Raw genomic sequence first — 57,205 nt, forward strand, 5'->3', positions numbered from 1 at the left:
TCGGTGCACAAGCGACCGCGCGAGGTGCGCATCGTCGACGCGCTGCCGCGCAACGCCATGGGTAAGGTGCTCAAGAAGGAGTTGGCACGGTGACACTGACGTTCGACGAGATCTGCATCGACGCCCACGATGCGAGCGCACTGGGCGTGTGGTGGTCGAAGGTGCTCGGCTGGCCGCACGACGTCGATGACGACGGCGACGTGGTGCTGCACGCGCCGCCGGGTGCCGGACCGAACTGGCTGTTCCTCGCGGTGCCCGACGACAAGGTGGTCAAGAACCGCATCCACTTCGACTTCCGCCCCGACGACCAGCAGGCCGAGGTCGAGCGCGTGGTCGGTCTCGGTGCGCGGCACGTCGACATCGGCCAGGGCGACGAGTCCTGGGTGGTGCTCGCCGACCCGGAGGGCAACGAATTCTGCATCCTCGCCGCCGACGATTGACCACCCCACTTTCTGCACGAGCGAGCGCGCTCGTCGCATTGTCAGCGTGCGCGCTCGTCGCGTGCGCGCCGACCGAGGCGCCGGCGTACGCCACCGCCGTCGGTCAGGAACCGCTGAGCATCGGGCCGGCCGCGCAGGACACCCTCGGCGGCTGGTTGCCCGACGACACGACACTGAGCCCGTTCGACGTGTCGAATCCGATTGTCGGCTGGCTCGATCCGGCACTTCTGAAAGCGGTGCAGGACGCATCGCGAGCCGCCGAGGCGGTCGGTGTGGAGATGCGGATCAACTCGGGCTGGCGGACCAGGGGTTTTCAGCAACGGCTCTTCGACGACGGAGTACGAACCTACGGAAGCGTCGACGCCGCAAGGAAATTGGTCGCCTCACCGCAGACCTCGAACCACGTCACCGGCAAGGCTGTCGACATCGCGCCCGTCGAGGCGGACCGATGGCTGATCGCCAACGGGCGCAAGTTCGGGCTGTGTCAGATCTACGCCAACGAGATCTGGCACTTCGAGCTGGCGGCGGTCGACGGTCGCTGCCCGCCGCTGAAGCCGAACGCGACGGGTTGAGCAACCGCGCTAGGTCGCCTCGCGTCGCGCCTGCGGATACAGGCAGCCCAGGTGCTGCGAACCCGGGCCGTTCTGCCACGGCATCCAGTCGTCCCAGCACGCACCCATCGCCGAACTCAGCGCGATCGTCACGGCGTAACTCGGTGCCTCGACTTCGGGTTCCGCCGGCTGGACCACCTCCCCGTCGACGACGTTGATGACCGCGACGAACGGCCCGTCGCCCTGCCTGCCCTGCGAGACGAAGTACACGAACGTGTCCTGGCCGACGAAGCCCTTGTTCGGGACGTAGGTGAACGACCCGTCCGTGTTCAACTGCAGCGTGCCGTTGGCCGGTTTCTCCTCCAGATGCACGGTCCAGTCGCGGTACTTCGGGTCGCGCAGGCCGTTGCCGACGGAGACCGTCAGCGTGGTGCCCCTGCCGACGGCGTAGGTGCGGTCCGGGTGCTCGACGCCGCCGCGGCCCTGGACCTCCACTGTCACCGTGCCCACGTGGCCGACGCCGAAGCCGTCGACGACGGTGTAGTCGAAGCTGTCGACGCCGGTGAACCCGGCGTTCGGGGTGTAGGTCAGCTGGCCGGTCGACGTGATGACGACCGTTCCGTGCAGCGGTTTGCCGGCCGATGTGAGCTTGAGCCCGTTGGAGTCGTCGTCGTTCTTCAGCACGTCGATGGTGACCGGGGTGTCGACCGGGGTGACCGCGGTGTCGGCGACGGCGACGGGCGCCTTCTCCGGCGCCCGGATGTTGACGACGACGGTGGCGGTGCTGCTGTTGCCTGCCGAGTCGGTCACGGTGTAGCTGAACTTGTCGGTGACCATCTTGTCGCCGTCGATCAGGTGCGGTGTGTAGGTGATGGAGCCCTCGGGATACTCCCTCGCCTCGCCGTAGCCCGGCTTGGAGATGTCGGTGATCCACATCGCGTCGCCGTCGGGGTCGACCGCTGACTCGAGCACGCGGATCTCGAGCGCCTTGCCGTATTCGACTGTGTACGTCGCACTCTCGACGTGCGGCGGCTGGTTCTCGACGTCGGCTGCGAGCGGTTCGCGCTGGACTTCGCGGCGCGTCCACCCCAGCACGGTCCACAGCAGCGGGGACGGCGCCGGCTCCTCGGGAACCGGCAGCTCGGGCGGCGCGGTCTCCGTCGTCACGGTCCTGGTCACCGTGACCGGCTCGGTCCCGACGGTCGACTGCTGCTCCTCGGCTGCCGTCGGTCGCACCGGCTTGCTCAGTGGATCACGTTTCTGGACAACGGTTCTTGCGCTGACGGTGCCCGTCGGTCGAACCTCGGACTCGTCAAGCGGGCGGATGCCGCCGGAGCTGCGGTAGTTCATCTTCGGCGCCGAAGGGGGTTGCGTCGCTTGGGATGCGTCGGTTGCCTCGGCCCCGCTGTCGACGGCCGACGGGGATTCCGCGGGGGCAGACGCCGACGGGCCCGTCGGATTGTCGGTGCTCGACGGGTTCGAACTCGACGACGTATCCGCCGTGGGGTCCGAGTCGTCGGCATGGGCGACACCGGCACCCGTCGCGGTGGCCACCGCCGCGCCCACGCCCAGTGCAACCGCGAGGGCGCCGATGCGTCCGACGTGACGGGCGTAGGACCCGTGGACCGGAACCGCACGATGTCTGCCTGATCTCTGCATGCCGTCTGCGCCCTCCGCTTCGGTTTCGATGCGAACACCGAAAACTTACGACAGGGTCAATTAAGACGGGCAGCAAATCAAGATATTTCTGCGTGCAAGTATCCGCGCTGCGGGCGCCCACACCCCACGATCGCACGCGCATACAAATTGCTGATTCAGCAAGGCAATACGCGCGGAACCGGCGCGTGCACGAAGCACCCGCGGCAAAGTCGACCAAGGAAGCGAACACAGTCGGCAAAATTGTTTGCTGTACTCGCTAGTTCGTGTGCGTCACCGAGACTGGCGGATCCGCACGCTCGCGCAACTGAGGGGTCGGTCAGTTCTGGTGCAGCGCCTCGTTGAGGGTGATGCCCGTGCCGTCGCGCTTGACCACCTCGACGGCACCGGACAGCGAATTGCGCCGGAACAACAGGTTGTTGGCGCCCGACAGCTCCTTGGCCTTGACGGTCTTGCCGTCGGAGGTCTGCACCTTGGTCCCCGCGGTGACATACAAGCCCGCCTCGACGACACAGTCGTCGCCCAGCGAAATGCCCAGCCCGGCATTGGCGCCCAACAGGCAACGCTTGCCGATGGAGATGACCTCGGTGCCGCCGCCGGACAGCGTGCCCATGATCGACGCGCCGCCACCGACATCGGAGCCGTCGCCGACGACGACGCCCGCCGAGATGCGGCCCTCCACCATCGAGTTGCCCAGCGTGCCCGCGTTGTAGTTCACGAAGCCCTCGTGCATGACCGTCGTGCCCGCCGCCAGATGCGCACCCAGCCGGACACGGTCGGCGTCGGCCACCCGCACGCCGGTCGGCATCACGTAGTCGACCATCCGCGGGAACTTGTCGACGCCGTAGACCGTCACCGGGCCCCGCCGGCGCAGCCGCGCGCGGACCGTCTCGAAGCCCTCCACCGCGCACGGGCCGTGATTGGTCCACACCACGTTGGTCAGCACGCCGAAGAACCCGTCGGCGTTCAGGCCGTGCGGCACGACCAGCCGGTGGGACAGCAGGTGCAGCCGCAGATACGCGTCGTAGGCGTCGACGGCCTTGTCGTCCAGTGACGAGATCACGGTCCGCACGGCGACGATGTCGACCCCGCGGTCCTCGTCGCGGCCGGTCAGCGCGCCCAGTTCCTCGGGCACCTCGGCGACCGACAGCCGGACCGTGCCCGACGGGTCACCGTCCGCGTTCAGTTCCGGCGCGGGGAACCACGTGTCGAGGACCGATCCGTCAGCGGCGATCGTCGCCAGCCCAATACCAGCAGCAGAAGTCACGGCCGTAAGACTAACGTCAGCCGGGTGAGCCTTGATCTGCACGGTGATCCGGTCGCGCTGACGGCGGCCCTCGTCGACATCCCCAGCGAGTCCCGTCACGAGAAGCGCATCGCCGACGAGATCGAGGCCGCCCTGCGCGAACAGACCGATTTCGAGGTGATCCGCAACGGCGACGCCGTGCTGGCCCGCACCAACCTGGGCAAGCCGTCGCGGGTCATGCTCGCCGGCCACATCGACACCGTGCCGGCCGCCGACAATCTGCCCAGCCGCCTCGCAGACGGCGAACTGCACGGTTGTGGCACCTCGGACATGAAGGCCGGCGACGCGGTGTTTCTGCACCTGGCTGCCACCGTGACCGAGCCCGCCCACGACCTGACGCTGGTGATGTACGACTGCGAGGAGATCGAGGCGTCGGCCAACGGGCTCAACCGCATCGAGAAGGAGCTGCCCGACTGGCTGCGCGCCGACGTCGCGATCCTCGGCGAACCCTCCGGCGGCTACATCGAGGCCGGCTGCCAGGGCACGCTGCGGGTGGTGGTCAGCGCCTCGGGCACCCGCGCCCACTCGGCCCGATCCTGGCTGGGCGACAACGCGATTCACAAACTCGGCCACGTCCTGGACCGGCTCTCGTCGTACCGGGCGCGCAGCGTGGACATCGACGGCTGCACCTACCGCGAAGGGCTGTCCGCGGTGCGCATCGACGGCGGGATCGCCGGCAACGTCATCCCCGACGCGGCGTCGGTGACGGTCAACTTCCGGTTCGCGCCCGACCGCAGCGTCGACGACGCGCTGGCGCATGTCCGCGAGGTCCTCGACGGGCTCGACGTGAGCATCGAACTGACCGACGCGGCCGCGGGCGCACTGCCCGGGCTGTCCCAACCGGCCGCCGCCGCGCTCGTCGAGGCCGCGGGTGGGCAGGTCCGGGCCAAGTACGGCTGGACCGACGTGTCGCGCTTCGCCGCGCTCGGCATCCCCGCGGTGAACTACGGGCCCGGCGACCCCAACCTCGCGCACCGCGTCGACGAGCGCGTCGAGGTCGACAAGATCACCGCCGCCACGGCGATGCTGCGCCGCTATTTAACCGGTTGACGTCGCACCTACCCTGGATTCATGCGGTGAGACGACGACTCGTGTGCCCCTTGTCGTCTAGTTTCGGGAGAGCTCCCGCATGTCTTCGATCGTCGTTTCTCAGCTGTCCTTTTCGTGGCCCGATGACACCCCGCTGTTCGACGGACTGACCTTCACCGTCGGCGACGGCCGCACCGGACTGGTCGCACCCAACGGGGCAGGCAAGAGTGCGCTGCTCAGGCTGATCGCCGGTGAGCTGCGGCCCACCGCGGGCACCGTCGTCGTCGACGGCACGCTCGGCTACCTGCCGCAGTCGCTGCCGTACGACGCGCACCGCAGCGTCGCCGAAATCCTGGGCATCGCGGCGGTCGTCGACGCGCTGAATGCGTTGGCCGACGGTGACACCCGCGACGAGGTGTTCACCGCGATCGGCGACGACTGGGACGTCGAGGAACGCGCGCGGGCCCAGCTGGACCGGCTCGGGCTGGCGCATGTCGCGCTCGACCGGCCGCTCGGCACGCTCTCCGGCGGTGAGGTCGTCACCATCGGCCTGGCCGGCCAACTCCTCAAACGGCCCGGCGTGCTGCTGCTCGACGAGCCGACCAACAACCTCGACAGCCACGCGCGGCACCGTCTGCACCTCGCCCTCGACGACTTCACCGGATGCCTGCTGGTGGTCAGCCACGACCGCGCCCTGCTCGACCGGATGGACCGCATCGCCGAACTGCGCCGCGGCGAGATCCTCTCGTACGGCGGCAATTACACGATGTACACCGAGGCGGTGGCAGATGCGCAGCGCGTCGCCGAAGGCAACCTCAGAAGCGCCGAGCAGGAACTGAGACGCCAGAAGCGCGAACAGCAGCAGGCCCGCGAACGCGCGGCGCGGCGCGCAAGCACCGCGGCGCGCACACTCAAGGACGCCGGCCTACCCAAGATCGTCGCCGGCGCCAGGAAACGGCGCGCGCAGGAGTCGGGGGGCCGCGTCGACGGCGTCAACGCCGCCCGCGTCGACGATGCGAAGGCCCGCCTCGACGATGCGGAAAAGGCGCTGCGCGACGACGACGTCCTGGTCCTCGACCTGCCCGACACCGCGGTCCCCGCCGGCCGTGACGTGTTGAGCTGCACCGGATTACGCGCCATCCGCGGCGGGCGGTTGCTGTTCTCCGGCGTCGACCTGTCGGTGCGCGGGCCCGAACGGATCGCGCTGACCGGTCGCAACGGGTCCGGCAAGTCGACGCTGCTGCGGATCCTCAGCGGCGAGCAGGACCCCGACGGCGGTTCGGTGCGCCGCGCCGACGGGCGCATCGCGTACCTGTCGCAACGCCTCGACCTGCTCGACCCGGACCGCACGGTCGGTCAAAGCCTGGCCGCCGCCGCCCCGAGCCTCTCGCACACCCGCCGGATGCACCTGCTCGCGCAGTTCCTGTTCCACGGTGAGCGCCTCGAACTGCCGGTCGCGGCGCTGTCGGGCGGCGAACGGCTGCGCGCGACGCTGGCATGCGTGCTTTACGCCGAACCGGCACCGCACCTGCTGCTGCTCGACGAGCCGACCAACAACCTCGACCTGGTCAGCGTCGGACAGCTGCAGTCGGCGCTCAACAGCTACCGTGGCGCGTTCCTGGTGGTCAGCCACGACGACCGGTTCCTCACCGAGATCGGGGTGCAGCGCCGGATGGAGCTGTCCGGCGGACGGCTGCACGACGCGCCGGTGCCCTGATCACCCCGGAATTAGTGCACCGGCGGTGCTCGGACGCACGGTAAATTTGACACTCGTAGCGTGTCGTCGAGGGGGTCGCGTCCATGGGAATCCAGCCCGATTCCAGCCCGTACGGTGGTCAGACCGTCACGGGTCCCGGCTGGCCGAACGTCGACGAGGAGATGCTGGCGTCCGCGGCGGCCGAATACGAGGCGCTGGCCGCCAAGATCAGCGGCACCCTGGTACCCCAGCAGCAGGGCCAGTTGATGAAGCTGACCGACTCCTGGGAAGGCGCCGGGTCGCTCGCCGCGGCCGGTGAGGCCAGCACGATCATCGGCGGCCACGAGGCCAACGCCGCGCACGCCGCCGCGATCGCGGCCAAGCTGCGGGCCATGGAGGCCACCGTCGTCAAGACGAAGATGCTGGCCAACACCATCGCCCAGGAGACCCAGCACGAGTGCGAGGCGATCGCGGCGATGCCGTTCAGCAACGCGCAGGAGCTGGTGCAGAGCCGCGTCAAGATGGGCCTGTCGCAGAACATCGCGAACGTCACCACCAACACCACCGAACTGGCCAACACCCTCGGTGTGCCGCCGAGCATCCCGTTCCTCGGCGCCCCGCCGGTGCCCGGCGCCAAAGAAGCGCAGGACAGCGGCGAAGAGGCGACCAAGCAGGCCGCCGACGGCTCGCAGCAGGGCATGCAGATGATGGGTCAGATGGCGTCGATGGCGATGCAGCTGCCCATGCAGATCGGGCAGTCGCTGATGCAGCTGCCGCAGCAGATGGGCCAGCAGTTGCAGCAGCTCACCCAGCCCCTGCAGCAGCTGACGTCGATGTTCGGATCGGGCGGCAAGGCCGACGCGATGGGCGCGGCGGGGATGCCGTTCTCGTCGTTCTCGAACCATCCGCTGGCCGGCGGGTCCGGCGCCGGCGGCGGGTCGGGGATGGTGAAGGCGGCGTCGCTGCCCGGCTCCGGCGGAGTTCCCCTGCAGACGCCGCAGATGGCCAACCTGGTCGGCAGCAAGGCGGTCAGCACCGCACCTGCCGAGGGCGCGGCGGCCGGCGCGACGACGGTTGGCGGCGCCGCCCCGATGGCCGGTGGCGGCGGGATGGGCGGCATGGCCCCGATGATGGGTCAGCGCGGCACGTCCGGCGGTACGACGGCGGGCCTGGCCGTGCCCGCGCCGCTGGAGTACGACCTCGCCGAAGACGACGTCGACGACGACTGGTGACGGAGAGTAGCGATGAGTGGTAGCCCGCTGAAGAAACCCGAGGGCATCAACTGGAACGCCGCGGCAGTCGAATTGCCGCCGGTACCAACGCTTCCCGCGGGACAAGACGCGATGAGTGCGACGATATCGGCGGTGCTGCCGACGCTGGCCGCGCAGTTGACCGCCAATGTCGCCGCGCTGTCGGCCAAGGAGAACACCTTCTCCGGCAAGGTGGGCGCCGCGCAGGTGGCGTACCAGAACTCCGACGACGCCGGGTCGCAGTCGGTCGGCCAGGTGGTCGGGATGCTCGGCCAGCTCGGGCAGCAGGCGGGCCAGATGGGGCAGATGGCCGGTGCGCCCGCACAGGCGGCCGGCGGGGGCGCCGGCATGTTCGGCTCACTGATCCAGCAGGCCATGCAGGGCGCGCAGTCGGCGGGCGGGCAGTCGGGTGCCGGCCAGGGGACCGGCGGCGGAGCCCCGGCGGGCGCGGGCGCGCCTGCGGGTGCACCTCCGGGTGCCGCCGCCGCCGCGCCGGGTCAGCGCGACGACGCGCAGGACCGCGTCGAAACCCGCGACGGGGAGTCCGAGCGGGACCGCGAGGAACGCCAGCCGCTGCACCGGGCCGACGACACCCCGTGGTCCGGGGCGGCCGGCCCCGAGCGCAGCGAACCGGGCAGCGGAACCGCACCGGTCACGCCGCCGGTCCAGCGCGACGACGAGGCCACCCGCAACCTGTAACTCAGCGCGGGTCGCCCTGCGGCCGGGTCTGCGCGGGCTGCGGCCGCTGCGGTTCGACGGGTGCCTCCGGAGCCCGCCCCGCCTGGGTCGACTCACCGGGCGCGGCGCCACTCGGAACCGGCTCGCGAGTCGGCGGTTCGGGACGATCGCGCCGTTCCTCCTCGGCAATGCGCTCGGCCTCGCGGTCCGGTTCCGCCTCGTCGGCCGCGCCGCTCTGCGCGGCCTGCTGCACACCCTGCATGATCTGCTGCGGAACCTGTTGCAGCCCTTGCGCAAGACCCTGCAGCGGGGCGGCGATCGAACCGACGAGCGCCCCGACCTGTCCGCCGACCTGACCGACGATCTGGCCGAGCACGTCGGCGCCGCCACCGGCAGCCGGAGTGGCCGCAGCGCCGGTGCCTGCCGCACCCGCGCCGGAAGATCCGCCCGCGGCCGTGCCGGGAGACGCACCGGTGGCCCCGGCCTCCTGGGTTTGCAGCGCATCCGCGGCGGCGCGCAGCTTGTCGGCGCCCTCGCGATCGCCGCGCTCGTACAGTTCGGCGGCCTTCTGCAGGAGCCCGGCGATCGTCGTGCTCGATGTCGCGGTGGCCTGCATGGTGCCCTGCCTGCTGCCCAACGCCCCTGACAGTGCGGAGCTCACCGCCGCGGCGATGGTGCCGTGACTGGTCTGCACGCCGGCGGCTTCCGGTGCGGCGGCGCCCATCACCGACGACAGCGCCGCCGACACCTGGTCGTGGATCTGCGCGTACGACCGCACCCCGTCGGTCTGCACGTAGAGCTGGTTCATCGCTACCTCCGTAGCTCAGAGTCTAGGGCCGCGAAACCGGGGCCCCCGACACCAGTTTCAGCGCTGCGCCTGCGCGGCGGCGTCCTCGGCGGCGCGCCGGAAACCACCGTCGGAGTAGCGCTGAGACACCTCGGCCAACGCCGCGGCGTCCCTGGCGAGCAGCGCCTGGCCGTGCGACAACGCCAACTGTCCGAGAGCACAGTCGCATTCGGCGCCGACCCGGGCGATCGCGTCGAGCGCCCGTGCGTCGCCCAGCCGGACCGCGTCCATCAGCGCACGCAGTGCCACCGCGCGTTGGCCGCCGCGTTCGGCGCTGCGGACGGCGTCGCGCGCCGCCGCCACCGCGCCGTGCTCGTCGCGGCGCGCCGACATCGTCCACGCCCGTGCAAGGGCCAATTCGGGAGCGAACAGCATCGACTTCAACCCGTGCCGAGATTCCGCCCGAGCCAACGCTTTTCCGGCCTCGACCGTCGCGCCGAGCTGGCCGAGCGCCTGCGCCAGCAGCATCCAGGCCAGTGGGCCCCACGAGTAACCGGTCGGTGTCAGCGCGGTCGCGGCGTGCCGCAGCAGGCGCACCGCCTCGTCGAGCTCGCCGCGGGCGATCAGCACATCGGCCACCAGCACCTCGCCGATCGCGCGGCCGGGCTGCTGTAGCTGGGCCAGATCGGCGAGCCGCTGCGCGAGTTCCTGCGCCCGGTCCAGTCGCCCGGCCATCACCAGCGCGGTGGTCTGCCCGTAACCGCTGGTGAACCGCAGCAGCCCGGGATGCCCGGCGGCGATCGCGCGGTCGGCGAACGGGTCGACGTCGGTGAACCGGCCGGTGCGCGCCGAGCTCAGCGCCGCCGCGGCCGCCGCCCAGCCGACCGCGGTGTCGTCGGCGGCCGGCGAAGCCAGCACGTCGCCGGCGATCTCGAGCGCCCGCGCCGGGTTGCCCGCGTTCATCGCGAACGTCGCCGACAGGGCGTCCAGCGTGGTGTGCGCGGTCGGCGATGAGACCCGGTTGCGCGTCGCGCGCAGGAACGCGGTGGCGCGCTCGGGCTCCGAGAGCATCCAGAACTGGTTGGCCGCGCGCGGCAGCGCCCACGCCATCAGCTCGGTGTCCGACAGCGACGCGGTGTCGACCTCGTCGAGCACCGCGTCGGCCTCGCGACCGCGGCCCTGCCAGGCCAGCGCGTAGGCCAACGTCAGCCGTGTCGACAGCTGCGGTGCATGCTGCAGCGCGGCGCGGGCGAGGCGTTCGCTGAGCACCAGATCGCCGAGGCGCAGCGCCTCGGCGGCCGAGGCGGCCAGGTCGGCAGACGGTTGGGGGCTGTCGCTGTCGAGCGCGAGCACCGCGACGCGCAGCCGCCCGATCACGCCGAGCGTGGGCCGTCCGGCGAGCAGGTCGACGAGCTCACCACGCAGCCGCCGTAACTCGGGACCGCCCAGCGCGTCTCGCACCGCGTCGGCGAACAGCGGGTGCGCAGGCCGCAGCCGGTCGTCGTCCACGACGACCGCGCCCTCGGCGACCGCCTCCTCGACCGCCGCGCGCCCGACGAGCGCCTCGATCTCCGCGAGCGGCAGCGGGTCGTCGACCGCCAGGTACGACAGCACGCGGTGCGCGTCCGCGGGCAGCGCCGCGACGAACTCCTCGACCAGGGTCGCCAGCCTGCTGTCGTCATGGCCGGGCGGCGAGAGCTCCACCCGCTCGAGCAGCCCGTCATCCCACAGCCGCGAAATGTCCTCGGACACCACGCCGTTGGGCGCGACCGTGAGAATCAGCGTCGCGGCGCCGCTGACCGCCAGCTGATGCACCAGCGCCGCGGACAGCGTGTCGAGCAGGTGTGCGTCGTCGACGACGAGCAGCCGGCCGTCGCCCAGGGCGTCCCGGGCGGTCTGCAGCACGTCGGCGGTCTTGCCGCTGTCGGGCACCTCGATCAGATGGCTGACCGCCGCGAACGGCACCGCGGCCATCGGCGTCGTCGCGCGCACCCAGTCCGCCCGCGGATAGCCCGCCCCGAACCGCTCGACCGCCATGCGCGCCAGCGTCGACTTGCCCACACCGGCCGGCCCGATCAGCACGGCTCCGGCCCGCTTGTGCAGCCCGGCCTCGATCACCTCGAGTGCCGGTTCGGGCGGCGAGATGACCCACTCAATCGGCACCGCCGGAGTCTATGGCAGTTTGTGCTCGTGTCCGGCGAAACCGACCGCCAGTGGGCGGTGTGTGTGTACTGCGCGTCGGGTCCGACGCACCCCGAGTTGCTGGCCCTGGCCGCCGAGGTCGGCAGCGCCATCGCCGACCGGAACTGGTCGCTGGTGTCCGGCGGCGGGAACGTCTCGGCGATGGGCGCGCTCGCGGAGGCGGCCAGGAGCCGCGGCGGGCACACCGTCGGGGTGATCCCCAAGGCGCTGGTGCACCGCGAGGTCGCCGACGTCGACGCCGACGAACTCGTCGTCACCGACACCATGCGCGAACGCAAACAGGTGATGGAGGACCGCGCCGACGCGTTCATCGCGCTGCCCGGCGGCATCGGCACCCTCGAGGAACTGTTCGAGGCCTGGACAGCGGGCTATTTGGGTATGCATGACAAGCCGGTGGTGCTGCTCGACCCGGTCGGGCATTACGACGGGCTACTGGTCTGGTTGCGCGGTCTGGTCGACGGCGGGTACGTCGCCCAGGCCGCGCTCGACCGCCTGATCGTCGTCACGGATGTCGAGTCGGCGCTGGCGGCGAGTGCACCGCGCCGTGACCGTGATCACTAGGGTGTTGCGACAAACGAACAGCGGAGGGACGAACGCGACATGACCGATCAGAAGTCTGGAACCCGCAGCAGCGTCGGGTTACTGGACATCGCCGCCCAGGTGCCCGGGCTGATCCTCGACGTGCCGACGATCCTGCGCGGCGTGGTCACCGGTTTCGGTGCCCGACCGTCGGCCAAGACGTCGATCGGCAAGGTGTTCCAGGAACGCGCCGCCCGCCACGCCGACAAACTGTTCCTCAGGTTCGGCGACGAGCGGATCACCTATCGCGAGGCCAACGAGACGGTCAACCGCTACGCCGCGGTGCTGGCGGCCAAGGGCGTCGGGCACGGCGACGTCGTCGGCATCATGTTGCGCAACAGCCCGGAGTCGGTGCTGCTGATGCTCGCGACGGTCAAGTGCGGCGCCGTCGCCGGCATGATCAACTACCACCAGCGCGGCGACGTCCTCGACCACAGCCTTGGGCTGCTCAAGGCCACCGTCGTCGTCGCCGACACCGACTTCGTCGAACCGATCACCGAGTCCGGCGCCGACACCGACGGGCTCATCACCGTCGACGAGATGAAGCGGCTGGCCGCCACCGCACCCACGACCAACCCGGCGACGGCGTCGGCGGTGCTGGCCAAGGACAAGGCGTTCTACATCTTCACCTCCGGCACCACCGGGATGCCGAAGGCCAGCGTGATGACGCACTACCGCTGGCTGCGGGCGCTGGCCGGCTTCGGCGGTATGGGCATGCGGTTGACCAGCAACGACACCCTGTACTGCTGCCTGCCGCTGTACCACAACAACGCGCTGACGGTCGCCCTGTCCTCGGTGCTGAACTCGGGTGCGACGCTGGCGCTGGGCAAGTCGTTCTCGGCGTCGAAGTTCTGGGACGACGTCATCCGCTACGACGCGACCGCGTTCGTCTACATCGGCGAGATCTGCACCTACCTGCTCAACCAGCCGCCCAAGGACACCGACCGCAAACACAAGGTGCGGGTCATCGGCGGCAACGGCCTGCGCCCGGCGATCTGGGACGACTTCACCGAGCGGTTCGGCATCGACCGGGTCTGCGAGTTCTACGCGGCCAGCGAGGGCAACACCGCGTTCGTCAACTTCTTCAACCTCGACAAGACCACCGGCATCTGCCCGACGCCGGTGGCGTTCGTCGAGTACGACCCCGACAGCGGCGACCCGCTGCGCGACGACAAGGGCCGGGTCAAGAAGGTCAAGAGCGGCGAGCCCGGACTGCTGCTGTCGAAGGTGAGCAACTTCCAGCCGTTCGACGGCTACACCGACGAGAAAGAGTCGGAAAAGAAGTTGGTGCGCAACGCTTTCCGCGACGGCGACGTGTGGTTCAACACCGGCGACCTGATGCGGTCGCAGGGGTTCGGGCACGCGGCGTTCACCGACCGGCTCGGCGACACGTTCCGGTGGAAGGGCGAGAACGTGGCCACCACCGAGGTGGAGGCCGCGCTGTCGACCGATCCTCAGATCGAGGAGGCCACGGTGTTCGGCGTCGAGGTCGAGGGCGCCGGCGGGCGCGCCGGCATGGCGGCCATCCAGCTCAAGGAGGGCGAGGAGTTCGACGGCAAGGCGCTGGCCAAGGCCGCCTACGACAAGCTGCCCGGCTACGCGGTGCCGCTGTTCGTGCGGGTGGTCAAGGAGTTGGCGCACACCTCGACGTTCAAGAGCCAGAAGGGCGACCTGCGCAAGGAGGGCTACGGCGGCACCACCGGCGAGGGCGACGAGGACGCGGGTTCGATCGAGGACCCGATCTACGTGCTGGCCGGCCGCGACGAGGGCTACGTCGAGTTCTACGACGAGTACCCGCAGGAAGTCGCCGACGGCAAGAAGCCCAAGAGCTGAGCTCTCGCCCGGCCGTAGCCTGGACACCGTGAGGACCTTCTGCGGTCGGCCGGTCGCCGCTGACCGGGCGCTGATCATGGCGATCGTGAACCGGACGCCGGACTCGTTCTACGACCGCGGCGCCGCGTTCACCGACGAGGCCGCCAAGGCCGCCGCGCAGCGCGTGATCGAGGAGGGCGCCGACGTCGTCGACGTGGGCGGGGTCAAGGCTGGTCCGGGCACGCTGGTCGACGCCGACGAGGAAGTGGCGCGCGTCGTCCCGTTCATCGAGTGGCTGCGCGGCACCTATCCCGATCAGTTGATCAGCGTCGACACCTGGCGCGCGTCGGTGGCCAAACAGGCCTGCGCGGCCGGTGCCGACCTGATCAACGACACCTGGGCCGGCCACGACCCGGCGCTGCCGGAGGTGGCCGCCGAGTTCGGCGCGGGCCTGGTGTGTTCGCACACCGGCGGCGCGCTGCCGCGCACCCGCCCGTTCCGGGTCAACTACGGCATCACCGAGCGCGGCGTCGTCGACGATGTGATCGCCGAGGTGACCGCGGCCGCCGCGCGCGCGGTCGCCGCGGGGGTGGCCCGAGACGCCGTCCTGATCGACCCGACCCACGATTTCGGCAAGAACACTTATCACGGTCTTACTTTGTTGCGCCACGTAAAAGAGCTTGTAAACACTGGATGGCCCGTCCTGATGGCGCTGAGCAACAAAGATTTCGTCGGGGAAACTCTGGGTGTGGGTTTGACCGAACGCCTCGAGGGCACCCTCGCTGCTACCGCGTTGGCAGCAGCGCAGGGGGCGGCGATGTTTCGAGTGCACGAGGTCGGACCGACACGACGCGTTCTAGAAATGGTCGCGTCGATCCAGGGCGGGCGGCCGCCGACGCGCACGGTGAGGGGACTGGCATGACACTCACACCCGAATTGCCAACGACCGAAGTCGTCACCGCACGGTGGCTGGCCGAGCACAGCTGGAGCCGGCCGACGTGGACGATCGCCGAACTCGAGGCCGCCAAGAAGGGCCGCACCGTCTCGGTGGTGCTGCCGGCGCTCAACGAGGAGGAGACCGTCGGCAGCGTGGTCGAGACGATCACGCCGCTGCTCGGCGGGCTCGTCGACGAGCTGATCGTGCTGGACTCCGGGTCCACCGACGACACCGAGATCCGCGCCGTGGCCGCGGGCGCCCGGGTGGTCAGCCGCGAGGTCGCGCTGCCCGAGGTGGCACCGCAACCGGGCAAGGGCGAGGTGCTGTGGCGCTCGCTGGCCGCCACCACCGGCGACCTGATCGTGTTCGTCGACTCGGACCTGATCGATCCCGACCCGATGTTCGTGCCCAAGCTGCTGGGCCCGCTGCTGACCACCGACGGCGTGCACTTCGTCAAGGGCTTCTACCGCCGGCCGCTCAAGGTCAGCGGCAGCCAGGACGCCAACGGCGGCGGCCGGGTCACCGAACTGGTGGCGCGCCCGCTGCTGGCGTCGCTGCGGCCCGAGCTCAGCTGCATCCTGCAGCCGCTCGGCGGTGAGTACGCCGGCACCCGCGAATTGCTGACCTCGGTGCCGTTCGCGCCGGGCTACGGCGTGGAGATCGGGCTGCTCATCGACGCCTACGACCGGCTCGGGCTGGACGGCATCGCGCAGGTGAACCTCGGCGTGCGCACGCACCGCAACCGGCCGCTGACCGAGCTGGCCTCGATGAGCAGGCAGGTCATCGCCACGCTGCTGTCGCGGTGCGGGGTGCCCGACTCGGGGGTGGGGCTGACCCAGTTCTTCGCCGACGGCGACGACTACACGACGCGCACGTCGGGGGTGTCGCTGGCCGACCGGCCGCCGATGAGCACGTTGCGCCCGCGCTGAGTCCTCTGCGGCGGCTCGACGCCCGGATGTCGGCGCGCTGAGGCAGTATCGATGACGTGACCCTGGTTCTGCTGTATCTGGTCGTCCTGGTCCTCATCGCGGTCGTGCTGTTCGCCTTGGGCAGCGTGCTGTTCGGGCGGGGTGAGCCGCTGCCGCCGCTGCCGCGCGAGACCACCGCCACCGTGCTGCCCGCATCCGGGGTGACGGGCGCCGACGTCGACGCGCTCAAGTTCACCCAGACGCTGCGCGGCTACAAGACCAGCGAGGTCGATTGGGTGCTCGACCGGCTGGGCGCCGAACTCGACCAGCTCCGTGGGCAGCTCACCACGCTGCGGGCGGCGTACGGGATCGAGGACGCCGACGAGGCTGCCCCCGAGGAGGGCGCGCACGCGCTGCCCGCCACGCAGGAGAGCGAGGCGTGACCGCGGCCGCGCCGGCCCGGGCCGAGCCCGACGGCCGGGTGCGCTGCGCCTGGATCGACGAATCCCGGCTCGCGCCCGCCGATTTCGTGCTCTACCGCGACTACCACGACACCGAATGGGGCCAGCCGCTGCGGGGTGCGCAGGCGTTGTTCGAGCGGGTCAGCCTCGAGGCGTTCCAGAGCGGGCTGTCGTGGCTGATCATCCTGCGCAAGCGGGACAACTTCCGGCGCGCCTTCCACGGCTTCGACATCGACCGCGTCGCCCGCTACACCGAGCGGGACGTCACGCGGCTGATGGCCGACACCGGCATCGTGCGCAACCGCGCCAAGGTCGAGGCCACCATTGCCAACGCCCGCGCCGCCGTCGCACTGGCCGACGACGGCGTCGACCTGGGCGAGCTGCTGTGGTCGTTCGCCCCGCCGCCGCGGCCCCGGCCCGCCGACTTCGACTCCATCCCGGCCATCACACCGGAGTCCACCGCGATGGCCAAGGAACTCAAGCGCCGCGGGTTCCGCTTCGTCGGGCCGACGACGGCCTACGCGCTGATGCAGGCGACCGGGATGGTCGACGACCACACCGCCGACTGCTGGGTGCCGGCACCGCGCCGGTGACGTCGGCGGGGCCGCCGCGACCGTCATAGCCGGGTCTTTGCACACCAAAGCTCGCGGATAGGGAACAATAGGGGAAGTTCAGATGCAGTTCAGTGCCGGGAGCTGTCAAACGGGTGGGCAGTCTCGGCCCCGACCGAGCCCCTCGCGGGCCGGCTCATGTGGAGGGAGCACTCGATGGCGGCGATGAAGCCCCGGACCGGCGACGGTCCACTGGAAGCAACCAAGGAGGGGCGCGGCATCGTGATGCGGGTACCACTGGAAGGCGGTGGCCGACTGGTCGTCGAGCTCACGCCGGACGAAGCCGCCGCACTCGGCGAGGAACTGAAGAACGTCACCAGCTAGGTGTAGGTCCTACGCCGAAACCTTGCGGTAGATCTCGAGGGTCTGCTCGGCGATGTGCGCCCAGGAGAACTCCTCGATACACCGCTGCCTGCCCGCCGCCCCGTACTGCTCGGCCAGCGGCGGGTCGGCCACCAATTCGTTGACGGCTGCGGCGAGCCGGCTCTCGTAGCCGGCCGCGTCCGCCGCGTCGTAGTGCACCAGCCGCCCGGTCTGCCGATCGGCGACCACCTCGGGAATCCCGCCGACATCCGAGGCCACCACCGCCGTCGCGCAGGCCATCGCCTCCAGATTCACGATCCCCAGCGGCTCGTACACCGAAGGGCACACGAAAACCGTTGCCGCGCTGAGGATCTCCCTGATCTTGACGATCGGTAGCATTTCCCGCACCCAGTACACCCCGGTGCGGGCGCGGGCCAGCTGCTGCACCGCCTCGGTCACCTCGGCGGCGATCTCCGGGGTGTCGGGTGCGCCCGCGCACAACACCAGTTGCACGTCCGGGGCGAACTGGTGCGCGGCGGCCACCAGATGCGCGACGCCCTTCTGCCGGGTGATCCGGCCGACGAACGCGACGATCGGACGGCTCAGATCGACGCCGAGTTCGGCGAGCACGGACTCGCCCGGTTCCGGCCGGGCCGGATACCAGACCTCGGTGTCGATGCCGTTGCGCACCACGTGCACCCGGTTCGGGTCCAGCGCCGGATACGTGCGCAGCACGTCCTCGCGCATGCCCGAGCTGACCGCGATCACCGCGTCGGCGGCCTCGACGGCGGTCTTCTCCACCCACGACGACACGCGGTAGCCCCCGCCGAGCTGCTCGGCCTTCCACGGCCGCATCGGTTCGAGAGAGTGGGCGGTCAGCACGTGCGGGACGCCGTAGAGCAGGGCGGCCAGGTGGCCGGCGAGCCCGGTGTACCAGGTGTGCGAATGCACGACGGTGGCCTGCGCGGCGGCGTTGACCATGTTCAGGTCCGCCGACAGCATCGTCAGCGCGGCGTTGGCGCCGACGAGCGCCGGGTCGGGTTGCGCGACGACGGCGTCCGGGCGCGGCGCGCCCATGCAGTGCACATCGACCTCGCACAGGCGACGCAGCTGGCCGACCAGTTCGGTGACGTGCACCCCGGCCCCGCCGTACACCTCGGGTGGATACTCCCGAGTCATCATCGCCACCCGCATGGTCCCGACGATAGTGACGCCGGCGAGCCGCCGCAGGCTGTTGCCGCGCCGCCACTGTGAACGTGCGATATGTCCCAATTACCTTGACTCGTGGTGCCAATGCCTAGCCGACGGCGATACCGGCCGATAGGTTTGAGGCATGAGGGAATTGCCACACGTGCTGGGTATCGTCCTGGCCGGCGGCGAGGGCAAACGGCTCTACCCGTTGACAGCGGATCGGGCCAAGCCCGCGGTTCCCTTCGGCGGCGCCTACCGGCTCATCGACTTCGTGCTGTCGAATCTGGTGAACGCGCGATACCTGCGCATCTGCGTGCTCACCCAGTACAAGTCGCACTCGCTGGACCGGCACATCTCGCAGAACTGGCGGCTGTCGGGTCTGGCCGGGGAGTACATCACGCCCGTGCCCGCCCAGCAGCGGCTCGGCCCGCGCTGGTACACCGGTTCGGCCGACGCGATCTACCAGTCGCTGAACCTGATCTACGACGAGGACCCCGACTACATCGTGGTGTTCGGCGCCGACCACGTGTACCGGATGGACCCCGAGCAGATGGTCCAGTTCCACATCGAGAGCGGTGCCGGGGCGACGGTCGCGGGCATCCGGGTGCCGCGCGCGGAGGCCACCGCGTTCGGGGTCATCGACGCCGACGAATCCGGGCGCATCCGCAGCTTCGTCGAGAAGCCCGCCGACCCGCCGGGCACGCCGGACAATCCCGACGAGGCCTTCGTGTCGATGGGCAACTACATCTTCACCACCAAGGTGCTCATCGACGCGATCCGCGCCGACGCCGACGACGACCACTCCGACCATGACATGGGCGGCGACATCATCCCGCGTCTGGTGAACGACGGCATGGCCGCGGTCTACGACTTCTCCAACAACGAGGTGCCCGGCGCCACCGAACGCGACCACGGCTACTGGCGCGACGTCGGCACCCTCGACGCGTTCTACGACGCCCACATGGACCTGGTGTCGGTGCACCCGGTGTTCAACCTGTACAACAAGCGCTGGCCGATCCGCGGCGAGGCCGAGATGCTGGCGCCGGCCAAGTTCGTCAACGGCGGCTCGGCGCAGGAGTCGGTGGTGGGCGCGGGCAGCATCATTTCGGCGGCGTCCGTGCGCAATTCGGTGCTGTCGTCGAACGTCGTCGTCGACGACGGCGCGATCGTCGAGGGCAGCGTGATCATGCCCGGCGCCCGGATCGGCCGCGGCGCGGTGGTGCGGCACGCGATCCTCGACAAGAACGTCGTGGTGGGTCCCGGCGAGATGGTCGGTGTCGATCTGGACAAGGACCGGGAGCGGTTCGCGATCAGCGCCGGGGGCGTGGTCGCGGTCGGCAAGGGCGTCTGGATCTAAGCGGGCTTTCTTCGCCGAGTGGCCAGTTGTCGCGCGCCTGAAGCGGAGATCCGCTCAACAAGTGGCCACTCGGGGCGCACCGAATTTCACCAGACATACGGCAGCAACCGGTAGCGAACCTTCTCGGTGTACTCGTCGTATCCGGTCAGCTCCTGGCGCAGCAGCGCCTCCTCGTCGAGGATGCGCACCGCGAACACCACCAGACCGGGCAGCAGCAAAACCAACCCCCACAGCGAGTCGAGCGCGAGCGGACAGCCGATGAACATGATCAGCACCCCGAAGTACATCGGGTGCCGCACGAAGCCGTACCACCCGGTGGAGACCACCTGCTGGTCGCGTTCCACCGTGACCGTGGCGGCGGCGTAGCTGTTGAGCAGGATCACCGACATCGCGATGCCCAGCCCGACGGTGACGAGCACCAACCCGAGCACCACGACCGGCGTCGGCACCGTCGACCAGCCGAACCGGTGGTCGAGTGCGCTGACCACCGCGACGAGCACGAACAGCAGCAGGTATCCGATACTGGCGAACCGCTGGGCGGGCCGGCGCTCCGCGGTGGGCCCGGCCCGCATCCGCCGCCGCAGCACCTCCGGACGGCGCTGCGCGAGATACAGATTCGGCACGGTGGTGAGCACGCTGAAGATCACGATGAACACCCACGCCTGCCAGTAGTCGAACGTGCCCGCCGGGCCGAACAGCAGTGCGCCCACGAAGACGATTCCGAACAGACTCGAAATCGTCAGCTGCACAATCAGTTTCACGCCCGCCTCCCGCTCAGACCACATCCCGCTGCCGGTACAGGACGCCGGCCGCGGCGGTGCACCCCGCCCCGACGACGACCATAGCGACCAGCGCAAGCACCGGGTAGTCCATCGGTGCGGTGGTCTGGCTGACCGGCGACAGGTCGATCAGCCACTGCGGCAGCCGCAGCAGCGCGCCGAGGTACAGCGCGACCACCACGAACGCGACCGCCAGCCACCCCAGCCACGGGCGGCGCACCGCCACGGCCAGCGCCGCGAGCGCGGCCATCACCGCCAGCGCGGGCACGAACGCCAGAGCGGCCAGGGTCAGCCGCGCGACGGTCACCGGGTCGCCGACCGCGATGCCCGCGCCCAACCCGTTACCCAGACCCGCCGCCGCCATCAGCACGACGGCGCCGACGAGCGCCGCGGCGACGGCCGACACCAGCCAGCGCCACCGGGACACCGACCCGGCGAGCACCGCTTCGCCGAGGCCCTTCTCCTCGTCGCCGTGCAGGCGCAGCACGGCGCTGACGACGTAGGCGCTCGCCGCCGCGGCCAGGAACTGCGTCATCGTCGTGTACACGCTCTCGGTGCCTTGCTGGGCGATCACCCGCTGGATCACCTCGTTGTCCTCGGCGGCGTCCAGCAGCGACTTCGTCATCGACCCGAACGCGAGGCCGCCGAGGAACAGGCCCACCGTCCAGCCGGTGAGCTGGCCGCGCTGCAGCGTCAGGTGCAGCGCGAGCACGCCGCGGATCGCTCGCGCGCGGGGGCGATCGCCGGTCGAGGGGATCGTGCCCGCGTCGTACTGGCGGCGACCCTCCAGCAGCGCGGCCACCGCGGTCAGCACGATGGTCAGGGCCACCAACATCGCCAACGGCCACCACCGCAGGTCGACGAACGGGCGCATCTGCTGTGCCCAGGCGACGGGGGAGAACCAGCTGAGCGGGCTGCCCGAGTTGTCGATGACGTCGCCGATCCCGCGGACGAGCGCGGCCACCGCGAGCGTCGCCATCGCCGCGCCGGTCGCTGTGCGCGCCTGTCGCCACAGCTGCGCGGTCACCGAGGCGACCGCCCCGAACACCATCGCCACCGCCGTCACGCCGACGCACATCGCCGCGGTGTCGGCGACCGCGAACCCGGCGGCGGCCATCGCCAGCGTCATCGTCACGGCCAGCACCGCGTTGACGCCGGCGATCAGGATCAGCGCCGCGGTGGTGCGGGCGTATCGGCCGACGACCGAGGACATCACCAGTTCGGCTGCGCCGCTTTCTTCTTCGGCGCGGGTGTGTCGAATCACCGTGAGAATGGCGAGAATCGACGTCGCGACGATCAGTGTGAGCATCAGCTCGTTGGCCATCATCGCGCCGAGGTCAGTTTCGTTGCCGCCGAACATCGGTCCGCCCATCATCATCCCGGCGGGCGTCTTCATCAGGTTAATCCTGGCGAGGCGTTGCGCCTCCTCGGGATAGGCGAGCCGGATGGCGTTGGGGGCGTAGAGCATCATCGATGTCAGCGCGACGGTCCAGATGCCGAGGCGGACGCGGTCGCGAAGCAGGGCCAGCCGCAGCAGCGGCCCGGTTCCGTGCCACACCGTCGGGGCTACGGCGGGCAGGGTGGTCATCGGGCAGCCCCTTGGTACTCGCGCAGGAACATGTCCTCGAGCGATGCCGGTGTCACGGTCAGGTCCAGGATCCCGAGTTCGGTGAGGTGCGCCATGGCGCGGTCGAGGTCGCCGCGGTCGACGGAGAACACGTAATGCCCGTCGCGGACCGCGAATTCGTGCACGAACGGGGCCTGCTGCAGTCCGCGGCCGTCGTGCCGGGTCCTGGCGGTGACGGTGGTGCGCATCAGGTGGCGCAGCTCGGCCAGCGACCCGGACCGCACGCTGCGGCCGGCCCTGATGATCGTGACGCTGTCGCACAGCTTCTCCACCTCGGCAAGGATGTGGCTGGACAGCAGCACCGCGGCGCCGCGCTCGGCAACCTCGCTGACGCACAGCTGAAACGCCCTCTCCATCAACGGATCCAGACCGGAGGTCGGTTCGTCGAGGATGTAGAGCTCGGCGTCGGTGGCGAAGGCGGCGACGATCGCGACCTTCTGCCGGTTGCCCTTGGAGTAGGTGCGGGCCTTCTTGTGCGGGTCGAGTTCGAATCGCTCGATGAGCTGGTCGCGGCGGGCTTCGTCGACGTCGCCGCCGCGCAGCCGGGCCAGGAAGTCGATCGCCTGACGACCGGTCAGGTTGGGCCACAGCGTCACATCACCGGGGACGTAGGCGATGCGGCGGTGCAGCGCGACCGCGTCGTGCCACGGGTCTCCGCCGAGGAGGCGGACCGTGCCGGACTCGGCGCGCAGCAGGCCGAGCAGCACTCGGATGGTGGTCGACTTGCCCGCTCCATTGGGCCCGAGGAATCCGGTGATCTGACCGGGCGCCACCACCAGGTCGAGACCGTCGAGTGCTCTGGTCCGGCCGAATGACTTTGTCAGGCCATGGATCTCGACGGCCGGGTGAGTGTCAGCCGGCAGTCGGTGCCGCGTCGTCTGAGCTGTCATCGCCATCTCCTTGTGGGGCTGGGCTGAATGGGATGCCTTTTTCGCGCTGCTCGACGAACGCGTCGTACATCGTCGAGTCGGCCATCAGGCCCTTGGTGAACACCTCGAGCGCCGGCAGCACCATCTCCTCGGCGTAATCGTGCAGCACCTGGCGCAAATCGGGAGATTCGTGCAGTTGGAGATAGAGCAGGAAGCCGCCGCCGCTGGCCATCGCCAGATAGCGGGCCCGGGCGCGCGGGTCATCGCTGGGCTTGAGCATCCCGGAGCGCACCCCCTCGTCGAGATAGGCCTCGACGTTGTCGATCATCTGCTGCCAGAAGTGCTTGGCCAGTTGGCTGCCCGACTGCAGGCTGCGCACGAGGTAGGCCATCAGCGGCGCATAGGACTCGATCTCCGCCATCTGTGCCAGCCACACGGTGGGATCGGCCGTCTGCATCGACTCCGACTTGACCTCGCGGATCACCCCGGCGATGTAGTCGTCGCACGCCGCGCGCAGCCCGTCCTTGGAGCCGAAGTGGTGAATGACCAGCCCGGCGGACACACCTGCCGCCTCGGCGATGGTCCGCAGGCCGACGGTGAACCCATGCTGCCCCCACTGGTCGATCGCCGCGTCGCGGATCCGGGCGGCGGCGGTGCGGTCATCGGAGGCTGAACGCATGTTCAATACACTAAACGCGCGTTCAGCCCGGGGTCAAGCATCGGGCGCGAGCAGACGCAAAAGTGCCCGAAAACCCGTCAAAAGGGGGCAATTTGTGTCTGCTCGCGGGAAAAAATCAGTCGCGGGCGGCGGCGAGCAGGCCGTCGCCCAGCGGCACCAGCACCGGCGTGAGCCGCTCGTCCTCGGCGATCAGCCTGGCGGCGTCGCGGACGGCGGCGACCTCCGCGTCGTTGGCGGCGGCGTCGCCCGCGCGGCCGCCGAGCGCAGCCCGATGCACGACGATCGCCCCGCCGGGGCGCAGCAGCCGCACGCCTTCGACGACGAACTGCGGCTGATCGATCGGATCGGCGTCGATGAACACCAGGTCGTAGGACTCGTCGGCCAGCCGTGTGAGCACTTCCTGGGCGCGACCGCTGATCAGCCGGGTACGTCCTGGGCCGATGCCGGCCTCGGTGAACGCCTGCTTGGCGATCCGCTGGTGTTCGGGCTCGACGTCGATCGTGGTGAGCACGCCGTCCTCGCGCATGCCCGACAACAACCACAGCCCGCTGACCCCGGCGCCGGTGCCCACCTCGACGACCGCCTTGGCCCCGGTCAGCTTGGCGAACACGCACAGCAGCGCGCCGACCGCCGGGGTGATGGCGCCGGCACCGATGTCGACGGCGCGGTCACGCGCAGCGGCGACGATCGCGTCCTCGGAGATGGACTGTTCGGCGTGCGCGACGATGGATTCGGCACGGCTGTGCGGTCCGATGACGTCGTCCGTGCCTGCCATGCCCGCAGCGTAGCCAACCACCAGTGCTCACGACCGCGACACGCCCGCCGCCGAACAGCGATTTGCGCGCAGATTCCACCGGGTTCGGGCAGGTCGAAAATGGGTAGAAAAATCTTCTCAGGAAATGTTCAGTTTGCTCATATGCCAGGCACGGCACGGTCGGCGACGGTATGTCCATGGAAGATGGCGGACGCTGGCACTCCGGGAATACCGACCTCGACCTGCATGTTGCGGTCAATAGCGAACCGCCGCTGCCCGTTGGCGGCTGTGACCAGGAGGATCTGACGACCATCAAGGCACCAACCGCTCCCGTATCGATGGCTCATCTCGAGCAGTTCACCGACAACGAGTGGGTCGAACCGACCGACGAACTGACCGGCACCGCGGTCTTCGACGCGACCGGCGACAAGGCCACCATGCCGTCGTGGGACGAGCTGGTGCGTCAGCACGCCGACCGGGTCTACCGGCTGGCCTACCGGCTCTCGGGTAACCAGCACGACGCCGAGGACCTCACCCAGGAGACGTTCATCCGGGTGTTCCGGTCGCTGCAGAACTATCAGCCCGGCACGTTCGAGGGCTGGCTGCACCGCATCACGACCAACCTCTTCCTGGACATGGTGCGCAGGCGCGGCCGCATCCGGATGGAGGCGCTGCCCGAGGACTACGACCGGGTGCCCGCCGACGACCCGAACCCCGAGCAGATCTACCACGACTCGCGGCTCGGCCCTGACCTGCAGGCCGCGCTCGACTCGCTGCCGCCGGAGTTCCGCGCCGCGGTCGTGCTGTGCGACATCGAGGGACTGTCCTACGAGGAGATCGGCGCCACGCTCGACGTCAAGCTGGGCACGGTGCGCAGCCGCATCCACCGCGGCAGGCAGGCCCTGCGCGACTACCTGGCCAAGCACGGCGACGCGAGCTACGCCGACGGCTCGGCCGAAGCTGCCAAAACCGCATAACCGGCTGAGTTCTTAGCGGTCGGCACGGCGTGCCGCGCTACATTCGAGTGAGCACGTCGACACGACGCTGATAAAGACGATGCTGGAAAGCACAACGCGGAAGGAGCTGGGTGATGGTCGACCGGGGACACGTGTTCCGCCGGGCCTTTTCCTGGTTGCCTGCTCAGTTCGCCTCTCAGAGTGACGCACCGGTCGGCCCGCGCCAGTTCGGTTCCACCGAACACCTCTCGACCGAGGCCATCGCCGCCTTCGTCGACGGCGAGCTGCGGCTGACTCCGCACCTGCGCGCCGCCAACCACCTGTCGCTGTGCCCGCAGTGCGCGGCGGAGGTCGCGGCGCAGCGGCAGGCCCGCGCGGCGTTGCGGGATTCGCGTCCGATCGTCGTACCGACCTCGCTTCTCGGGCTGTTGTCCGAGATCCCGCACCATTCGCCGCCCGAACCGCCCGTGGAAACGCAGCAGCCACAGTTTGCTGAGGACGCCGCGCGGTCCCGACGTAGACGCCGGTAGGGTAGTGCGAAGACGATCTGCGCCGGCGCTGGCCGGACCATTCACAAAAGGGTGATGAACGGGTGACCAATCTGGACCAGACCGGGCGTGAGCGCCTGGAGCCGCGCCCCGTCTCGCGTCCGCCCGTCGATCCGGCGGCGCAGCGCGCGTTCGGCAGGCCCGACGGTGTGCAGGGCTCGTTCACCGGACTCGACAAGTACCGCGACCAGGGCGAGTACACACCGACCAACCAGCCGCCCGACCCGGTGCTGGCCGAGGCATTCGGCAAGCCGCCCGGCGCCGCCGACACGCTGCAACGCCATCCCGCCGATGCGGGCGCCCTCGACGCCGAACGCCTCGGCGAGCAGCCCGAGGAAACCGCCGATCCGTGGCGCGATCCGTCGGCGGCCGCCTCGCTGGGCACCCCGGCCGTGCAGGAACCGCCGCGGGCGCCGACGAACGTGCCGACGGGCAAGCTCGGCGTGCGCGATGTCCTCTTCGGCGGCCGGGTGTCCTATGTGGCGCTGGCGTCGTTGGCGATCATCGCGCTGGTGATCGGCTTCGGCGGCGGTTGGGTTGGGCGCAAGACCGCCGAGGTCGTCGAGGCGTTCACCACGTCGAAGGTGACGCTCAACACCTCCGACGACGAGCCGCCGCCCGAGGGCCGGATCGCCAAAGTTGCTGCCGCCGTTGCGGATTCAGTGGTGACCGTGGAAGCGACCAGCGACCAGGAGGGTTCGCAGGGCTCCGGCGTCGTCATCGACGGCCGCGGTTACATCGTGACCAACAACCACGTCATCTCCGAGGCGGCGCTCAACCCCAGCAAGTACAAGATGAAGATCGTCTTCAACGACGGCAAGGAAGTGCCCGCCAACCTCGTGGGCCGCGACCCGAAGACCGACCTCGCGGTGCTCAAGGTCGACAACGTCGACAACCTGACCGTGGCGAAGATGGGCGACTCGGACAAACTGCGCGTGGGTGACGAGGTGATCGCCGCCGGCGCCCCGCTGGGTCTGCGCAGCACCGTCACCGCCGGCATCGTCAGCGCGCTGCACCGGCCGGTGCCGCTGTCGGGCGACGGCTCGGACACCGACACCGTCATCGACGGCCTGCAGACCGACGCGCCGATCAACCACGGCAACTCCGGCGGCCCGCTGATCGACATGGACGGCAACGTGATCGGCATCAACACCGCGGGCAAGTCGCTGTCGGACAGCGCCAGCGGTCTGGGGTTCGCGATCCCGGTCAACGAGGTCAAGACCGTCGTCGACTCGCTGATCCGCGACGGCAAGATCGCCCACCCGACGCTGGGCCTGACGGCGCGTTCGGTCAGCAATGACATCGCCTCCGGCGCGCAGGTCGCCAACGTCAAGGCCGGCAGCCCCGCGGAGAAGGCGGGCATCCTCGAGAACGACGTCGTCGTCAAGGTCGGGGACCGGACCGTGGCCGACGCCGACGAGTTCGTCGTCGCGGTCCGCCAGCTCAAGATCGGCCAGGACGCGCCGATCGAGGTGGTGCGCGACGGCCGGCGCGTGACGCTGACCGTCAACCCCGGTCCCGACAACACCGTGTAGCCGATGTTCGCCAACGTCGGCTGGGGCGAGATGCTGATCCTGGTGATCGCCGGGCTGGTGATCCTGGGACCCGAACGGCTGCCCGGCGCCATCCGGTGGACCACCGGCGCGATCCGCCAAGCCCGTGACTACGTCAGCGGCGCCACCAGCCAACTGCGGGAGGATCTCGGCCCCGAGTTCGACGACCTGCGGCAGCCGCTCAGCGAGCTGAACAAGCTGCGCGGGATGACGCCGCGGGCGGCGCTGACCAAACACCTGCTCGACGGCGACGACTCGATCTTCACCGGCAAGTTCGACGAGCCCAAGAACGGACAGAACGACAAACCGGTCAGCTCGCCGGCGCCCACGCCGCAGCCGCCGGCTGCCGAGCCTGCACCGGGAGTCACCCCGTTCGACACCGACGCGACGTAGCGGCGCCGGTCAGAGGAAGTACTGCTCGTCGCCCGAGGGGTAGCCGCCACCGTTGGTGGCGATGTGGATGTGGTCGAAGTGGTTGGCGGTCTCGTTGCCGTAGTCGGCCGTCCAGCTCGGCGCGCCCACACCGGGGTAGAAGCCCTGCCGCCAGATCACGTGGATGACGCCCCAGCGTTTGGCGTTGCCCAACGCATAGCCGGCGATCTGATTGCCCAGCGCGATGCCCTCTTCAGAATCGTGATTCGGGATCATCACGTCGATCGCCAGGCCGTTGGGATGCCACTTCAGCGGGTCCTGGCGGTACCCGCCGATCGTCTTGATCTCCGGGAACAGCACGCTGATCGCCCGGGCCACCCGAATCGTGTTGATCTGCAACCCGTTTTCGGGGGTGATGCCCGGCGGCAGCGCGAACGGCACCGCCGCGCTGGCAACGGGTGCGCTGGCGGCCAGCAGTTCGGCCTCGGTGGGCACGGCCCGGTTGGGTGCAGCCGGCGGGGCAGCGCCCGCCTCCGACGGCGCGGCGGCCTGCTGCGGGTCCGCGGGTGGCTGCTTGGCCGGGGTGGCGGCCTGCGCATAGAACAGCCCGGCGGACAGCACGATCGAGCCGACCAATGCCAGCAACCGACCCCGGCCGCTGCTTGTCGACTTCTTTCCCACGAACAGCACTGTAACGCGTTGTCTTACAAGGTGTGACGAACTTCGGCGGCCGACACTGACGCGTTATCGGCCCGCAGGGTCGAGTCCCAGCGACATACCCGCCAGGCCCCGCTTGCGGCTCGACAGCGCGTTGGCGATGCTGCGCAGCTCCTTGCCCGCCGCCGAATCCGGCGCGGAGAGCACCAGCGGGACCCCCGAGTCGCCTGCGGTCACCAGCGCCGGGTCCAGCGGCACCTGGCCGAGCAGCGGCACGTCGGCGCCCACGGAGCGCGACAGCCGCTCGGCGACCTGCCGGCCGCCGCCCTCACCGAAGAGCTGCATCGTGGTGCCGTCGGGCAGGGTCAGCCCGGACATGTTCTCCACCACGCCGACGATGCGCTGACGCGTCTGCAGCGCGATGGCGCCGGCCCGTTCGGCCACCTCGGCGGCCGCGAGTTGGGGCGTCGTGACGACCAGGATCTCGGCGCCGGGAATCAACTGCGCCACCGAGATGGCGACGTCGCCGGTGCCGGGCGGCAGGTCGAGCAGCAGCACGTCCAGATCGCCCCAGTAGACGTCGGCGAGGAACTGCTGCAGCGCGCGGTGCAGCATCGGGCCGCGCCACACCACCGGGGTGTTGCCCTGGGTGAACATCGCGATCGAGATGACGCGGACGTCGTGGGCGATCGGCGGCACGATCATCGCCTCGACCTGGGTGGGCCGGTCGGTGGTGCCCATCATCCGCGGGACCGAGTGCCCGTAGATGTCGGCGTCGAGAACCCCGACGGACAGTCCCCGCGCGGCCATCGCCGCCGCGAGGTTGACCGTCACGCTGGACTTGCCGACGCCGCCCTTGCCCGAGGCCACCGCGTAGACGCGGGTCAGCGAGCCGGGCTGGGCGAACGGGATGACCGGCTCGCGGGAATCGCCGCGCAGCTGCTTGCGCAGTTCGGTGCGTTGTTCGTCGTTCATCACGTCGAGGCTGACGCGGACGGCGCCGGTGCCGGGGACGTCGGCGACCGCGCGGGTGACCTGATCGGAGATCTCGGTCTTCTTCGGGCAGGCCGCGGTGGTCAGATACACCTCGACGTGGACGGCGGCGTCGCGCTCGACCGTGACGTTCTTGACCATGCCGAGCTCGGTGATCGGCCGCCGCAGCTCAGGGTCGATCACTTTGGCCAGCGCGCGGCGGACGGCGGCGTCCAGCTCGGAGGGAGATTCAGACATCACCGTCGAGTCTAGGCCGACCCGGCGGACGCCTTTAACCGGCCGACGGTCCCTAGCCGACCGGGCCGGGCGCCGGGCCCGGCGCGGGCCCGGGTGCCGGTCCGGCGATCAGCGGCGGGCCGGGGGCCACGGCGGGTCCGGGCGGCGGGGGCGCGGCCGGCGCGACCGGGCCTGGCGGGGGAGCGCCCGGCGGCGGCACCAGCTGCTGCGCCTCGGGCGGTGCGCCCAGCGCCGGTTGCAGCGGCGGCGGCGCCGGGTTGTCCTGGATGCAGAACACCGCGCACTCGGGTTTCGGCGGCGGCTGCATCCACGGCGGGGTCCACGGCGGCGGCTGTGGCGGCGCCTCGGGTGTCGCGGGCGTCTGCGGGGCCGGTCCGGGCAGCGGCCCGAGCCGCTGGCCCGGCGCCAGGCCCGGCATGGTGCCCATCTGGCTGGCCGTCGCGTCCCGCTCGAGCAGCGGCATCAGCGCCAGCGGGTCGTTGGCGGGCAGTCCGAGCACGTTGAGCGGCAGCCCGGGGCCCAGGCCCTCGTAGCGGCTCAGTTCGGTGAGATGCACGTCGTCGGTGCCGGCCAGGGTGGGCACCTCGCCGGTGATCGGCGGCAGATCCATCGGGACGACGCCGGTGGCGTAGGCCGCGGCCCAGCCCAGCACGTTGCGGGCGTAGGCGACCGAGTTGTTGTAGCGCAGGATCGCCGACATCACGTGCGACGGGTCGCGCAGGTTCAGGTTGCCGCTGCACAGGTAGCGCGCCGCGGCCAGGGTCGAGTCGTAGAGGTTCTGCACATCGGCCTTGCCGTCCCCGTCGCCGTCGGAGGCGTACCGCGACCAGGTGCCCGGCAGGAACTGCATCGGGCCCATCGCCCGCGCGTAGGTGACGCGGTCGGCGGTCCGGTTCTGCACGATGATCTCGTTGCCGGGCAGGGTGCCGTCCAGCGCGGGCCCGTAGATCGGCCGCACCGCGGTGCCGCGGGAGTCGGTGGCGCCGCCGTTGGCGTGCATCGATTCGATGCGTCCGATGCCTGCGAGCAGGTTCCAGCTCAGCCCGCAGCCTGGATAGGCCGAGGCCATCATCCGCTCCGCGTTGCGGTAGGCCGCCAGCGCCATTCCCGGAATACCAAGTGCGCCGGTCGAATTCACGACGGCGGCGGGCTGGGGAGAGGACACCGTGGAGGCGGCGACGTGGAACGCCGATGGCGTCTTGGTGACGGCGACGACCGAGGCGCCGGACCGGGCGCCCGGCGACGGTTCGACGGCTGCCAGCGGGGTGACGGCGGCGTCGCGGATCGGGGTGCGCATCGCGGGCGCGGCTCCGACGCCGCCGGCGAGCACGATCGGGGCGATGATCGCGACACCGAGACCCGCTCGCATACGAGACGCGGAAGCCGGTTTCTCGGTCGCGGAGCCGGGTGTGCGCATCAAGCGACCGGCCCGGCGCCGCACGGCATCGAGGGCGGCTCTCCCCCTTATGTGCACTCAACCGTCCTTGGTGTGTGATTGCTTGTGAACCAAGTCACCATACCTACTCGATAACACACGCGTAACAGCAATGGGGTCGACTGGCCGCGGCCTTTCGCATCGTGGCTACTTTTTGCTGCGGCGCTCGCTGTGCTCGGGGCGCGCGGCGGCCTCGTCGCCGTCGGCGCTGGGCGGCGACTGCAGCTGCGCCAGCATGTCGCGCAGCTCCTCCAGTTCGCGACGCAGGTAGTCACGGGTGACCACCTCGCCGACCGCCAACCGCAGCGCGGCCAGTTCGCGGGCCAGGTATTCGGTGTCGGCCTTGGTCTGCAGCGCCCGCCTGCGGTCCTCGTCGAGCGAGACGCGGTCCCGGTTCTCCTGGCGGTTCTGCGCGAGCAGGATCAGCGGCGCGGCGTACGCGGCCTGGGTGGAGAACGCCAGGTTGAGCAGAATGAACGGATAGGGATCCCACTGCAGGCTGACCGCGAACAGGTTCAGCGCGATCCAGACGATCACGATGATCGTCTGCCACGCCAGGTAGCGCCCGGTGCCCAGGAACCGGGCGATGGATTCGCTGAACTGCCCGACGGCCTCGGTGTCGAGGTTGAAGTTGAACCGGCGACTGGTCAGCGGCGTGTCGAGCCTGCTGCGGTCGGTCATATCGTCCCCTCGGCGGCGGCCAGGTCGGGTTCCTCGGTCTCGCGCCAGTCGTCGGGCAGCAGATGGTCGAGCACGTCGTCGACCGAGACGGCACCCAGCAGATGATTCTCGTCGTCGACCACCGGCCCGCACACCAGGTTGTACGCGGCGAAGTAACGCGTCACCGCGGCCAGCGAGTCCTCGGGGCCGAGGTTGGGCAGGTCGGTGTCGACGATGCCGCTGACCAGGTCGGCGGGCGGCTCCCGCAGCAGCCGCTGCAGGTGCACACAACCCAGGTAGTGGCCGGTGGGGGTCGCCGTCGGCGGGCGCACCACGAAGACCAGCGACGCCAGCGCCGGGGTCAGGTCGGGGTCGCGGACGCGGGCCAGCGCCTCGGCCACCGTGGTGTCGGGGGCCAGCACCACCGGCTCCGACGTCATCAACCCGCCCGCGGTGTCCGGCGAGTGCGACAGCAGCCGTCGCACGTCCTCGGAGTCCTCGGGGTCCATCCGGCGCAGGAACTGCTCGGCATCCGACGGCGTCATCGAGCCCAGCAGGTCGGCCGCGTCGTCGGGGTCCATCGCCTCGAGGACGTCGGCGGCGCGTTCGGCGGGCAGCCGTTTGAGGACGTCGTGCTGATCGTCCTCGGGCAACTCCTGCAGCACGTCGGCCAGCCGTTCGTCGTCGAGCGCCTTGACGACCTCGTAGCGCCGCTTGGCGGGCAACTCGCGGATGGCCTCGGCCACCTCGATCGCGCGCTGACCCTCGAACTGCTCGAGCAGCTGCGCCACACCCTGATCCGGCATCGCCAACCCGGACGGTGTCAGGCCGTGCACATGATGCCAGTCGATGGCATGCACATTGCTGCGCCGGCCGAGCCGCCGGTGCTGGCGGACCGCCACCTTGGTGACCATCCAGTCGCGGGTCCGGGTCTGCTCGATGCCGAGGTCGACGACGATCAGCGGGACGTTTCGCAGTTCGGGCATGTCGGGGTCGTCGACGCGGACCTCGGTCTCGATCACCTGGCCCAGCACCAGCACCTCGCCGGGTCGCTGCGCGAACCGGCGCAGCGACACGCTGCCGGTGGCCAGCGTCACCGCGCCGGGCTCGATCGACGTCACCCGCAGGATCGGAACGAAAATCCTTCGCCGCGTGAGCAGTTCGACAACCAAGCCGAGGACGCGCGGCTGTTGGCGCACGATGCTGATGCTGATCACCACGTCGCGGACACGGCCGATGGACTCGCCGTCGGGGCCGAGCACCACCATCCCCGCTAGTCGGGCCGCATAGACCCTGTTCACCGCCGCCATAACTCAAAGGGTAAAGACTGTAGGCGTGGAAAACCGATATCGACCCCGCCGAACGGTGCTGTCCGTTCCCGGGAGCAGCGCCAAGATGGTCGAGAAGGCGAAAACACTGGCTGCCGACGAGGTGTTCCTCGACCTCGAGGACGCGGTCGCACCCGACGCCAAAGCCGAGGCCCGCACCCGGGTGGCGACCGCGCTGGCCGAACCGGGTTGGGCCGGACAGCTGCGCGGCGTGCGGGTCAACGACTGGACCACGCCGTGGACCTACGCCGACATCATCGAGGTGGTCTCCACCGCGGGTGCCGCGCTCGACATCGTCGTGCTGCCGAAGGTCACCGACGTTTCGCACATCGAGGCGCTGCATCTGCTGCTGAGCCAGCTCGAGACGACGCACGGTCTGCCGGTCGGGCGCATCGGGATCGAGGCGCAGATCGAGAATGCTCAGGGACTCACCAACATTGACGCGATCGCGGCCGCGCCGCGGGTGCAGGCGCTGGTGCTCGGGCCCGCCGACATGGCGGCCAGCCTGAACATGCGGACACTCGAAGTGGGGGAGCAGCCCGAGGGTTACGACGTCGGCGACGCCCACCACCACGTGCTGATGCGGATCCTGATCGCGGCGCGCACGCACGGTGTGCTGGCGATCGACGGCCCCTACCTCAAGGTTCGCGACGTCGACGGGTTCCGGCGGGTGGCCGGACGGTCGGCGGCGCTCGGCTACGACGGCAAATGGGTGCTGCATCCGGACCAGATCGCCGCGGGCAACGACATTTTCAGTCCGCGGCAGAAGGATTACGACCACGCCGAGCTGATCCTCGAGGCCTACGAGTGGCACACTTCGCGGGCCGGCGGCGCCAGGGGCGCGGCGATGCTGGGTGACGAGATGATCGACGAGGCGAGCCGGAAGATGGCCCTGGTGATCGCCGGGAAGGGCCGCGCCGCAGGCATGAAGCGCGAGGGTGAGCCGTTCCGGCCGCCTCAGTGAACTTGGGCGCGGCTCAGATCCACTGCCATCCGCTGGCGATCAGCGCGACGTAGAGCACCAGGTAGATCAGGTATCCCGCGATCGTCAGCCCACCGATGATCGTGGCGGCCAACGCGATTCCGTAGCCGTCCTGCCTGGTGCGCCTGGTCTCGCGGATCGCGATCACGCCGAGGATGACGCCGGCGATCGCGCTCACGCCGCAGCAGATCACGCCGAGCACCGACGCGACCAGCCCACCGATGGCCTTGCCGTTCGTGCCGGGCGGCTTGCCGACCGGATAGGGGCTGTAGCCGTAGGGACCCGCCGGCGGATAGCCCCAGTACGGCGGCGGATAACCGGGCACCGGCGGCGGCAGATTGTCGGGATAGTCGACCGGCGCGAACGATTCGCCTTGCTGGCCAACGTCTTCCAGCGGCGGGTACTCCCTGGGCTCGTCCGGACCCGGCCCCGTCACCGGTTCAACCGCCGGCCAGCATCGCGATGCCGATCACCACGGTCAGGAAGAACGTCGCCGCGCCGACGGCGATGCCGGCGATCGCCATGGTGCGGCCGCCTTCACCGGTGTCCTTGATCTGGTTGAGCGCAACGACGCCGAGCACGATCCCGACGATCGAGGCGATGCCGCAGAAGAACGGGACCACGCCGATCAGCGACGCCACCAGCGAGCCGATCGCCATCGCGTTCGTCTTCTGTCCCGGCGGCGCCGGATAACCGGGTGCCGGGTACGCACCGTAGGGCGGTGGCGCGCCGTATGGCGGGGGCGGCGGATAGGCGGGCGCCCCGAATGTGGACGGGTCGGGGTAGGGCGGGGGATAGGCGCCGGGCGGAGGGGGTGGGTTATGACCCGGCGGGGGTGGATAGGCGCCCGGCTGCGCAGGCGGATATCCCGGCGGCGGATACGCCGGCGGGTAGTTCGTCGTGGGGTCGTACGCGCCGTATGCCGGCGTCGACGCCGAGGGGTCCACGCCGGATTCCTGGGCTTCTGAAGGAGGATCGGTGTCTTCGGGCATGTCCTCGATCGGCGGCGCCTCGTGGCCGCTCGACGACTCGGACGCACCATCGGCGGGCTCGGATGGTGCCGTTCGTGCCGCGTCGTCGTCCGGATTTGTCATGCTTGTCAACCTAGCGCACGGATCGGGCACCTTCGTGGGCGTCCGATCGTTGGTCCGGGTGAGAGCAGCAACCTGATCGAGCGCGCACGAAAGCGAGAAAGAGGACCCATGACCAGCCCGTTTCAACCTGGATCGAATGCCGGTGCAACGCCAGGCGGTGCGAGCGCGGGCCGCGGCCCTGGTGGTCTGCCCACGCCGCCGAAAGGCTGGCCGATCGGTTCGTACCCGACCTACGCCGAGGCGCAGCGGGCAGTGGATTACCTGTCGGATCAGGAATTCCCCGTGCAGCAGGTGACGATCGTCGGTGTCGACCTCATGCAGGTCGAGCGTGTCACCGGACGCCTGACCTGGCCCAAGGTGCTCGGTGGCGGCGTCCTCACCGGCGCCTGGCTGGGTCTGTTCATCGGCCTGATACTCGGGTTCTTCAGCCCGAGCCCCTGGGGCGCGCTGGCCACCGGCCTGATCGCCGGTGTGTTCTTCGGCTTGATCACGTCCGCGATTCCCTACGCGATGGCTCGTGGCACAAGAGATTTCAGCTCGACGCTGCAACTGGTCGCCGGTCGCTACGACGTGCTGTGCGATCCGCAGAACGCCGAACGCGGCCGGGATTTGCTGGCGCGCTTGACCATCTGAGCCCTCCGGCCGTAGCCCGTTTTCGGGCAATTTGTGCACGTTAGCAATTGCGTAACGGTGTGCGACGCGCGCACCCGAAGTGTTGCAAATCACGTGGTTGTCGCAATACGGTTTGCGCGCGGGGAGTTCCCGCACCGGCCGCTGCAGGGCGGTGACAACGAAAAGCGGATGGAGGCGGGTGGTGCGTCCTCGTCGGCTAGGTGCCGCGGCGATGGCTGCGCTGACGACGGCGTCAATGCTGACGGCGTGCGGGTCGAGCGGCGGCGGAATCGTGATCAACTACTACACGCCGGCAAACGAGGCGCAGACCTTCACCGCCGTCGCCGAGCGGTGCAATGACGAGCTCGGCGGCCGGTTCCGGATCCAGCAGGTCAGCCTGCCCAAGGGCGCCGACGACCAGCGCCTGCAATTGGCCAGGCGGCTGACCGGGAACGACCGAACGCTCGACGTGATGGCGCTCGACGTCGTCTGGACCGCCGAGTTCGCCGAAGCCGGTTGGGCGTTGCCGCTGTCGGACGATCCGGCCGGGCAGGCCGAAGCCGACGCCACGTCGAACACGCTGCCGGGCCCGCTGGAGACCGCCAAGTGGCAGGACCAGCTCTACGCCTCACCGATCACCACCAACACCCAATTGCTGTGGTACCGCGCGGATTTGATGCCCGAACCGCCCGCGACATGGGACGACATGGTGGCCGAGGCGACCCGCCTGCACGCCGCAGGGGGGCCGAGCTGGATTGCGGTGCAAGGTAAGCAGTACGAAGGTCTGGTCGTGTGGTTCAACACGTTGCTGGAAAGCGCGGGCGGACAGGTGCTTTCCGAGGACGGCGAGACCGTCACGCTGACCGACACGCCCGAGCACCGCGCCGCCACCGTCAAGGCGCTGCAGATCATCAAATCGGTCGCCACCGCTCCCGGCGCCGACCCGTCGGTCACCCAGACCGATGAGACCACCGCCCGGCTGGCGCTCGAACAGGGCAAAGCCGCGCTCGAAGTGAACTGGCCCTACGTGCTGCCGTCGCTGCTGGAGAACGCGGTCAAGGGCGGTGTGTCGTTCCTGCCGCTCAACGAGGACCCCGCGCTGGCCGACAGCATCGGTGACGCGGGCACGTTCTCGCCCACCGACGAGCAGTTCGAGGCCGCGTTCGACGCCAGCAAGAAGGTGTTCGGCTTCGCGAACTACCCCGGTGTCCAACCCGACGAACCGGCGAAGGTGACGCTCGGCGGGCTCAACCTCGCCGTCGCCAAGACCACCCAGCACAAGGCCGAGGCGTTCGAGGCCATCCGCTGCCTGCGCAATGTGGAGAACCAGCGCTACACCTCGGTGGAGGGCGGCCTGCCCGCGGTGCGGGCCTCGCTGTACGACGACCCGGCGTTCCAGCAGAAGTACCCGCAGTACGAGATCATCCGCGAGCAGCTCACCAACGCCGCGGTGCGGCCCGCGACACCCGTCTACCAGGCGGTGTCGACGCGGATCTCGGCCACGCTGGCGCCGATCACCGACATCGACCCGGAGCGCACCGCCGACGAGCTGACCGAGCAGGTGCAGAAGGCCATCGAGGGTAAGGGGCTGATCCCGTGACCGCCGCAGTTGACACGCCCGCCCCGGCGGCGACCGCGAGCGGCAGCGACGACCAGCGCTCCGAGCGCCGGCTGGCGTACTGGCTGATCGCGCCGGCAGTGGTGCTGATGCTGGCGGTGACCGGGTATCCCATCGGCTACGCGATCTGGCTGAGCCTGCAGCGCAACAACATGGCCGCACCCGACGACACCGAGTTCGTCGGCCTGGCCAACTACATCACCATCCTCACCGACCAGTACTGGTGGACGGCGTTCTTCGTCACGCTGGCCATCACCGTCGTCTCGGTGGCGATCGAGTTCGTGCTCGGCATGGCGCTGGCACTGGTCATGCACCGCACCATCTTCGGTAAGGGCGTGATCCGCACCGCGGTGCTGATCCCGTACGGCATCGTCACCGTCGCCGCGTCCTACAGCTGGTACTACGCGTGGACGCCGAGCACCGGTTATCTGGCCAACCTGCTGCCCGAGGGCAGCGCGCCGCTCACCGAACAGATCCCGTCGCTGGCGATCGTGGTGCTGGCCGAGGTCTGGAAGACGACGCCGTTCATGGCGCTGCTGCTGCTGGCCGGCCTGGCGCTGGTGCCGCAGGATCTGCTCAACGCCGCGCAGATGGACGGCGCCGGGGCGTGGAAGCGGCTGGTGAAAGTCATCCTGCCGCTGATCAAACCGGCGATCCTGGTGGCGTTGCTGTTCCGCACGCTCGACGCGTTCCGCATCTTCGACAACATCTACGTGCTGACCGGCGGGGCGAACAACACCGGTTCGGTGTCGATCCTCGGTTACGACAACCTGTTCAAGGCGTTCAACGTCGGGTTGGGTTCGGCGATCAGCGTGTTGATCTTCCTGTGCGTGGCGATCATCGCGTTCATCTTCATCAAGATCTTCGGTGCCGCCGCGCCCGGCGCCGCGGAGGAGAGGCGCTGATGGCTGAGCGGGCTGGCGCGTCACGCGCGACGGGATGGGCCGTCATCAACGTTCTGGTCATCATCTACGCGCTGTTCCCGGTGCTGTGGATCCTGTCGCTGTCGCTGAAGCCGACGTCAAGTGTCAAGGACGGCAGGCTGATTCCGGCGGAGATCACGTTCGACAACTACAAGGCGATCTTCCAGGGCAACTTCTTCACCTCGGCGCTGATTAACTCGATCGGCGTCGGGCTGATCACGACGGTCATCGCGGTGGTGATCGGCGGGATGGCGGCCTACGCGGTCGCGCGGCTGGACTTCCCCGGTAAACAACTGCTGATCGGGGTCGCGCTGCTGATCGCGATGTTCCCCCACATCTCGCTCGTCACACCGATTTTCAACATCGAGCGTGCGGTCGGACTGTTCGACACCTGGCCCGGGCTGATCATCCCCTACATCACCTTCGCGCTGCCGCTGGCGATCTACACGCTGTCGGCGTTCTTTAGGGAGATCCCGTGGGATCTGGAGAAGGCCGCCAAGATGGACGGCGCCACACCGGCGCAGGCGTTCCGCCGGGTGATCGCCCCGCTGGCCGCGCCCGGCATCGTCACCGCGGCGATCCTGGTGTTCATCTTCGCGTGGAACGACCTGCTGCTGGCGCTGTCGCTGACCGCGACCGAACGCGCGATCACTGCGCCGGTGGCGATCGCGAACTTCACCGGCAGCTCGCAGTTCGAGGAACCGACCGGGTCGATCGCCGCGGGCGCGATGGTCATCACGATCCCGATCATCGTCTTTGTACTTATTTTCCAACGACGGATCGTCGCCGGCCTGACATCCGGCGCGGTGAAGGGGTAGTTCCATGGCCGAAATTGTGTTGGACCGGGTGACCAAGAGTTACCCCAACGGCGCGACGGCCGTCCACGAGTTGTCGATGACGATCGCCGACGGCGAGTTCATCATCCTCGTGGGTCCGTCCGGATGCGGAAAGTCCACCACCCTCAACATGATTGCGGGCCTCGAGGACATCACGTCGGGGGAGCTGCGCATCGGTGGCGAGCGGGTCAACGAGAAGGCACCCAAGGACCGCGACATCGCGATGGTGTTCCAGTCCTACGCGTTGTATCCGCACATGACCGTCCGGCAGAACATCGCGTTCCCGCTGACGCTGGCCAAGATGGGCAAGGCCGAGATCGCCACCAAGGTCGAGGAAGCCGCCAAGATCCTCGACCTGACCGACTTCCTGGACCGGCGCCCCGCGCAGCTGTCCGGCGGGCAGCGCCAGCGCGTCGCCATGGGCCGCGCGATCGTGCGTAACCCCAAGGCGTTCCTGATGGACGAGCCGCTGTCCAACCTCGACGCCAAACTGCGCGTGCAGATGCGTTCGGAGATCGCGCGGCTGCAGGACCGGCTGGGCACGACGACCGTCTACGTCACCCACGACCAGACCGAGGCGATGACCCTCGGTGACCGGGTGGTCGTGCTGCTGGCCGGCGTCGCCCAGCAGATCGGCACCCCCGACGAGCTCTACAACCGGCCGGCCAACCTGTTCGTCGCCGGCTTCATCGGCTCGCCGGCGATGAACTTCTTCCCCGCCACGCTCACCGACATCGGGGTCCGGCTGCCGTTCGGCGAGGTGACGCTGACAGCCGAACTGCACGACCAGCTTTCGCGGCAGAAGGCCAACAACCTGATCGTCGGGATCCGGCCCGAGCACTTCGAGGACGCCGCCGTGCTCGACGGGTATGCCCGGATCCGGGCGCTGACCTTCGAGGTGAAGGTCGACTTCGTCGAGTCGCTGGGCGCCGACAAGTACGTGCACTTCAAGACCGAGGGCGCCGGTGCCCGCTCCGCGCAGCTCGCCGAGCTGGCCGCCGAGTCGGGCGTCGGTGAAAACGAGTTCGTGGCACGGGTTTCCGTCGAGTCGGCGGCCCGCCAGGGCGAGACGATCCAACTCGCGTTCGACACCTCGAAGCTGGCGATCTTTGATCCCGAGACCGGCAAGAACCTGACGCTGTCCGACGGGGTGGCAAGCGAACCGCCCGCTCCCGCAGCCGAACCCGCGCCCCCGCCCGCCGAGTGATCGACGTCCTGGCCGAGGTCCGCGCGCACGTGCGTGAGCACTTCGCCCGCGCCGGTGTCACCGGCGAACCCGACCAGGCCAGCGTCACGTTCCTGGGCACCGAGACGATCGACATACTGCGCTTCGGTCCCGACCCCGAGGGCGTCGCCACCTATGTGTCGCTCGGGTGCTCGCGGCACCCGATGTTCGAGCCGACCGAGATGGTGACCGACGCGCTGCACGGACCGCGCGCCGAGGTGACCGTCGCACTCCGTGGTCCGTCGCCTCGCGGGCTGTCCCGCTCGATCGCGATCGTCGCGGCTGCGCCCGCGGTCGAGGGGCTGATTCTGGAACCGGATGCGTTGATCGACCTCGAGACCCCGCTGTGGGAGGAGGCGTCGTTCACCGCATTCTTGTTGGGCGACAGCGCGATCGGTGAGGTCGCGCTACCGGCACCGCTGCAGCCGGTGAAGGTGCTGGCCGCGACGCCGATCACCGCGACCGAGGCCGCCTGGGTGCGGCTCAAGGGCGCCGATGCGATGCGCGAAGCGTGGACCCAGGACGGCGTCGACGTGCTCGACCCGCGGCGGCGGGCGGCCAAACCGAGCTAGAGCCAGTGGTTGCGGCGGAACGCCCGGAACAGCAGTCCGCAGATGAGCACCATCAGCGTCAGCACCGCGGGATAACCCCACGTCCACCCGAGCTCGGGCATGTGCTCGAAGTTCATGCCGTAGATGCCGGCGATCGCGGTGGGCACCGCGGCGATCGCCACATACGCCGAGATCTTGCGCATGTCGGTGTTCTGCTGCATCGCGACCTTGCCGACCGCCGCCTGCACGAGCGAGCTGAGCACCTCGTCGAAGCTGGCGATGCGGTCGGAAGCCTTGATCGCGTGGTCGAGCACGTCGCCCATGTACCGCAGAATCTCGACCGAGATCAGGTCGGCGTGCTCGGCGCCGAGCCGCTGCAGATCCGTGGCGAGAGGTCCGACCGCGCGGCGCAGCTCTACGACCTCCCGCTTGAGCAGGTAGATGCACTCGATGTCGGTCCTGACCTCCGGGGAGAACACGTCCTCCTCCATCGCGTCGATGTCGGTCTCGATCGAGTCGGTGACCTCGAGGTAGCCGTCGACGACGTGGTCGGCGATCGCGTGCATCACCGCGTAGGGACCGAGCGCCAGGAGGTGCGGGGAGGCGTCGAGGTGCTTGCGGACCCCGGCCAGACCGCCGTGTTCGCCGTGGCGGACGGTGACCACGAAGTCGGGGCCGACGAACACCATGATCTCGCCGGTCTCGACGATCTCGCGCGCATGCCGGATCGAGTCGTGTTCGACATAGGTGACGGTCTTGAGGACGAGGAACAGCGTGTCGTCGTAGCGTTCCAGCTTCGGCCGCTGATGGGCGTGCACCGCATCCTCGACGGCCAGCGGGTGCAGACCGAACACGTCGGCGACCGTCTGCATCTGCCGTTCGTCGGGTTCGTGAAAACCGATCCAGACGAACGCATTTCTGCCTTCGTCGCGTAGCTCACGAACCTTGTCCTGCGCCGCGTTGTGGGTGTAGCGACCGGGCAGCCGGGTGCCGTCGCAGTAGATACCGCAGTCGACGGTGGCCTGCGAGACCGGCACGCGGACCGCCTTGGCCTGGGTTTGGGGCAACGCGCGAAACGACGGCATCGGGTCACTCCCCCCAGGACGGTGCGGCCCGGTTATGGGTCCTGGTCGATGCTACGCGGCTGCCCGTGACGGCTGCCTGCTAGTTTCGTCCCGGAACCCACATCCGTCCAAGGAGCATCGACGTGAGCACTACTCCCCTCAAGGTCGCCGTCACCGGTGCCGCCGGTCAGATCGGCTACAGCCTGCTGTTCCGCATCGCAAGCGGTTCACTGCTCGGCCCGGACCGGCCGGTCGAGCTGCGGCTGCTCGAGATCGAGCCGGCGCTCAAAGCGCTCGAGGGTGTCGTCATGGAACTCGACGACTGCGCGTTCCCGCTGCTGTCCGGCGTCGAGATCGGCTCGGACGCGAACAAGATCTTCAACGGGGTGAACCTGGCCCTGCTGGTCGGCGCCCGCCCGCGCGGCCCAGGCATGGAACGCGGCGACCTGCTCGAGGCCAACGGCGCGATCTTCACCGCCCAGGGCAAGGCGCTCAACGAGGTCGCCGCCGACGACGTGCGCATCGGGGTGACCGGCAACCCGGCCAACACCAACGCACTGATCGCGATGACCAACGCCCCCGACATCCCGCAGGAGCGGTTCTCGGCGCTGACCCGCCTGGACCACAACCGCGCGATCAGCCAGCTGGCCCGCAAGACCGGCGCCAAGGTCACCGACATCAAGAAGATGACGATCTGGGGCAACCACTCGGCCACCCAGTACCCCGACATCTTCCACGCCGAGGTCGGCGGCAAGAACGCCGCCGAGGCGGTCAACGACCAGGTCTGGATCGAGAACGACTTCATCCCGACGGTCGCCAAGCGCGGCGCGGCGATCATCGATGCCCGCGGTGCCTCGTCGGCGGCCTCGGCCGCGTCGGCGACCGTCGACGCCGCCCGGGACTGGCTGTTGGGCACTCCGGCGGACGACTGGGTGTCGATGGCCGTGGTCTCCGACGGCTCCTACGGCGTGCCCGAGGGTCTGATCTCGTCGTTCCCGGTGACGACCAAGGACGGCAACTGGTCGATCGTGCAGGGCCTCGACATCGACGACTTCTCGCGCGGCCGCATCGACAAGTCGACCGCCGAACTCGCCGACGAGCGCAAGGCGGTCACCGATCTCGGGCTGATCTGATCCGCCCGAGTTGATGCCCGAGGCGATTAGGTTACCTACCAGTTCGTCGTTAACCTGGGCGCCGTGTCGCAAGCGTTGAGAGACCTTCCAGTGACCCGATCCCAAATCGTCGTCAGCGACGAGGAGATCTTCGCGGCCCACCTCGGCGGCAAGCTCTCGACGGCGCTGAGTTCGCCGCTCGACACCGAGCGCGCCCTGTCGATCGCCTACACCCCAGGGGTGGCCCAGGTCAGCCGTGCGATCGCGGCCGACCACACCCTGGCCGCCCGCTACACCTGGGCCAACCAGCTGGTGGCGGTGGTCAGCGACGGCAGCGCGGTGCTCGGCCTCGGCGACATCGGCCCCGCCGCGTCGCTGCCGGTGATGGAGGGCAAGAGCGCGCTGTTCAAGGCGTTCGCCGACCTCGACTCGATCCCGATCGTGCTGGACACCAAGGATCCCGACGAGATCGTCGAGACCCTGATCCGGCTGCGGCCGACGTTCGGGGCGGTCAACCTGGAGGACATCTCCGCGCCGCGCTGCTTCGAGATCGAGCGTCGCCTGATCGAGGCGCTGGACTGCCCGGTCATGCACGACGACCAGCACGGCACCGCGATCGTCGTGCTGGCCGCGTTGCTCGGGGCGGCCAAGGTCGTCGAGCGCGACATGGCGTCGATGCGGGTCGTCGTCTCCGGCGCCGGCGCGGCGGGCGTGGCGTGCGCGAAGATCCTGATCGCCGCGGGCGTCACCGACATCACGCTGCTCGACACGCAGGGCATCCTGCACAAGGACCGCGAGGGCCTGAACACGCACAAGGCCGAGATGGCCGCGTGCAGCAATCCGCGCGGGCTGACCGGCGGGATGGCCGAGGCGCTCGCGGGCGCCGACGTGTTCCTCGGGCTGTGCGGCGGGGTGGTGCCCGGTGAGTTGATCGCGACGATGGCGCCGAACGCGATCGTGTTCGCGCTGTCGAACCCGGACCCGGAGATCCATCCCGACGAAGCGCGCAAGTACGCCGCCGTCGTCGCCACCGGACGCAGCGACTTCCCGAACCAGATCAACAACGTGCTGGCCTTCCCCGGGGTGTTCCGCGGTGCGCTCGACGCCGGCGCCCGCCGCATCACCGAGCGAATGAAAGTCGCTGCCGCCGAGGCGATCTTCTCGGTCGTCGGCGACGATCTGTCCGCCGACTGCATCGTGCCGAGCGTGCTCGACCCGCGGGTGGCGCCCGCGGTGGCGCAGGCCGTCGCCGCGGTGTCCGGCGACTAGGTCACCCGTGAGCCGGCTCGCGCTGGCGCTCGTCGCGCTGGTCGTGGCGGGCGGGTGCGGTGGCACGTCGACCGCGCCGTCGATCCCGGTCGGCGCGACGCCGGAGGCCTCACTGGTCGCCCATCTGTACGCCGCCGCATTGCGGTCCTACGGCAGCGCGGCCCACGTCGAGAGCCGCGAGGATCCGCTGCTCGGGCTGGATTCCGGCGAACTGCGCGTCGTGCCCGGGTTCACCGGACGGCTGCTGCACCGGTTCGACCCCGACGCCACCGCGCGCGCGGCCACGCAGGTGTATCGCGAGATGGTGTCGGCCCTGCCCGAGGGCGTCGGCGCGGGGGACTACACGACGTCGGCAGAAGACAAACCCGCGCTCGCGGTCACCGACGCGACCGCCGAGGCGTGGGGCGGGCGCGACGTGACCGCCGCCGTGCGCAACTGCGACGGGTTGACGGTCGCCGCCGTCGTCGACGCGCCGCGGCCGGCGACGATCGGCACATGCACGCCGAAGGTGCGCGAATTCCCCGACGCGGCACGGGCTTTCGGTGCGGTCCGCAGCGGGCGGGCGAAGGCGGCGTGGACGTCGACCGCGGCGCCGGGCATCCCCACCGAACTGCTGATGCTCTCGGACCGCACGTCGCTGATCCGCGCGGAGAACCTGGTGCCGCTGTACCGGCGCAACGAACTCAACGAGTCACAGGCGCTGGCGCTCAACGAGGTCGCCGGTGTGCTCGACACCGCGGCGCTCGCCGAGATGCGGGCCAAGGTCGCCGACGGCGCCGACCCGGGACACGTCGCCGACGCGTTCCTGGCCGAGCACCCCCTCGGCGACTAGTGCGCGTTGGGGACCAGCCGCTTCACCACGGTCAAGAACAGCGACTGATAGCCCGACCCGGTGAGCCGCACGATCACGTCGAGCACCTTGGCGTCCGCGCCGACCAGCACCCGGGCCCGGTTCTTTCGCACACCGTCGAGGATGATCTTGGCCGCCTGCTCCGGGGTGGTCCGCGTCAGCCTGGTGTCGAACGTCTTGGTCAGGCCTTCACGGTCGACACCCTCGGCGGCAGTCGAGTTGCGCATGATCGCCGTCTTGATCCCACCGGGGTGAATGGTGGTCACCTTGACCGGATGACCGGCGGCCTGCATCTCCTGACGCAACGCCTCGGTGAACCCGCGCACCGCGAACTTCGCCGAGTTGTAGGCCGCCTGGCCCGGCACCGAGAAGATGCCGAACAAGCTCGAGACGTTGACGACATGCCCGTCGCCGGAGGCGATCAGGTGCGGCAGGAACGACTTCGTCCCGTTGACGACGCCCCAGAAGTCGACGTCCATCACCCGCTCGATGTCCTTGTACGGCGTGACCTCGACGTCGCCGACGTAGGCGATGCCCGCGTTGTTGTAGATCTGGTTGACCTTGCCGAAGTGCTCGACGACGGCGTCGGCGTACAGCTCGAACGCCTCACGCTCGGTCACGTCGAGGCGGTCGGCCTTGACCGGCGCGCCGATCGCCTTGATGCGCTCCTCTGTGGCGGCCAGGCCCTCGGTGTCGACGTCGCTGATCGCCACGCTGGCGCCCGACTTGGCCAGTTCGATCGCCAGCGCCTGACCGATGCCCGATCCGGCGCCCGTGACGACCGCGACCTTTCCGGCGAAGCCCTCCATAGCCACTCCTTCGCTCGCTTCCGTCACGAGGGTAGCCGGTACCGGCGGTCACCCGATCGCCGAGACCGACGCAATGGTCGATTACACGGCTCGCGATCGACCATTACGTCGGTTTCGAGTGAGCGGAGAGCTCAGGCGAACGCCTCGTCGATGATCTCCTGCTGCTCGACCGCGTGCACCTTCGACGAACCCGACGACGGCGCCGACATGGCCCGGCGCGACACCCGGCGGATGCCGGTCAGCTTCTCCGGCAGCACCTCCGGCAGCGTCAACCCGAAGATCGGCCATGCGCCCTGGTTCGCCGGCTCCTCCTGCACCCAGAAGAACTGCTCGGCGTTGGGGTACTGATCGAGCGTCTCGGCCAGCCGGCGCCGCGGCAGCGGGGCGAGCTGTTCGACGCGCACGATCGCGAGGTCGTCGCGCTCTTCCTTGTTCTTGCGGGCGACGAGTTCGTAGTAGATCTTTCCGCTCGTCAACAGCACCCGCTTGGCCTTGCTGCGGTCGCCGTCGCCGTCGGTGTACGTCGGCTCCTCGATCACCGAGCGGAACTTCTGCTCGGTGAAGTCGCGAATGTCGCTGACCGCGGCCTTGTTTCGCAGCATCGACTTCGGCGTGAACACGATCAGCGGCCGGTGAATGCCGTCCATCGCGTGCCGCCGAAGCAGGTGGAAGTAGTTCGCAGGCGTCGACGGCATCGCGATCGTCATCGACCCCTCGGCCCACAGCAGCAGGAACCGCTCGATGCGGCCCGACGTGTGGTCGGGGCCCTGACCCTCGTGGCCGTGCGGCAGCAGCAGCACCACGTCGGACAGCTGGCCCCACTTGGCCTCACCGGAGCTGATGAACTCGTCGATGATCGACTGGGCGCCGTTGACGAAGTCGCCGAACTGCGCCTCCCACAACACAAGTGCCTCGGGGTTGCCCACCGAGTACCCGTACTCGAAGCCGACCGCCGCGAACTCTGACAGCGGCGAGTCGTACACCATGAACCGGCCGCCGGTCGGCGCGCCGTCCTTGTCGAGGGTCAGCAGTTGCAGCGGGGTGAACTCCTGACCGGACGCGCGGTCGATGATCACCGAGTGCCGCTGGGTGAACGTGCCACGCCGAGTGTCCTGACCCGACAGGCGCACCGTCTTGCCCTCGGCGATCAGCGAACCGAGCGCCAGCAGTTCGGCGAACGCCCAGTCCACCTTGCCCTCGTAGGCCATCTCGCGGCGCTTCTCCAGCACCGGCTTGACGCGGGGGTGCACGTTGAAGCCCTCGGGCAGCGCCAGGTGCGCGTCACCGATGCGGGCCAGCAGCGACTTGTCCACCGCGGTGTTCATCCCCGCGGGCACCATCTGATCGGCCTCGACCGACGCGCTCGGCTCGATCTCGTGTTTCTCCAGATCGCGCACTTCGTTGAAGACTCGTTCGAGCTGACCCTGGTAGTCGCGCAGGGCGTCTTCGGCTTCCTTCATCGAGATGTCGCCGCGGCCGATCAGCGCCTCGGTGTAGCTCTTGCGCACACCGCGTTTGACGTCGATGGCGTCGTACATGGCCGGCTGTGTCATCGACGGGTCGTCGCCCTCGTTGTGCCCGCGCCGGCGGTAGCACAGCATGTCGATGACGACGTCCTTCTTGAACTTCTGCCGGAAGTCGACGGCCAGGCGGGCGACCCAGGCCGCGGCCTCGGGATCGTCGCCGTTGACGTGGAAGATCGGCGCGCCCACCATCTTGGCCACATCGGTGCAGTACTCCGAGGACTTGGCGTCCGAAGGCGAAGTGGTGAAACCGATCTGGTTGTTGACGATGATGTGGATGGTGCCGCCGGTGCGGTAGCCGCGCAGCAGCGCCAGGTTCAGCGTCTCGGCGACCACGCCCTGCCCGGCGAACGCCGCGTCACCGTGCAGCATCAGCGGCACGACGGTGAACCCGTCGTCGGCGTCGCCCTTGTCCAGCAGGTCCTGCTTGGCCCGCACCAGGCCCTCCAGCACCGGGTCGACGGCCTCGAGGTGCGACGGGTTGGCCACCAGCGACACCTCGATGTCGTTGTCGCCGAACATCTGGATATAGGTGCCGTTCGCGCCGAGGTGGTACTTGACGTCGCCGGAGCCGTGCGCCTGCGACGGGTTCAGGTTGCCCTCGAACTCGGAGAAGATCTGCGAGTACGGCTTGCCGACGATGTTGGCCAGCACGTTGAGCCGACCGCGGTGCGGCATGCCGATGACGACCTCGTCGAGCCCGTGCTCGGCGCACTGGTCGATGACGGCGTCCATCGTCGGGATCACCGTCTCCGCACCCTCCAGCGAGAACCGCTTCTGCCCAACGTATTTCGTCTGCAGGAACGTCTCGAACGCCTCGGCGGCGTTGAGCTTGCTCAGGATGTACTTCTGCTCGGCGACCGTCGGCTTCTCGTGCTTGACCTCGATCCGGTCCTGCAGCCACTGCTGCTGCTCGGGCTCGAGGATGTGGGTGTACTCCACGCCGATGTGGCGGCAGTACGAGTCGCGCAGCAGACCCAGCACGTCGCGCAGCTTCTTGTGCTCGGCGCCGGCGAAGCCGTTGACCTTGAACTCGCGGTCCAGGTCCCACAGCGTCAGGCCGTGGGTCAGCACGTCGAGGTCCGGGTGGCTGCGGAACCGGTTCTTGTCCAGCCGCAGCGGGTCGATGTCGGCCATCAGGTGACCGCGGTTGCGGTACGCGGCGATCAGCTCGATGACGCGGGCGTTCTTGTCCTCGATCGAATCCGGGTTGTCGGTGCGCCACCGCACCGGCTCGTACGGGATGCCGAGTTCACGGAACGTCTCGTCGTAGAAGTCGTCGTCGAGCAGCAACTGGTGCACCGTGCGCAGGAAGTCGCCGGACTCGGCACCCTGGATGATGCGGTGGTCGTACGTCGACGTCAGCGTGACCAGCTTGCCGACACCGAGGTCGGCGATGCGCTCGTCGCTGGCGCCCTGGAACTCGGCGGGGTACTCCATCGCGCCGACACCGATGATCGCACCCTGGCCCCGCATCAACCGCGGGACCGAGTGTACGGTGCCGATGGTGCCCGGGTTGGTCAGTGAAATCGTCACGCCGCCAAAGTCTTCGGCGGTCAGCTTGCCGTCGCGGGCCCGCCGGACGATGTCCTCGTAGGCCGCGATGAACTGGCCGAACGACATCGCCTCGGCGCCCTTGATGCCGGCGACGACGAGCTGCCGGTTGCCGTCCTTGCCCTGCAGGTCGATCGCCAGGCCCAGGTTGACGTGTTCGGGCGTCACCGCGTTCGGCTTGCCGTCCACCTCGGCGAAGTGGCGGTTCATGTTCGGGAACTTCTTGACCGCCTGCACGACCGCGTAGCCGATCAGGTGGGTGAACGAAATCTTGCCGCCGCGAGTGCGTTTGAGGTGGTTGTTGATGACGATGCGGTTGTCGATCATCAGCTTGGCCGGGATCGCGCGCACACTGGTCGCGGTCGGCACCTCGAGTGAGGCCGACATGTTCTTCACGACCGCGGCGGCCGCGCCGCGCAGCACCTGCGACTCCTCGCCACCACCTGAGGGCGCCTTGGCGTCGGGCTTCTTCGGCTCCGGCTTCTTGGCCTCTTGCTTCTTCGCTTCCGGCTTGTCGGAAGGCTTGTCACTGGGCTTGTCGGCCGGCTTGGCCGCCGGCGCCTTCTTCTCGGGCGCCTTCTCCGCTGCGGGCTTGGGTGACGGCTTGGCCGCGGGCTTGCTCGCCGCGCCGTTGCTGTCGCTCTGCTTGGGTGCCGGAGCGGGTGCGGGTTCCGGCGGGCTCACGGGCCCGGCGCCGCGCTGCCCGTTACCGGACTGGCTGCCACTGCGGACCTGGCTCTCGGAGGTCGGCTCGGGGGAGTAGTCGACCAGAAATTCATGCCAACTCGGATCCACCGACGAGGGGTCCTCGCGGAACTTGCGGTACATCTCCTCGACCAACCACTCGTTCTGACCGAATGGTGAAGGTGAGCTCACGGTAGCTACTCGCCTCGATTCCTTCGTTTCACGCGAGCGTGTTCGAGTCGCTCGCCGGGTTAATTCGCGGTTACCCGCATTTCCGCCGCCTAAAGGCTAACGCCGAAGCCACGGTCAGACCACGACAACGGCGTTGTGGTCGTTGTGGTCGCCGCCGTGTCGTCGGGTGAGAGTCACCCCGACTAGCTCTTCGGCGCGGGCAACACGTGCAGCGTCGCCGGCCAGCGCGGCGGCGGGTCGCCGAACGCGCTGCGCGCGTTGGCCACGATGCGCTTGCCCATCAGGCGATTTCCTACGCCACCGACGACGGCGCCGATGCCGACCGGCAGCAGCTTGCCGAAGGCGATCGCCCCGCGCTTGAGCGTGTAGCGCTTGACGAAGTACTTCAGCAGGCGTGAGTTCAGTTGAGACACCGCGGGCAGCGGCAGCGTCGCCGCGCCGTCGGCGACCCAGCCGCCCTTCGTGCGGCCCGGGCCGAGCAGGTCGGCGATCGCGTGCTTGCTGTCCTCGCCGACCAGCACCGCCAGCACCAACGCCCGCCGGCGCTCGCGATGCTCGGCGGGGATGCCGTGCACCTCGGCGACGGCCAGCGCGTAGACCGCCGTCGCCTCCAGGAAGACCACGGTCTCTCCGGCGACGGCCGACATCGCGGCCAGCGTGCCGATGCCCGGGAACGCCGCGGCCGATCCCACGGCCGCGCCGCTGGCCATCACCGCCGCGACGTAGTGCGACTCCAGCTTCTTGATGATGTCGGCGGGCGACGCGTCGGGGTTCTGCTTGCGGAGGCGGTCGACATAGGCCCGGACCGCGGGGCCCTGCACACGCGTGCCGCGTTCGATGATGTGCGACAGGACCTTGGCGGCCGCGCTCGGATCCTCGATCTCCCCGCTGACCGCCGGCACCTGTTTCGCCTTCGACCGGGCACTCATACAGGCCTCCTGTCCCGAACGACTCGTTCTCCAGGCTAACGCGTTGTTAACGAACGGCGCGGGGCGCGGGTGCCCGGCCATGATCGCGCTCACTGTCGGCGGGATCGGGAAGAAAATATTGAAAAGCGACGCTAACCATTTCCATGGCACTATCACCGGCTGTGGATCTGACGACTGTTCGAACCTCGACGCCGAGCGCCACGACGCCGAGCCGCGTACGGATGATCCTCGTGCTGGGCGTGCTGGTCGCGTTGGGCCCGCTGACCATCGACATGTATCTGCCCGCGCTGCCGAAGATCGCTGATGACCTCGGGGTCACCTCGTCGGTCGCGCAGTTGACGTTGACCGGCACGCTGGCCGGGCTCGCGCTCGGGCAGCTGATCGTGGGCCCGCTGTCGGACTCGCTGGGCCGCCGCCGGCCGTTGATGGCCGGCATCGTGCTGCACATGCTGGCCTCGCTGCTGTGCATGTTCGCCCCTGACGTCGTCGTGCTCGGCATCGCCCGCGCGCTGCAGGGCATGGGCGCCGCCGCGGCCATGGTGGTGGCGATCGCCGTCGTCGGTGACCTGTTCACCGACTCGGTCGCCGCGACCGTGATGTCGCGGCTGATGCTCGTGCTCGGGGTGGCCCCGGTGGTGGCGCCGTCGCTGGGCGCCGCGGTGCTGCTGCAGGCGTCGTGGCACTGGGTGTTCGCCGCGCTGGTGGTGCTCGGCGGCGCGCTGCTGTTGGTGGCGACGCTGGCGCTGCCGGAGACGCTGCCGCGCGCGCACCGCCGTCCGCTGAAGGTGCGCGGCATCGCGGCGACCTACTTCTCGCTGGTGCGCGACCCGCGCTTCGTCGTGCTCGTCCTGGTCGCCGCGCTCGGCATGTCGGGGCTGTTCGCCTACATCTCCGCCGCGCCGTTCGTGCTGCAGGGCCGCTACGGGCTGGATCAGCAGGCTTTCGCGCTGCTGTTCGGCGCGGGCGCGATCGCGCTGATCGCGGCCACGCAGGGCAACGTGGTGCTGCTGCGCCGCTTCTCCCCGCAGACCATCGTGGTGTGGGCGCTGGTCGTCGGATCGGTGGCGGGCGCGGTGTTCGTGGTGCTGGCCGCGGCGAACCTCGGCGGGCTGTTCGGTTTCCTCGTCCCGGTGTGGGTGGTGCTGGCGGCGATGGGGCTGGTGATCCCCAACGCACCGGCGGTCGCGCTCGGCCGCCACCCCGAAGCCGCGGGCACGGCGGCAGCGCTGCTCGGTGCCGCGCAGTTCGGTCTGGGCGCGGCCATCGCGCCGCTCGTCGGGACCCTGGGCAACGACGAATTCGCGCTGGCGGTCGTGATGACGGTGGGTATGGTGATCGCGTTGCTCGCGCTCGTGAGCGTCGGTGCGTCGGCGCCGCAGAGCGCGGACGACGCCGCAGACGACGTCATCGACGACGTCGTCCCCGAACCGGCCTGACGCCCCCGCAGCGCGAGCGGTCCTGACTTGTCGGGACCGGCGAAAGCTTCGTAGCGTCGGCCGGATCGCCGAGAACTAGTCGACCCGAGATGTTTTCAACGCTGATCCGCCGGCAGGCACCCTCATCCCCGAACCCGTGGCATGCGCTGTGGGCGATGATGGTCGGCTTCTTCATGATCCTGGTCGACGCGACGATCGTGTCGGTCGCCAATCCGTCGATCATGGACAAACTCGGCGCCGACTACGACGCGGTGCTGTGGGTCACCAGCGCCTATCTGCTGGCGTACGCGGTGCCGTTGCTGGTGTCCGGCAGGCTCGGTGACCGGTTCGGCCCGCGCAACCTCTACCTCCTCGGCCTGACGGTGTTCACGGTGGCGTCGCTGTGGTGCGGGCTGTCGGACACCCTCGGGATGCTGGTCGCCGCACGGGTGCTGCAGGGGGTGGGCGCGGCGCTGCTGACGCCGCAGACGCTGTCGACGATCACCCGCGTCTTCCCCGCCGAGCGCCGCGGTGTGGCGATGAGCGTGTGGGGTGCGACGGCCGGGGTCGCGACGCTGGTCGGCCCGCTGGCCGGCGGCCTGCTCGTCGACAGCCTCGGCTGGCAGTGGATCTTCTTCGTCAACGTGCCGATCGGCGTGGTCGGGGTGGCGCTGGCGCTGCGTCTGGTGCCCGAACTGCCGACCAACCGGCAGTCGTTCGACGTGCTCGGCGTGCTGCTGTCGGGCATCGGCATGTTCCTCATCGTGTTCGCCCTGCAGGAGGGTCAGGCGAACGCCTGGACGCACTGGGTGTGGGGCCTGATGGCGCTGGGCAGCGGGTTCATGGCGGCGTTCCTGTTCTGGCAGGCGGTCAACCCCCGCGATCCGCTGATCCCGCTGGCGATGTTCCGCGACCGCGACTTCTCGCTGTCGAACCTCGGTGTGGCCACGATCGGCTTTGTGGTGACCGGGATGATGGTGCCGGTCATGTTCTACGCCCAGGCGGTGTGCGGACTGTCCCCGACCCGTTCGGCCCTGCTGACCGCGCCGATGGCGATCGCGACCGGGGCGCTGGCGCCGTTCGTCGGCCGGCTCGTCGACCGGGCGCACCCGAGCCCGGTGATCGGGTTCGGCTTTTCGGTGCTGGCGATCGCGACGACGTGGCTGTCGATCGAGATGACACCGGCCACGCCGATCTGGCGGATCATGCTGCCGCTGACGGTGACCGGGATCGGGATGGCGTTCATCTGGTCGCCGCTGGCCGCGACCGCCACCCGCAACCTTCCGCCGCAGCACGCCGGGTCGGGTTCGGGTGTGTACAACACCACCCGCCAGATCGGCGCGGTGCTGGGCAGCGCCAGCATGGCGGCGTTCATGACGTGGCGGGTCGACGACGAGATGGCGCCGTGGGCCGCCGGCTCCGCGGGCGGGGGCACCGGGGCAACGCAGTTGCCGCCGTCGCTGCACGAGCCGTTCTCCGACGCCATGTCGCAGGCGCTGCTGCTGTCGGCGTTCTTCGCGCTGTTCGGGGTGGTGGCCGCGATGTTCCTGCTGGGCTATGCGCGCCGGCCGCTCACCGAACCGGCGCCGGCGGTCGGGTACGGCGGCGACGACACCTTTGCCGACGAGTACGACGACGACTACGACGACTACCGCGAGTACACGGTGGAGTGGGACGACCCCGGGCCCGCCCGCCGCGCCGAGCCGTCGACCGAACCGCTGACGACGCCCGCCGAGCCGCTGCCCAGCCAGGCCGGTGACTCGTGGCGCGCGATCCTCGACCAGCTGCTCGCCGACATCCCGCCGGCCCGGCTCGAGAAGCCCGGCGCCGAACCGATCGGATTGGCGCACAACGGCTTACATGTCGACGACGAGCGCCCGCTGCGCCGGATACCCGACCGGTACCGGGCCGACATCCCCGAGACGCCTGCGCCGGTGGAGTCGGAGGAGCCGCCGCGCCAGTTCTGGTTCGACTCCGGCGGCAGGCATTCCGCCGACGACGGACCCGGCGAACCGCCCCGCGGCAGGCACTCGCGCCGCTGGCACGATTAGGCGCCGAACAGCACCGCGGGGTTCAGGAATCCGGTCGGATCGAACGCCGCCTTGACGGTGCGCATCGCGGCGATGTCGGCATCGGTGCGTGACATCCCGACGTAGTCGCGTTTGCGGGTGCCGACGCCGTGCTCGGAACTGACATTGCCACCGTGGCCGGCGATCAGGTCCATCATCGCGGCGTACAACGCGTGCTCACGGTCACCGTCGAGCGCGCACCGGACGAGGTTCAGGTGCAGGTTGCCCTCGCCGATGTGGCCGAACAGCACCGGGATCGCGTCTGCGGCGTGCTCGGCGACCAGCGCGGCCGCGTCGTCGGCGAACCGCGGTATCGCCGAAAGCGGCAGCGACACATCGAATTTCAGTGGAGGGCCGTACACGCCCAGCACCTCGGCGACCGCCTCGCGGACCTGCCACAGCCGCTGCTGCGCGCCCACGTCCACCCCGACCGCCGGTTCACCGCACAGCTCGACGCCCTCGAACGCGTCGGCGAGGCGCTCGGTCTGGTCGGTATCACCGGCCAGTTCGACGAGCAGCTGCCAGGCCCCCTCGACCGGTGCCGGCACGCCGGCGTGCTCGGCGGTCAGCATGCTGGCGCGCGCGTCGATCAGCTCCAGCGCGGCGATCCCGTCCAGGTCGCGGAACAACCGGCCGGCGGCGACCAGCGCGTCGAGGTCGGCGAAACCGCACACCGCGGTCGCCCGGTGCGACGGTGTCGGGTGCAGCCGCAGGTCGAGCGCGGTGATGACCCCGAGAGTGCCCTCGGCACCGACGAACAGCGACGCCAGGTCGTAGCCGGTGTTGTCCATCCGGACCCGGCTGTGCCGGTGCACGACCGACCCGTCGGGCAGCGCGACGTCCAGCCCGATCACCTGTTCGCCCATGTTGCCGTAGCGCACGGTGCGCAGCCCGCCGGCGTTCGTCGACGCCATCCCGCCGACGGTCGCGGTGTCGCGCGCGGCGAGGTCCACGCCGAACACCAGCCCCGCCTCCGTGGCCGCGTGCTGCACTTGGGCCAGCGTCACGCCGGCGCCGACGGAGATCCGGCGCTCGGCGGCGTCGACGTCACCGATCTCGCGGAGCCGCTCGGTGGACAGCAGCACGTCGTCGTGTTCGGGCACGGTGCCCGCCACCAGCGAGGTGCGCCCGCCCTGAACGGTCACGTAGGCGCCGGCCTCCCGGCACACCCCCAGCACCGCGGCCACCTCGTCGGCCGATCCCGGGCGCACCAGTGCGCCGGCCCGGCCCCGGTAGCGCCCGGTGTGGTCGACGCTGCGCCCGGCCAGCACGTCGGGATCGGTGCTGACGTAGGCCTGCCCGACGATCTCCGCCAGCCGGTCGGTCACACTCATGCCGACGGTGTATCACACGGGGCCAGCGACAGGAACGCGCCGAGCTCGATGAGCCCGTCCGGCGTGCCGGGCAGATACTCGGTCAGCGAGGTCGAGCGCACGACGATGCTGAGGTACTTCGCGCGGCTGATCGCGACGTTGAGTCGATTCCTGTTGAGCAGGAACGAGATCCCGCGCGGCACGTCGTCGATGGAGGACGCCGTCATCGAGACGAACACCACCGGGGCCTGCCTGCCCTGGAACTTGTCGACGGTGCCGACCTGGACGCCGGGCATGCCGGCCGCCGCGAAGTGCTCGGCGAGCAGCATCACCTGCGCGTTGTACGGCGCGACGACCAGCACGTCGGATTCGGTGAGCGGACGGGTCCCGTCCTCGTCGGTCCAATCGGTGCCCAGCAGCGACGCGGTGGCCGCGACGATCGCCGCCGCCTCCTCCGGACTGGCCGTGGAGTTGCCGTCGTGGGGGATCGCCAGCGTGCGCACCCCGGGTTCGTGGCCGTGCAGCCGACGGGCGGCGGGCCGGCCCTCGGCGGACAGCAGCCGACCCTCGTAGGCCAGCCGCGACACCGGGGCGCAAACGGCCGGGTGCATCCGGAAGGACCGGTCGAGGAAGTAGCCCAACGGTTCCGGCAGCGTGTGGTGGTCGCCGACCAGCCAGCCCAGCGCCGACGCGTCGACGGGTTCAGGATGGTGGCCCTGGCTCACCTGGGGCAACTGCTGCGGATCGCCCAGCAGCATCAGGTTTTTCGCCGCCCGGGCGACGGCGATCGTGTTGGCGAGGCAGAACTGGCCGGCCTCCTCGATCACCAGCAGGTCGAGGCTGCCGGACTCGACTCGGGTGTCGTTGGCGAAATCCCATGCGGTGCCCCCGATAACGCAGCCGGGATGGGCCGCGATGAACGCCGCGTACTCGTCCTTGTCGATCGTCTGGCATCCGACGTCGTCGGGGCAGTTCTTCTTGGCGATGCGGGCCGGATCGACGTCGGCCTTGATCAGGTCGCGAAACAGGTTCTCCACCACCGCATGTGACTGGGCGACCACCCCGACCCGCCATCGGTGGTCGTTGACCAGGGCGGCGATGATCCGCGCGGCGGTGTAGGTCTTGCCGGTGCCGGGCGGGCCGTGCACCGCGACGTAGGACGACTCCAGATCCAGCAGGGCGGCGGTGATGTCGGCGGCGACGTCGGCGGTGTGGGGGATCGGCGCGCCGCTGCGGGTGCGCGGCGGCCTGCGCAGCAGCAGGTCGACGACGGCGGTGCGCGGCAGGTCCGGCAGTGCGGCGGCGACGTCGGCGGCCGCGGCGTCGATGGCCTCGCGCAGCTTCTTGGTGGGCACGATCGAGCGGGGCGTGAGCGCGAAC

Annotated in this window: 54 protein-coding genes (2 of these 54 only partly in view); 31 read left to right on the plus strand and 23 right to left on the minus strand. The window is 69.6% G+C overall.

Features of this window, described 5'->3' with window-relative positions:
* The 3 genes in view from BLW81_RS14425 to BLW81_RS14435 are tightly spaced (at most 38 nt apart) and all read left to right on the plus strand, a layout consistent with a single transcriptional unit that may run on beyond the window.
* A protein-coding gene (locus BLW81_RS14425; protein WP_083407747.1) for an acyl-CoA synthetase crosses the window boundary here: on the plus strand, positions 1–93 show its end. 1,308 nt of this gene lie to the left of the window's left edge; only the last 93 of its 1,401 coding nucleotides appear in the window; its start codon lies off the left edge, out of view; the stop codon is at positions 91–93.
* Positions 90–440 carry a VOC family protein gene (locus BLW81_RS14430; RefSeq protein WP_083407748.1) on the plus strand — a complete coding sequence of 117 codons (351 nt, stop codon included), beginning with the start codon at positions 90–92 and terminating at the stop codon, positions 438–440. The genes BLW81_RS14425 and BLW81_RS14430 overlap by 4 nt, the downstream gene beginning before the upstream one ends.
* 38 nt (positions 441–478) lie before the next feature.
* Positions 479–1,012 (plus strand): M15 family metallopeptidase, encoded by a 534-nt coding sequence (locus tag BLW81_RS14435; protein WP_235632276.1) that lies wholly within the window; start codon positions 479–481, stop codon positions 1,010–1,012.
* A gap of 9 nt (positions 1,013–1,021) precedes the next feature.
* On the opposite strand, the gene BLW81_RS14440 is transcribed toward BLW81_RS14435, so the two are convergent.
* Both BLW81_RS14440 and dapD read right to left on the minus strand, forming a co-directional pair.
* Entirely contained in the window at positions 1,022–2,650 is a 1,629-nt protein-coding gene (locus tag BLW81_RS14440) for an Ig-like domain-containing protein (protein WP_083407750.1), read from the minus strand.
* 316 nt (positions 2,651–2,966) lie between these two features.
* Complete coding sequence (dapD, locus tag BLW81_RS14445; RefSeq protein WP_083407751.1) at positions 2,967–3,914, minus strand: 2,3,4,5-tetrahydropyridine-2,6-dicarboxylate N-succinyltransferase; 948 nt, start codon at positions 3,912–3,914, stop codon at positions 2,967–2,969.
* A gap of 24 nt (positions 3,915–3,938) precedes the next feature.
* Between dapD and dapE the strand changes: the two genes are divergently transcribed.
* From dapE to BLW81_RS14465, 4 genes are all read left to right on the plus strand, one after another.
* Entirely contained in the window at positions 3,939–5,003 is a 1,065-nt protein-coding gene (gene dapE, locus BLW81_RS14450) for a succinyl-diaminopimelate desuccinylase (protein WP_083407752.1), read from the plus strand.
* A 79-nt stretch (positions 5,004–5,082) separates the two neighbouring features.
* On the plus strand, positions 5,083–6,699 hold the full coding sequence (locus BLW81_RS14455; RefSeq protein WP_083407753.1) for an ABC-F family ATP-binding cassette domain-containing protein: 1,617 nt from the start codon (positions 5,083–5,085) through the stop codon (positions 6,697–6,699).
* Between the two features lie 83 nt (positions 6,700–6,782).
* The gene (locus BLW81_RS14460; RefSeq protein WP_083407754.1) at positions 6,783–7,910 is read left to right on the plus strand and encodes a hypothetical protein; all 1,128 of its coding nucleotides are present in this window, start codon (positions 6,783–6,785) and stop codon (positions 7,908–7,910) included.
* A 12-nt stretch (positions 7,911–7,922) separates the two neighbouring features.
* Positions 7,923–8,627 (plus strand): hypothetical protein, encoded by a 705-nt coding sequence (locus BLW81_RS14465; RefSeq protein WP_083407755.1) that lies wholly within the window; start codon positions 7,923–7,925, stop codon positions 8,625–8,627.
* A 1-nt stretch (position 8,628) separates the two neighbouring features.
* Here the strand turns inward: BLW81_RS14465 and BLW81_RS14470 are convergent, their stop codons facing one another.
* Together BLW81_RS14470 and BLW81_RS14475 are read right to left on the minus strand one after the other, a co-directional pair.
* Positions 8,629–9,414 carry an ESX-1 secretion-associated protein gene (locus tag BLW81_RS14470; RefSeq protein ID WP_083407756.1) on the minus strand — a complete coding sequence of 262 codons (786 nt, stop codon included), beginning with the start codon at positions 9,412–9,414 and terminating at the stop codon, positions 8,629–8,631.
* 57 nt (positions 9,415–9,471) lie between these two features.
* Positions 9,472–11,556, minus strand: coding sequence for an ATP-binding protein (locus tag BLW81_RS14475; RefSeq protein WP_083407757.1), 2,085 nt, complete (start codon positions 11,554–11,556; stop codon positions 9,472–9,474).
* Between the two features lie 27 nt (positions 11,557–11,583).
* On the opposite strand from BLW81_RS14475, the gene BLW81_RS14480 reads away from it, so the two are divergent.
* The 7 genes from BLW81_RS14480 to BLW81_RS14510 all read left to right on the plus strand — a co-directional run bounded on the left by BLW81_RS14480 (position 11,584) and on the right by BLW81_RS14510 (position 17,227).
* Positions 11,584–12,156 carry a cytokinin riboside 5'-monophosphate phosphoribohydrolase gene (locus tag BLW81_RS14480; RefSeq protein ID WP_083410548.1) on the plus strand — a complete coding sequence of 191 codons (573 nt, stop codon included), beginning with the start codon at positions 11,584–11,586 and terminating at the stop codon, positions 12,154–12,156.
* Positions 12,157–12,195: 39 nt separating this feature from the next.
* Entirely contained in the window at positions 12,196–14,007 is a 1,812-nt protein-coding gene (gene fadD6, locus BLW81_RS14485; RefSeq protein WP_083407758.1) for a long-chain-acyl-CoA synthetase FadD6, read from the plus strand.
* A 76-nt stretch (positions 14,008–14,083) separates the two neighbouring features.
* Positions 14,084–14,908 carry a dihydropteroate synthase gene (gene folP / locus BLW81_RS14490; protein WP_083407759.1) on the plus strand — a complete coding sequence of 275 codons (825 nt, stop codon included), beginning with the start codon at positions 14,084–14,086 and terminating at the stop codon, positions 14,906–14,908.
* A complete protein-coding gene (locus tag BLW81_RS14495; RefSeq protein ID WP_083407760.1) occupies positions 14,905–15,852 on the plus strand; it encodes a glucosyl-3-phosphoglycerate synthase in 948 nt (315 codons plus the stop codon). Before folP ends, BLW81_RS14495 begins: the two co-directional genes overlap by 4 nt.
* Before the next feature lie 56 nt (positions 15,853–15,908).
* Complete coding sequence (locus BLW81_RS14500; protein WP_083407761.1) at positions 15,909–16,274, plus strand: DivIVA domain-containing protein; 366 nt, start codon at positions 15,909–15,911, stop codon at positions 16,272–16,274.
* Entirely contained in the window at positions 16,271–16,885 is a 615-nt protein-coding gene (locus BLW81_RS14505) for a DNA-3-methyladenine glycosylase I (RefSeq protein WP_083407762.1), read from the plus strand. Before BLW81_RS14500 ends, BLW81_RS14505 begins: the two co-directional genes overlap by 4 nt.
* A 174-nt stretch (positions 16,886–17,059) precedes the next feature.
* Complete coding sequence (locus BLW81_RS14510) at positions 17,060–17,227, plus strand: DUF3117 domain-containing protein (protein ID WP_066857137.1); 168 nt, start codon at positions 17,060–17,062, stop codon at positions 17,225–17,227.
* 9 nt (positions 17,228–17,236) lie between these two features.
* Here the strand turns inward: BLW81_RS14510 and glgA are convergent, their stop codons facing one another.
* Complete coding sequence (gene glgA, locus BLW81_RS14515; protein WP_083407764.1) at positions 17,237–18,400, minus strand: glycogen synthase; 1,164 nt, start codon at positions 18,398–18,400, stop codon at positions 17,237–17,239.
* A gap of 139 nt (positions 18,401–18,539) precedes the next feature.
* Here glgA and glgC point away from each other — a divergent pair, with 139 nt between their 5' ends.
* Positions 18,540–19,754 (plus strand): glucose-1-phosphate adenylyltransferase, encoded by a 1,215-nt coding sequence (gene glgC / locus BLW81_RS14520; RefSeq protein WP_083407765.1) that lies wholly within the window; start codon positions 18,540–18,542, stop codon positions 19,752–19,754.
* A gap of 86 nt (positions 19,755–19,840) precedes the next feature.
* On the opposite strand, the gene BLW81_RS14525 is transcribed toward glgC, so the two are convergent.
* The 5 genes from BLW81_RS14525 to BLW81_RS14545 form a co-directional block, all read right to left on the minus strand.
* Positions 19,841–20,515 carry a methyltransferase family protein gene (locus BLW81_RS14525; RefSeq protein WP_083407766.1) on the minus strand — a complete coding sequence of 225 codons (675 nt, stop codon included), beginning with the start codon at positions 20,513–20,515 and terminating at the stop codon, positions 19,841–19,843.
* Positions 20,516–20,528: 13 nt separating this feature from the next.
* Positions 20,529–22,121, minus strand: coding sequence for an ABC transporter permease (locus tag BLW81_RS14530; protein ID WP_083407767.1), 1,593 nt, complete (start codon positions 22,119–22,121; stop codon positions 20,529–20,531).
* On the minus strand, positions 22,118–23,050 hold the full coding sequence (locus BLW81_RS14535; RefSeq protein WP_083410549.1) for an ABC transporter ATP-binding protein: 933 nt from the start codon (positions 23,048–23,050) through the stop codon (positions 22,118–22,120). The genes BLW81_RS14530 and BLW81_RS14535 overlap by 4 nt, the downstream gene beginning before the upstream one ends.
* Positions 23,013–23,708: a TetR/AcrR family transcriptional regulator gene (locus tag BLW81_RS14540; protein ID WP_083407768.1), complete on the minus strand. Its 696-nt coding sequence runs from the start codon at positions 23,706–23,708 to the stop codon at positions 23,013–23,015. The genes BLW81_RS14535 and BLW81_RS14540 overlap by 38 nt, the downstream gene beginning before the upstream one ends.
* A 115-nt stretch (positions 23,709–23,823) precedes the next feature.
* Positions 23,824–24,483 (minus strand): O-methyltransferase, encoded by a 660-nt coding sequence (locus tag BLW81_RS14545; RefSeq protein ID WP_083407769.1) that lies wholly within the window; start codon positions 24,481–24,483, stop codon positions 23,824–23,826.
* A 176-nt stretch (positions 24,484–24,659) separates the two neighbouring features.
* On the opposite strand from BLW81_RS14545, the gene sigE reads away from it, so the two are divergent.
* The 4 genes from sigE (at position 24,660) to tatB (ending at position 27,912) form a co-directional block, all read left to right on the plus strand.
* The gene (gene sigE, locus BLW81_RS14550) at positions 24,660–25,439 is read left to right on the plus strand and encodes an RNA polymerase sigma factor SigE (RefSeq protein ID WP_083407770.1); all 780 of its coding nucleotides are present in this window, start codon (positions 24,660–24,662) and stop codon (positions 25,437–25,439) included.
* Positions 25,440–25,552: 113 nt separating this feature from the next.
* A complete protein-coding gene (gene rseA, locus BLW81_RS14555; RefSeq protein WP_083407771.1) occupies positions 25,553–25,948 on the plus strand; it encodes an anti-sigma E factor RseA in 396 nt (131 codons plus the stop codon).
* Positions 25,949–26,010: 62 nt separating this feature from the next.
* Complete coding sequence (gene htrA / locus BLW81_RS14560; RefSeq protein ID WP_083407772.1) at positions 26,011–27,501, plus strand: serine protease HtrA; 1,491 nt, start codon at positions 26,011–26,013, stop codon at positions 27,499–27,501.
* Between the two features lie 3 nt (positions 27,502–27,504).
* A complete protein-coding gene (tatB, locus tag BLW81_RS14565) occupies positions 27,505–27,912 on the plus strand; it encodes a Sec-independent protein translocase protein TatB (protein ID WP_083407773.1) in 408 nt (135 codons plus the stop codon).
* 9 nt (positions 27,913–27,921) lie between these two features.
* Here the strand turns inward: tatB and BLW81_RS14570 are convergent, their stop codons facing one another.
* From BLW81_RS14570 to BLW81_RS14590, 5 genes are all read right to left on the minus strand, one after another.
* Positions 27,922–28,572, minus strand: coding sequence for a VldE C-terminal domain-containing protein (locus tag BLW81_RS14570; RefSeq protein WP_083410550.1), 651 nt, complete (start codon positions 28,570–28,572; stop codon positions 27,922–27,924).
* Between the two features lie 63 nt (positions 28,573–28,635).
* Positions 28,636–29,778: an Mrp/NBP35 family ATP-binding protein gene (locus tag BLW81_RS14575; RefSeq protein WP_083407774.1), complete on the minus strand. Its 1,143-nt coding sequence runs from the start codon at positions 29,776–29,778 to the stop codon at positions 28,636–28,638.
* A 52-nt stretch (positions 29,779–29,830) separates the two neighbouring features.
* Positions 29,831–31,195 carry a lytic transglycosylase domain-containing protein gene (locus tag BLW81_RS14580; RefSeq protein ID WP_083407775.1) on the minus strand — a complete coding sequence of 455 codons (1,365 nt, stop codon included), beginning with the start codon at positions 31,193–31,195 and terminating at the stop codon, positions 29,831–29,833.
* 165 nt (positions 31,196–31,360) lie between these two features.
* A complete protein-coding gene (locus BLW81_RS14585; protein WP_083407776.1) occupies positions 31,361–31,894 on the minus strand; it encodes a DUF1003 domain-containing protein in 534 nt (177 codons plus the stop codon).
* Positions 31,891–33,183 (minus strand): magnesium transporter MgtE N-terminal domain-containing protein, encoded by a 1,293-nt coding sequence (locus BLW81_RS14590; protein ID WP_083407777.1) that lies wholly within the window; start codon positions 33,181–33,183, stop codon positions 31,891–31,893. Before BLW81_RS14590 ends, BLW81_RS14585 begins: the two co-directional genes overlap by 4 nt.
* A 25-nt stretch (positions 33,184–33,208) precedes the next feature.
* Here BLW81_RS14590 and BLW81_RS14595 point away from each other — a divergent pair, with 25 nt between their 5' ends.
* On the plus strand, positions 33,209–34,165 hold the full coding sequence (locus tag BLW81_RS14595) for an HpcH/HpaI aldolase/citrate lyase family protein (RefSeq protein WP_083407778.1): 957 nt from the start codon (positions 33,209–33,211) through the stop codon (positions 34,163–34,165).
* Between the two features lie 13 nt (positions 34,166–34,178).
* Here the strand turns inward: BLW81_RS14595 and BLW81_RS14600 are convergent, their stop codons facing one another.
* Together BLW81_RS14600 and BLW81_RS14605 are read right to left on the minus strand one after the other, a co-directional pair.
* Positions 34,179–34,619, minus strand: coding sequence for a DUF4190 domain-containing protein (locus BLW81_RS14600; protein ID WP_083407779.1), 441 nt, complete (start codon positions 34,617–34,619; stop codon positions 34,179–34,181).
* A gap of 4 nt (positions 34,620–34,623) precedes the next feature.
* Positions 34,624–35,277: a DUF4190 domain-containing protein gene (locus BLW81_RS14605; protein ID WP_083407780.1), complete on the minus strand. Its 654-nt coding sequence runs from the start codon at positions 35,275–35,277 to the stop codon at positions 34,624–34,626.
* Between the two features lie 108 nt (positions 35,278–35,385).
* Here BLW81_RS14605 and BLW81_RS14610 point away from each other — a divergent pair, with 108 nt between their 5' ends.
* The 6 genes from BLW81_RS14610 to BLW81_RS14635 all read left to right on the plus strand — a co-directional run bounded on the left by BLW81_RS14610 (position 35,386) and on the right by BLW81_RS14635 (position 41,063).
* Complete coding sequence (locus tag BLW81_RS14610) at positions 35,386–35,910, plus strand: YflT domain-containing protein (protein WP_083407781.1); 525 nt, start codon at positions 35,386–35,388, stop codon at positions 35,908–35,910.
* 181 nt (positions 35,911–36,091) lie between these two features.
* Positions 36,092–37,489 (plus strand): ABC transporter substrate-binding protein, encoded by a 1,398-nt coding sequence (locus BLW81_RS14615; RefSeq protein WP_083410551.1) that lies wholly within the window; start codon positions 36,092–36,094, stop codon positions 37,487–37,489.
* Entirely contained in the window at positions 37,486–38,412 is a 927-nt protein-coding gene (locus BLW81_RS14620; RefSeq protein ID WP_083407782.1) for a carbohydrate ABC transporter permease, read from the plus strand. Before BLW81_RS14615 ends, BLW81_RS14620 begins: the two co-directional genes overlap by 4 nt.
* Positions 38,412–39,248, plus strand: a complete 837-nt coding sequence (locus tag BLW81_RS14625) for a carbohydrate ABC transporter permease (RefSeq protein WP_083407783.1) — start codon at positions 38,412–38,414, stop codon at positions 39,246–39,248. Before BLW81_RS14620 ends, BLW81_RS14625 begins: the two co-directional genes overlap by 1 nt.
* 4 nt (positions 39,249–39,252) lie before the next feature.
* On the plus strand, positions 39,253–40,473 hold the full coding sequence (locus BLW81_RS14630; RefSeq protein ID WP_083407784.1) for an ABC transporter ATP-binding protein: 1,221 nt from the start codon (positions 39,253–39,255) through the stop codon (positions 40,471–40,473).
* Complete coding sequence (locus BLW81_RS14635) at positions 40,470–41,063, plus strand: suppressor of fused domain protein (RefSeq protein WP_083407785.1); 594 nt, start codon at positions 40,470–40,472, stop codon at positions 41,061–41,063. Before BLW81_RS14630 ends, BLW81_RS14635 begins: the two co-directional genes overlap by 4 nt.
* On the opposite strand, the gene corA is transcribed toward BLW81_RS14635, so the two are convergent.
* Positions 41,060–42,127: a magnesium/cobalt transporter CorA gene (corA, locus tag BLW81_RS14640; RefSeq protein WP_083407786.1), complete on the minus strand. Its 1,068-nt coding sequence runs from the start codon at positions 42,125–42,127 to the stop codon at positions 41,060–41,062. The genes BLW81_RS14635 and corA overlap by 4 nt on opposite strands.
* 122 nt (positions 42,128–42,249) lie before the next feature.
* On the opposite strand from corA, the gene BLW81_RS14645 reads away from it, so the two are divergent.
* From BLW81_RS14645 to BLW81_RS14655, 3 genes are all read left to right on the plus strand, one after another.
* Positions 42,250–43,239 (plus strand): malate dehydrogenase, encoded by a 990-nt coding sequence (locus BLW81_RS14645; RefSeq protein ID WP_083407787.1) that lies wholly within the window; start codon positions 42,250–42,252, stop codon positions 43,237–43,239.
* A gap of 63 nt (positions 43,240–43,302) precedes the next feature.
* Positions 43,303–44,487: an NAD(P)-dependent malic enzyme gene (locus tag BLW81_RS14650; RefSeq protein WP_173839628.1), complete on the plus strand. Its 1,185-nt coding sequence runs from the start codon at positions 43,303–43,305 to the stop codon at positions 44,485–44,487.
* A gap of 7 nt (positions 44,488–44,494) precedes the next feature.
* Complete coding sequence (locus BLW81_RS14655; RefSeq protein ID WP_083407788.1) at positions 44,495–45,319, plus strand: glycine betaine ABC transporter substrate-binding protein; 825 nt, start codon at positions 44,495–44,497, stop codon at positions 45,317–45,319.
* Here the strand turns inward: BLW81_RS14655 and BLW81_RS14660 are convergent.
* The 3 genes from BLW81_RS14660 to BLW81_RS14670 form a co-directional block, all read right to left on the minus strand.
* Positions 45,316–46,146, minus strand: a complete 831-nt coding sequence (locus tag BLW81_RS14660; protein WP_083407789.1) for an SDR family NAD(P)-dependent oxidoreductase — start codon at positions 46,144–46,146, stop codon at positions 45,316–45,318. The two genes, BLW81_RS14655 and BLW81_RS14660, sit on opposite strands and share 4 nt — an antisense overlap.
* 131 nt (positions 46,147–46,277) lie before the next feature.
* Positions 46,278–50,051 carry a multifunctional oxoglutarate decarboxylase/oxoglutarate dehydrogenase thiamine pyrophosphate-binding subunit/dihydrolipoyllysine-residue succinyltransferase subunit gene (locus BLW81_RS14665; protein ID WP_235632322.1) on the minus strand — a complete coding sequence of 1,258 codons (3,774 nt, stop codon included), beginning with the start codon at positions 50,049–50,051 and terminating at the stop codon, positions 46,278–46,280.
* Positions 50,052–50,281: 230 nt separating this feature from the next.
* Entirely contained in the window at positions 50,282–51,028 is a 747-nt protein-coding gene (locus tag BLW81_RS14670; RefSeq protein WP_083407791.1) for a hypothetical protein, read from the minus strand.
* A gap of 143 nt (positions 51,029–51,171) precedes the next feature.
* Here BLW81_RS14670 and BLW81_RS14675 point away from each other — a divergent pair, with 143 nt between their 5' ends.
* Positions 51,172–52,464 (plus strand): multidrug effflux MFS transporter, encoded by a 1,293-nt coding sequence (locus tag BLW81_RS14675; RefSeq protein ID WP_083407792.1) that lies wholly within the window; start codon positions 51,172–51,174, stop codon positions 52,462–52,464.
* Between the two features lie 89 nt (positions 52,465–52,553).
* The gene (locus BLW81_RS14680; RefSeq protein ID WP_083407793.1) at positions 52,554–54,494 is read left to right on the plus strand and encodes an MFS transporter; all 1,941 of its coding nucleotides are present in this window, start codon (positions 52,554–52,556) and stop codon (positions 54,492–54,494) included.
* Here the strand turns inward: BLW81_RS14680 and BLW81_RS14685 are convergent.
* Both BLW81_RS14685 and BLW81_RS14690 read right to left on the minus strand, forming a co-directional pair.
* Positions 54,491–55,846, minus strand: a complete 1,356-nt coding sequence (locus tag BLW81_RS14685) for an FAD-binding oxidoreductase (protein ID WP_083407794.1) — start codon at positions 55,844–55,846, stop codon at positions 54,491–54,493. The two genes, BLW81_RS14680 and BLW81_RS14685, sit on opposite strands and share 4 nt — an antisense overlap.
* A protein-coding gene (locus BLW81_RS14690) for a TM0106 family RecB-like putative nuclease (RefSeq protein WP_083407795.1) crosses the window boundary here: on the minus strand, positions 55,843–57,205 show its final stretch. The gene runs 2,054 nt beyond the window's last position; 1,363 of the gene's 3,417 nt are visible here — the last part of the coding sequence; its start codon lies off the right edge, out of view; the stop codon is at positions 55,843–55,845. The genes BLW81_RS14685 and BLW81_RS14690 overlap by 4 nt, the downstream gene beginning before the upstream one ends.

This window comes from Mycolicibacterium rutilum (assembly GCF_900108565.1).
GTDB classification, from domain to species: domain Bacteria; phylum Actinomycetota; class Actinomycetes; order Mycobacteriales; family Mycobacteriaceae; genus Mycobacterium; species Mycobacterium rutilum.

Coding starts and splice junctions, on each gene's coding strand:
- folP (WP_083407759.1), top strand. CDS start 14,084: ATGGCGATCGTGAACCGGACGCCGGACTCGTTCTACGACCGCGGCGCC.
- BLW81_RS14665 (WP_235632322.1), bottom strand. CDS start 50,051: ATGTACCGCAAGTTCCGCGAGGACCCCTCGTCGGTGGATCCGAGTTGG.
- sigE (WP_083407770.1), top strand. CDS start 24,660: ATGGAAGATGGCGGACGCTGGCACTCCGGGAATACCGACCTCGACCTG.
- BLW81_RS14540 (WP_083407768.1), bottom strand. CDS start 23,708: ATGCGTTCAGCCTCCGATGACCGCACCGCCGCCGCCCGGATCCGCGAC.
- BLW81_RS14465 (WP_083407755.1), top strand. CDS start 7,923: ATGAGTGGTAGCCCGCTGAAGAAACCCGAGGGCATCAACTGGAACGCC.
- BLW81_RS14530 (WP_083407767.1), bottom strand. CDS start 22,121: ATGACCACCCTGCCCGCCGTAGCCCCGACGGTGTGGCACGGAACCGGG.
- BLW81_RS14685 (WP_083407794.1), bottom strand. CDS start 55,846: ATGAGTGTGACCGACCGGCTGGCGGAGATCGTCGGGCAGGCCTACGTC.
- rseA (WP_083407771.1), top strand. CDS start 25,553: ATGGTCGACCGGGGACACGTGTTCCGCCGGGCCTTTTCCTGGTTGCCT.
- glgC (WP_083407765.1), top strand. CDS start 18,540: ATGAGGGAATTGCCACACGTGCTGGGTATCGTCCTGGCCGGCGGCGAG.
- BLW81_RS14455 (WP_083407753.1), top strand. CDS start 5,083: ATGTCTTCGATCGTCGTTTCTCAGCTGTCCTTTTCGTGGCCCGATGAC.
- BLW81_RS14610 (WP_083407781.1), top strand. CDS start 35,386: ATGACCAGCCCGTTTCAACCTGGATCGAATGCCGGTGCAACGCCAGGC.
- BLW81_RS14625 (WP_083407783.1), top strand. CDS start 38,412: ATGGCTGAGCGGGCTGGCGCGTCACGCGCGACGGGATGGGCCGTCATC.
- BLW81_RS14680 (WP_083407793.1), top strand. CDS start 52,554: ATGTTTTCAACGCTGATCCGCCGGCAGGCACCCTCATCCCCGAACCCG.
- BLW81_RS14495 (WP_083407760.1), top strand. CDS start 14,905: ATGACACTCACACCCGAATTGCCAACGACCGAAGTCGTCACCGCACGG.
- fadD6 (WP_083407758.1), top strand. CDS start 12,196: ATGACCGATCAGAAGTCTGGAACCCGCAGCAGCGTCGGGTTACTGGAC.
- glgA (WP_083407764.1), bottom strand. CDS start 18,400: ATGCGGGTGGCGATGATGACTCGGGAGTATCCACCCGAGGTGTACGGC.
- BLW81_RS14675 (WP_083407792.1), top strand. CDS start 51,172: ATGGCACTATCACCGGCTGTGGATCTGACGACTGTTCGAACCTCGACG.
- BLW81_RS14535 (WP_083410549.1), bottom strand. CDS start 23,050: ATGACAGCTCAGACGACGCGGCACCGACTGCCGGCTGACACTCACCCG.
- BLW81_RS14605 (WP_083407780.1), bottom strand. CDS start 35,277: ATGACAAATCCGGACGACGACGCGGCACGAACGGCACCATCCGAGCCC.
- BLW81_RS14460 (WP_083407754.1), top strand. CDS start 6,783: ATGGGAATCCAGCCCGATTCCAGCCCGTACGGTGGTCAGACCGTCACG.
- BLW81_RS14630 (WP_083407784.1), top strand. CDS start 39,253: ATGGCCGAAATTGTGTTGGACCGGGTGACCAAGAGTTACCCCAACGGC.
- corA (WP_083407786.1), bottom strand. CDS start 42,127: ATGCCGTCGTTTCGCGCGTTGCCCCAAACCCAGGCCAAGGCGGTCCGC.
- BLW81_RS14580 (WP_083407775.1), bottom strand. CDS start 31,195: ATGCGCACACCCGGCTCCGCGACCGAGAAACCGGCTTCCGCGTCTCGT.
- BLW81_RS14585 (WP_083407776.1), bottom strand. CDS start 31,894: ATGACCGACCGCAGCAGGCTCGACACGCCGCTGACCAGTCGCCGGTTC.
- BLW81_RS14590 (WP_083407777.1), bottom strand. CDS start 33,183: ATGGCGGCGGTGAACAGGGTCTATGCGGCCCGACTAGCGGGGATGGTG.
- BLW81_RS14440 (WP_083407750.1), bottom strand. CDS start 2,650: ATGCAGAGATCAGGCAGACATCGTGCGGTTCCGGTCCACGGGTCCTAC.
- BLW81_RS14470 (WP_083407756.1), bottom strand. CDS start 9,414: ATGAACCAGCTCTACGTGCAGACCGACGGGGTGCGGTCGTACGCGCAG.
- BLW81_RS14660 (WP_083407789.1), bottom strand. CDS start 46,146: ATGGAGGGCTTCGCCGGAAAGGTCGCGGTCGTCACGGGCGCCGGATCG.
- tatB (WP_083407773.1), top strand. CDS start 27,505: ATGTTCGCCAACGTCGGCTGGGGCGAGATGCTGATCCTGGTGATCGCC.
- BLW81_RS14545 (WP_083407769.1), bottom strand. CDS start 24,483: ATGGCAGGCACGGACGACGTCATCGGACCGCACAGCCGTGCCGAATCC.
- BLW81_RS14510 (WP_066857137.1), top strand. CDS start 17,060: ATGGCGGCGATGAAGCCCCGGACCGGCGACGGTCCACTGGAAGCAACC.
- BLW81_RS14575 (WP_083407774.1), bottom strand. CDS start 29,778: ATGTCTGAATCTCCCTCCGAGCTGGACGCCGCCGTCCGCCGCGCGCTG.
- BLW81_RS14670 (WP_083407791.1), bottom strand. CDS start 51,028: ATGAGTGCCCGGTCGAAGGCGAAACAGGTGCCGGCGGTCAGCGGGGAG.